This is a genomic window from Pseudarthrobacter sulfonivorans, from assembly GCF_024391045.1.
GTDB classification, from domain to species: domain Bacteria; phylum Actinomycetota; class Actinomycetes; order Actinomycetales; family Micrococcaceae; genus Arthrobacter; species Arthrobacter sulfonivorans_B.
Genome location: NZ_JANFCZ010000026.1, coordinates 1 through 57,671, shown reverse-complemented (window position 1 = coordinate 57,671; position 57,671 = coordinate 1). Strand labels below are relative to the sequence as shown.

General features: G+C 62.8%; 41 protein-coding genes and 1 pseudogene (1 of these 42 running past the window's edge). 14 read left to right on the top strand and 28 right to left on the bottom strand.

What is annotated here, in order from left to right:
* Positions 1-252 carry the 5' portion of a hypothetical protein gene (locus tag NQJ30_RS15725; RefSeq protein ID WP_255770945.1) on the bottom strand. The gene continues 66 nt to the left of window position 1, outside the view, so 252 of the gene's 318 nt are visible here — the first part of the coding sequence; it begins with the start codon at positions 250-252; its stop codon lies beyond the left edge, outside the window.
* Positions 253-540: 288 nt separating this feature from the next.
* On the opposite strand from NQJ30_RS15725, the gene NQJ30_RS15720 reads away from it, so the two are divergent.
* A complete protein-coding gene (locus tag NQJ30_RS15720; RefSeq protein WP_255770944.1) occupies positions 541-813 on the top strand; it encodes a hypothetical protein in 273 nt (90 codons plus the stop codon).
* Positions 814-1,060: 247 nt separating this feature from the next.
* Positions 1,061-2,308 carry an endonuclease/exonuclease/phosphatase family protein gene (locus tag NQJ30_RS15715; protein WP_255770943.1) on the top strand — a complete coding sequence of 416 codons (1,248 nt, stop codon included), beginning with the start codon at positions 1,061-1,063 and terminating at the stop codon, positions 2,306-2,308.
* Between the two features lie 259 nt (positions 2,309-2,567).
* Here NQJ30_RS15715 and NQJ30_RS15710 read toward each other — a convergent pair whose 3' ends face one another.
* From NQJ30_RS15710 to NQJ30_RS15690, 5 genes are all read right to left on the bottom strand, one after another.
* Positions 2,568-3,812, bottom strand: coding sequence for a M20 metallopeptidase family protein (locus NQJ30_RS15710; protein WP_255770942.1), 1,245 nt, complete (start codon positions 3,810-3,812; stop codon positions 2,568-2,570).
* A gap of 34 nt (positions 3,813-3,846) precedes the next feature.
* Complete coding sequence (locus NQJ30_RS15705) at positions 3,847-4,644, bottom strand: amino acid ABC transporter ATP-binding protein (RefSeq protein WP_308215259.1); 798 nt, start codon at positions 4,642-4,644, stop codon at positions 3,847-3,849.
* Positions 4,645-4,649: 5 nt separating this feature from the next.
* The gene (locus tag NQJ30_RS15700) at positions 4,650-5,606 is read right to left on the bottom strand and encodes an amino acid ABC transporter permease (protein WP_255770941.1); all 957 of its coding nucleotides are present in this window, start codon (positions 5,604-5,606) and stop codon (positions 4,650-4,652) included.
* A 26-nt stretch (positions 5,607-5,632) separates the two neighbouring features.
* Positions 5,633-6,553: an ABC transporter substrate-binding protein gene (locus NQJ30_RS15695; RefSeq protein ID WP_255770940.1), complete on the bottom strand. Its 921-nt coding sequence runs from the start codon at positions 6,551-6,553 to the stop codon at positions 5,633-5,635.
* Between the two features lie 70 nt (positions 6,554-6,623).
* Positions 6,624-7,586, bottom strand: a complete 963-nt coding sequence (locus NQJ30_RS15690; protein ID WP_255770939.1) for a hypothetical protein — start codon at positions 7,584-7,586, stop codon at positions 6,624-6,626.
* A gap of 128 nt (positions 7,587-7,714) precedes the next feature.
* Between NQJ30_RS15690 and NQJ30_RS15685 the strand changes: the two genes are divergently transcribed.
* The 3 genes and pseudogenes from NQJ30_RS15685 (at position 7,715) to NQJ30_RS19145 (ending at position 10,112) form a co-directional block, all read left to right on the top strand.
* Complete coding sequence (locus NQJ30_RS15685; RefSeq protein WP_255770938.1) at positions 7,715-9,076, top strand: aminotransferase class I/II-fold pyridoxal phosphate-dependent enzyme; 1,362 nt, start codon at positions 7,715-7,717, stop codon at positions 9,074-9,076.
* Positions 9,077-9,337: 261 nt separating this feature from the next.
* Positions 9,338-9,840: pseudogene (locus NQJ30_RS15680) on the top strand (MFS transporter); the annotation flags it as partial.
* The gene (locus NQJ30_RS19145) at positions 9,795-10,112 is read left to right on the top strand and encodes a hypothetical protein (RefSeq protein WP_374113276.1); all 318 of its coding nucleotides are present in this window, start codon (positions 9,795-9,797) and stop codon (positions 10,110-10,112) included. The pseudogene NQJ30_RS15680 and the gene NQJ30_RS19145, both read left to right, overlap by 46 nt.
* Before the next feature lie 129 nt (positions 10,113-10,241).
* Here the strand turns inward: NQJ30_RS19145 and NQJ30_RS15675 are convergent, their stop codons facing one another.
* Positions 10,242-11,171, bottom strand: coding sequence for an NADP-dependent oxidoreductase (locus tag NQJ30_RS15675; RefSeq protein WP_255770937.1), 930 nt, complete (start codon positions 11,169-11,171; stop codon positions 10,242-10,244).
* A gap of 556 nt (positions 11,172-11,727) precedes the next feature.
* Between NQJ30_RS15675 and NQJ30_RS15670 the strand changes: the two genes are divergently transcribed.
* Positions 11,728-13,554 (top strand): PIG-L family deacetylase, encoded by a 1,827-nt coding sequence (locus NQJ30_RS15670; RefSeq protein ID WP_255770936.1) that lies wholly within the window; start codon positions 11,728-11,730, stop codon positions 13,552-13,554.
* 28 nt (positions 13,555-13,582) lie between these two features.
* Here the strand turns inward: NQJ30_RS15670 and NQJ30_RS15665 are convergent, their stop codons facing one another.
* Positions 13,583-15,238, bottom strand: a complete 1,656-nt coding sequence (locus NQJ30_RS15665; RefSeq protein WP_255770935.1) for a thiamine pyrophosphate-binding protein — start codon at positions 15,236-15,238, stop codon at positions 13,583-13,585.
* A 120-nt stretch (positions 15,239-15,358) separates the two neighbouring features.
* Positions 15,359-15,862, bottom strand: a complete 504-nt coding sequence (locus tag NQJ30_RS15660) for an Lrp/AsnC family transcriptional regulator (RefSeq protein ID WP_255770934.1) — start codon at positions 15,860-15,862, stop codon at positions 15,359-15,361.
* 93 nt (positions 15,863-15,955) lie between these two features.
* On the opposite strand from NQJ30_RS15660, the gene hisC reads away from it, so the two are divergent.
* The 4 genes from hisC to NQJ30_RS15640 all read left to right on the top strand — a co-directional run bounded on the left by hisC (position 15,956) and on the right by NQJ30_RS15640 (position 19,427).
* Positions 15,956-17,053, top strand: coding sequence for a histidinol-phosphate transaminase (gene hisC / locus NQJ30_RS15655; RefSeq protein ID WP_255770932.1), 1,098 nt, complete (start codon positions 15,956-15,958; stop codon positions 17,051-17,053).
* A 54-nt stretch (positions 17,054-17,107) separates the two neighbouring features.
* Entirely contained in the window at positions 17,108-18,520 is a 1,413-nt protein-coding gene (locus NQJ30_RS15650; protein ID WP_255770931.1) for an amino acid permease, read from the top strand.
* A 180-nt stretch (positions 18,521-18,700) separates the two neighbouring features.
* The gene (locus NQJ30_RS15645) at positions 18,701-19,096 is read left to right on the top strand and encodes a type II toxin-antitoxin system HicB family antitoxin (RefSeq protein WP_255770930.1); all 396 of its coding nucleotides are present in this window, start codon (positions 18,701-18,703) and stop codon (positions 19,094-19,096) included.
* An 88-nt stretch (positions 19,097-19,184) separates the two neighbouring features.
* A complete protein-coding gene (locus NQJ30_RS15640; RefSeq protein WP_255770929.1) occupies positions 19,185-19,427 on the top strand; it encodes a hypothetical protein in 243 nt (80 codons plus the stop codon).
* A gap of 16 nt (positions 19,428-19,443) precedes the next feature.
* Here the strand turns inward: NQJ30_RS15640 and NQJ30_RS15635 are convergent, their stop codons facing one another.
* The 13 genes from NQJ30_RS15635 to NQJ30_RS15575 form a co-directional block, all read right to left on the bottom strand.
* Positions 19,444-22,614 carry a UvrD-helicase domain-containing protein gene (locus NQJ30_RS15635; protein WP_255770950.1) on the bottom strand — a complete coding sequence of 1,057 codons (3,171 nt, stop codon included), beginning with the start codon at positions 22,612-22,614 and terminating at the stop codon, positions 19,444-19,446.
* Positions 22,615-22,616: 2 nt separating this feature from the next.
* Positions 22,617-25,250: a PD-(D/E)XK nuclease family protein gene (locus NQJ30_RS19085; RefSeq protein ID WP_255770928.1), complete on the bottom strand. Its 2,634-nt coding sequence runs from the start codon at positions 25,248-25,250 to the stop codon at positions 22,617-22,619.
* Positions 25,247-27,832 carry a sigma-70 family RNA polymerase sigma factor gene (locus NQJ30_RS15625; RefSeq protein ID WP_255770927.1) on the bottom strand — a complete coding sequence of 862 codons (2,586 nt, stop codon included), beginning with the start codon at positions 27,830-27,832 and terminating at the stop codon, positions 25,247-25,249. Before NQJ30_RS15625 ends, NQJ30_RS19085 begins: the two co-directional genes overlap by 4 nt.
* An 80-nt stretch (positions 27,833-27,912) precedes the next feature.
* The gene (locus NQJ30_RS15620; protein ID WP_255770925.1) at positions 27,913-29,598 is read right to left on the bottom strand and encodes a nuclease-related domain-containing DEAD/DEAH box helicase; all 1,686 of its coding nucleotides are present in this window, start codon (positions 29,596-29,598) and stop codon (positions 27,913-27,915) included.
* The gene (locus NQJ30_RS15615) at positions 29,595-30,158 is read right to left on the bottom strand and encodes a hypothetical protein (protein WP_255770924.1); all 564 of its coding nucleotides are present in this window, start codon (positions 30,156-30,158) and stop codon (positions 29,595-29,597) included. Before NQJ30_RS15615 ends, NQJ30_RS15620 begins: the two co-directional genes overlap by 4 nt.
* A 596-nt stretch (positions 30,159-30,754) precedes the next feature.
* Entirely contained in the window at positions 30,755-30,955 is a 201-nt protein-coding gene (locus NQJ30_RS15610) for a hypothetical protein (protein ID WP_255770923.1), read from the bottom strand.
* Between the two features lie 220 nt (positions 30,956-31,175).
* A complete protein-coding gene (locus tag NQJ30_RS15605) occupies positions 31,176-32,852 on the bottom strand; it encodes a hypothetical protein (RefSeq protein ID WP_255770922.1) in 1,677 nt (558 codons plus the stop codon).
* Positions 32,853-32,982: 130 nt separating this feature from the next.
* Positions 32,983-34,572 carry a TY-Chap domain-containing protein gene (locus tag NQJ30_RS15600; protein ID WP_255770921.1) on the bottom strand — a complete coding sequence of 530 codons (1,590 nt, stop codon included), beginning with the start codon at positions 34,570-34,572 and terminating at the stop codon, positions 32,983-32,985.
* Positions 34,562-35,992, bottom strand: coding sequence for a TY-Chap domain-containing protein (locus NQJ30_RS15595; RefSeq protein ID WP_255770920.1), 1,431 nt, complete (start codon positions 35,990-35,992; stop codon positions 34,562-34,564). Before NQJ30_RS15595 ends, NQJ30_RS15600 begins: the two co-directional genes overlap by 11 nt.
* A gap of 122 nt (positions 35,993-36,114) precedes the next feature.
* Positions 36,115-37,116 (bottom strand): sigma factor-like helix-turn-helix DNA-binding protein, encoded by a 1,002-nt coding sequence (locus NQJ30_RS15590; protein WP_255770919.1) that lies wholly within the window; start codon positions 37,114-37,116, stop codon positions 36,115-36,117.
* Positions 37,117-37,118: 2 nt separating this feature from the next.
* The gene (locus NQJ30_RS15585; RefSeq protein WP_255770918.1) at positions 37,119-38,231 is read right to left on the bottom strand and encodes an ADP-ribosylglycohydrolase family protein; all 1,113 of its coding nucleotides are present in this window, start codon (positions 38,229-38,231) and stop codon (positions 37,119-37,121) included.
* Positions 38,191-38,679, bottom strand: coding sequence for an ADP-ribosylglycohydrolase family protein (locus tag NQJ30_RS15580; RefSeq protein ID WP_255770917.1), 489 nt, complete (start codon positions 38,677-38,679; stop codon positions 38,191-38,193). Before NQJ30_RS15580 ends, NQJ30_RS15585 begins: the two co-directional genes overlap by 41 nt.
* Positions 38,676-39,641 (bottom strand): ARPP-1 family domain-containing protein, encoded by a 966-nt coding sequence (locus NQJ30_RS15575; RefSeq protein WP_255770916.1) that lies wholly within the window; start codon positions 39,639-39,641, stop codon positions 38,676-38,678. Before NQJ30_RS15575 ends, NQJ30_RS15580 begins: the two co-directional genes overlap by 4 nt.
* Before the next feature lie 95 nt (positions 39,642-39,736).
* On the opposite strand from NQJ30_RS15575, the gene NQJ30_RS15570 reads away from it, so the two are divergent.
* Together NQJ30_RS15570 and NQJ30_RS15565 are read left to right on the top strand one after the other, a co-directional pair.
* The gene (locus NQJ30_RS15570) at positions 39,737-40,414 is read left to right on the top strand and encodes an NUDIX hydrolase (RefSeq protein ID WP_255770915.1); all 678 of its coding nucleotides are present in this window, start codon (positions 39,737-39,739) and stop codon (positions 40,412-40,414) included.
* Between the two features lie 360 nt (positions 40,415-40,774).
* Positions 40,775-41,467 (top strand): inositol monophosphatase family protein, encoded by a 693-nt coding sequence (locus NQJ30_RS15565; RefSeq protein ID WP_255770914.1) that lies wholly within the window; start codon positions 40,775-40,777, stop codon positions 41,465-41,467.
* Between the two features lie 138 nt (positions 41,468-41,605).
* Here NQJ30_RS15565 and NQJ30_RS15560 read toward each other — a convergent pair whose 3' ends face one another.
* The 6 genes from NQJ30_RS15560 to NQJ30_RS15535 form a co-directional block, all read right to left on the bottom strand.
* Positions 41,606-43,567, bottom strand: coding sequence for a GmrSD restriction endonuclease domain-containing protein (locus NQJ30_RS15560; RefSeq protein ID WP_255770913.1), 1,962 nt, complete (start codon positions 43,565-43,567; stop codon positions 41,606-41,608).
* Positions 43,568-43,754: 187 nt separating this feature from the next.
* Positions 43,755-46,763: a Z1 domain-containing protein gene (locus tag NQJ30_RS19080; protein WP_255770912.1), complete on the bottom strand. Its 3,009-nt coding sequence runs from the start codon at positions 46,761-46,763 to the stop codon at positions 43,755-43,757.
* 19 nt (positions 46,764-46,782) lie between these two features.
* Positions 46,783-47,763, bottom strand: a complete 981-nt coding sequence (locus NQJ30_RS15550) for a PD-(D/E)XK motif protein (RefSeq protein WP_255770911.1) — start codon at positions 47,761-47,763, stop codon at positions 46,783-46,785.
* The gene (locus NQJ30_RS15545) at positions 47,753-49,300 is read right to left on the bottom strand and encodes an ATP-binding protein (RefSeq protein ID WP_255770909.1); all 1,548 of its coding nucleotides are present in this window, start codon (positions 49,298-49,300) and stop codon (positions 47,753-47,755) included. Before NQJ30_RS15545 ends, NQJ30_RS15550 begins: the two co-directional genes overlap by 11 nt.
* A complete protein-coding gene (locus NQJ30_RS15540) occupies positions 49,297-52,665 on the bottom strand; it encodes a DUF499 domain-containing protein (protein ID WP_255770908.1) in 3,369 nt (1,122 codons plus the stop codon). The genes NQJ30_RS15545 and NQJ30_RS15540 overlap by 4 nt, the downstream gene beginning before the upstream one ends.
* Before the next feature lie 25 nt (positions 52,666-52,690).
* The gene (locus NQJ30_RS15535) at positions 52,691-55,492 is read right to left on the bottom strand and encodes a DUF1156 domain-containing protein (RefSeq protein ID WP_255770906.1); all 2,802 of its coding nucleotides are present in this window, start codon (positions 55,490-55,492) and stop codon (positions 52,691-52,693) included.
* A 196-nt stretch (positions 55,493-55,688) separates the two neighbouring features.
* Between NQJ30_RS15535 and NQJ30_RS15530 the strand changes: the two genes are divergently transcribed.
* Positions 55,689-56,834, top strand: coding sequence for a DNA cytosine methyltransferase (locus tag NQJ30_RS15530; protein WP_255770905.1), 1,146 nt, complete (start codon positions 55,689-55,691; stop codon positions 56,832-56,834).
* Positions 56,834-57,671 (top strand): hypothetical protein (locus NQJ30_RS15525; protein WP_441339099.1); only part of this gene is annotated, 838 nt, incomplete at its 3' end. The genes NQJ30_RS15530 and NQJ30_RS15525, both read left to right, overlap by 1 nt.

The following is a 57,671-nucleotide window of genomic DNA, read 5'->3' as shown; positions in this document are numbered from 1 at the left end:
TCCGTCGCACAGTTCGGCCATCTTGGCGGCAAACTCGGACGTTTCGGGCCGGCCTGAATTCTCCATCGCAGACTCGAAGGAATCGAAGTTGACGATGGTGAAATAGGTCCCGGGGTGGTCCCTGTCCGCAGTGGCAAAAATGTGGCGGAACGTGGGTTGAGTGCTGCCCCCGGTTCGTGAGGGGCGGCCCAGTTCTTCGATCTCCTTGATCCGGGAGCTCTTGAATTCGATGATCTGCACAAACCCGGCCATGACGACTCCTCGACAGCGGTGGATGTTGACGCGGCCTAGATTAGTCCCGTCAGTGCACGGCGAACAGGGGATAAATGCCCTACCGAAGTAATGGTGAGCCTCCCCACCTTATTTTGAGTAGGTCATAATAAGTCCGTAAGGTTGGATGCAGGCCACCGTAGCCCTTGAGTACCGCACCGGTGAACATACCCGGGCCAGTGGGGCAAGCGACACAATGCGCAACCGTCCTCCTGCTTGAGCGGCACAACAACCTGTACGGCCCTCATCCTGCAACCCCAAGGAGAACCCATGACTTTGCTGACCGAACGCACCGCAACATCATCCGCCTCTGAAACCACCCTGAAGACCGCCGCCTGGAACTCTGCCGCTGACACCACAGTGCGCGGCGGCAGCTACGTGTCCGTCCCCGCCGACGGCGTCTACGTCGAGGGCGGTTATGTCACCGCCCCCGGAAACCCGAGCCCCGTCACCCGCGGCAGTTATGTCACCGTAGACGGCGCTGCCCTCGTTGCCGCACGCGTCATCGAGGGCAGCTACGTCACGCTTCCGACGGCGGCCTAGGGTCCGTGCCCTGCGGAGGACCGTGCCGCGAGGGCAGGAAAGGAGGCCGACGGCGACACCCAAGTTTCGCCGTCGGCCTCCTTTTTCGCGTCAGAGCAGGCCTCCCGACGTGGCTGCCATCCGATGGTCGCGGGCCGCAATGCGGATTCATTTCCGTTCGCCTGAGGTACTCCTTCCGGCCATCTTGGCGGCTTAGGTTGTACGGACCTTCACTCGTACCCCTCATTTCGCGCTGCCAAGGAGCCCCATGTCCTCGAGACGCCCACTTACTGCTGTAGTCACCGCCGCTGTTCTAGGCGGCCTCGCCATCGGTTTCGGCGGAGCTCCGGCCGCCGCCGATCCGAAGGCCGAGTCCAAAACGGACCGGACGGTGGACCTGCGGGTGGCCACGTATAACCTGTCGCTCAACCGGGCCGGCGCCGGCGAACTCGAGGCCGATCTGAGCACTCCGGACGACCAGCAGGCGCGCACCGTGGCCGAGGTCATCCAGCGTGCCAACCCGGACGTTATCCTGCTGAACGAGTTCGACTACGTGCCCGGGATGCGTGCCGCCGACCTGTTCCGCGAGAACTACCTGGCGATCGGGCAGGGCGGCGCCGATCCCGTCGACTACCCCCACGCCTATGTAGCGCCCTCGAACACCGGGATCCCCAGCGGGTTCGACCTCAACAACGACGGCAAGATCGGTGGTGCCGACGACGCCCTGGGGTTCGGCGCATTCGAAGGTCAGTACGGGATGGCCATCCTGTCGAAGTACCCCATCGACACGGAGAACGTGCGGACGTTCCAGAACTTCCTGTGGAAGGACATGCCGGGGGCGCTGCTGCCGGACAACCCGGCCACGCCTGAGCCTGCCGACTGGTTTTCCCCGGAGGAGCTTGACGTGGTTCGCCTGTCGAGCAAGTCGCACTGGGATGTCCCGGTGAGGGTGGGCCGCGAAACGGTGCACGTGCTTGCCTCACACCCCACCCCGCCAACGTTTGACGGGCCTGAGGACCGGAACGGGCGCCGTAACCACGACGAGATCCGGTTTTGGGCTGACTACGTCACGCCGGGCAAGTCGCAGTACATCGTGGACGATGAGGGCACAAAGCGCGGGCTCTTGCCCAGCGAACCGTTCGTCATTGTCGGTGACCAGAACGCGGACCCGTTCGACGGCGACTCGGCGGCAGCCGCGGTCAACCAGCTCCTGGATTCCAAGCAGATCGTGGACCCGTTGCCGGCCTCCGATGGTGCCGCGGAGGCGGCGGCCCTGCAGGGCGGAGCCAACGCCACCCACAAGGGCGACCCCCGCAACGACACCGCCGACTTCGGCGACACCGCGCCCGGAAACCTGCGGGCTGACTACGTGCTGCCTTCACGCAAGACAACGGTCCTCGGCTCCGGTGTGTTCTGGCCGACCCAGGCGAACCCGCTCTCACGGCTGACCGGGGTCTACCCGTTCCCGAGCAGCGACCACCGGCTGGTTTGGGTGGACCTGCAGGTGCGCAAGTAGCTGGCGGCCTCCATATCCCCTGCCGCCGCTACCCAACGCCACCGACCATTTCAGCTGGGGTGCGGCGTTCTACAGCCCGGTTCACTGCTGATCGTCCCACGTCACACTGCTGCCCTCCGTCGTCGTAAAGTAAGACGGCGGTCGGCTGGCCGGGCAGCCTGATCTTCGAATTCAGGGCCTGCCCGCGAAGGCGAGTCACCGGAGCCCGATGGATAGGGAGACCCGCTGCCCTGACGGCACGCGGGGCTCCCCATCGCGTTCACACTTCGGCGCGAAGCCGCTCGAAGGCTAGGGTCGCCAGAAACCGTGCCTGGTCCGGCAAGACACCGTCGTCAAAGACGGCCCGAGCGGAATGGATCGGCGCCCAATCCTTCGGGTCCATGTCCGGTGAGCCCGCGCCCAGGTGGCCGAAAGCCCCCGGAACCTGCAACAGGACGCAGGAGAAGTCCTCGGAGCCTGCCTTCGGATTGGCAAGGAGCTCGAAACGGTGCTGCCCGTAGAGCGAAATTGCCGTCTGCTCCCAGAACAGGGCTTCGCCGTCGTTGTTGATGGTGGCTGGGAGCTTGGGTGTGAAGGAAACATTTGCTGCGAGCTGGTGTGCCTCGGCAAGCTTCCGCAGCATGTCCGGAAGTTCTGTCTGCAGGCGCCTGCTCACGGCCGGGCTGAAGGAACGCACTCCCGCCGTGAAAGTGGCGGTATCCGGGATGATGTTCGCCGCCGTTCCGCCAGCGAACTTCCCTACGGTGAGAATGACCGGATCGAACACATTGAACCTGCGTGTCACGAAGGTCTGCAGGGCCCCCACCATTTCCGCAGCCACCTGCACCGGATCGAGTGTCTGGAAGGGCCGTGATCCGTGCCCTCCACGCCCCAGGACTTCCACCTGGAGTTCGCCCATGGCAGCCATGTATGGGCCGGGGCGGGTGGTGAAGAGGCCTGACGGGGCATCGGAGGCCATATGGACTCCGTAGGCTGCGACGGGACGGGGCCCGGCCGCGTCTAGGACGCCTTCGGCGATCATGACCTCGGCGCCGCCATGCCCTTCTTCGCCCGGCTGGAACATAAAGATCACGTCGCCGGGGAGCTGGTCCCGCACCGCGTGCAGGAGTCGGGCGGCGCCGACGAGTCCGGCGGTGTGCAGGTCGTGCCCGCAGGCGTGCATGGCCCCGTTGGCGGAGGCGAACGCCACCCCGGTCTTCTCGGTGATGGGCAGCCCGTCCATGTCGCCTCTGAGGAGGACCGAGGAACGCGCGACGCCGGGTGCGGACGGCAGCCCGCCGCGCAGTACCGCTACTACCGAGGTTGAGTTGGTGCCCAGGGTGATTTCCAGGTCCAGTCCGCGCAGGGCCTCGAGGACCCTGCCCTGGGTGCGCGGCAGTTGCAGTCCCAGTTCGGGATAGGCGTGCATCTCCCGTCGGAACGCGACCAGGTCACTGGCCAGCGAGGCGTCTCTTGCCAGCGCCTCTCCGATAGCGTCCGTGGCTGTTGGTGTAGCAATGGTCATGGGGTTCTCCGGTCTGGTGTTGACGCTCATCGGTCTAGAGGAAGCGCGCCAGGAAGCTGCGCGTCCGTTCGTGCTGCGGGTTGCCGATGACCTGCTCCGGCGTGCCTTGCTCAACCACTACGCCGCCGTCCATGAACACCACCCGGTCCGCTGCCTCACGGGCGAAGCTGATCTCGTGGGTGACCACAACCATGGTCAGGCCCGTGGCGGACAGTTCGCGCATGGTGGCCAGGACTTCGCCCACGAGCTCCGGGTCCAGGGCGGAGGTTGGCTCATCGAACAGCATGAGCTTGGGGCGCATGGCCAGGGCGCGGGCGATGGCCACGCGCTGCTGCTGGCCGCCGGAGAGCTGGCGCGGGTAGGCGTCTTCCTTGCCCGCTAGGTTCACCTGGGCCAGCAGCTTCCTTGCCCGCGCTGTCGCCTCAGCCCGGGATTCCTTCTTAATGCCCACGGGGGCTTCAATGATGTTCTGGAGCACCGTCATGTGTGAGAACAGGTTGAACTGCTGAAACACCATGCCTATGTCCTGGCGCCGGCGCGCTATCTGGCTGGGGGCAAGTTCGTGGAGTCGGCCGTGTTTGACCTCGTACCCTACGTCCTGCCCGTCCACCAGGATCCGGCCGCCGTTCAGTTCCTCCAGGAGGTTGATGCACCGCAGGAAAGTGGACTTGCCGGAGCCGGAGGGGCCCAGGATGACCACGGTTTCGCCCTGGGTGACTTCCAGGTCGATGCCGGACAGGACCTCGTTGTGGCCGAAGCTCTTCCGAACGCCGTTCGCGACGAGGACGGGGCCGTTGGTCTGGGCTGCTGTTTCGATGGGTGATGTGGCGATCTGGCTCACAGTACTTCTCCGTTGTCTTTGGCGGGAGCCTTCACGCTTCCGGCGGGGACGGCTGCAGGCTTGGCGGGACGTTTGAACCCGCCGGTGAGGAACTGGAAGAATCCCGGTTCGTCCCGCTTGGAACTGCGCGAGTAGTGCCGCTCAATGAAGGACTGGCCGATGTTGAGCAGGGTGGTCATCACTAGGTACCAGATCACGGAGACAATCAGCAGCGGAATGGTTTCGAAGGTCCGGTTGTAGATGGACTGTGCGGTGTAGAACAGGTCCGCCATCGCAATGACGCTCACCAGCGAGGTTGCCTTCAGCATGCTGATCACCTGGTTGCCCGTGGGCGGGATGATGAACCGCATCGCCTGGGGAAGGATGACCCGCCGCATCACCCGGTAGTTGGTCATGCCCACCGAGTAGCCGGCTTCCCGCTGGCCCGGGTCAACCGAGAGCAGTCCGCCCCGGACGATTTCTGCCATGTAGGCGGCTTCGTGGAGACCCAGGCCGAGGATCGCTACCAGCATCGGGGTGACCACGCTGTTGGTTTCCGTGGCCCACATGGGCGGTGCGAACGGGATGCCGAACGAGAGCTGGGGAACCAGGGCGGAGAGGTTGTAGAAGAAGATGAGCTGGACCAGGAGCGGGGTGCCGCGGAAGAACCAGATGTAGCCGGCCGCGAAGCCGCTCAGGACCGGGTTCTTGGAGATGCGGCAGATGGCCAGGATGACGCCGAGGGCGGTGCCCAGGAGCATCGCCACCACGGTCAGTCCGAGCGTCATCAGCAGGCCCTTGAAGATGACATCGGAGAAGAGGTACTTGCCAACCGTTCCCCACGCGAACCGTTCATTCGTGATGAACAGCTGGAGCAGCTGCGCCGCGAGGATGGCAATGACGCCGACGGCGACCAGCCGCCACGGGTGCTTGCGGCGTGAGGCGTTGGAGACGTCAAGCTGGGATTCGGTCACGGGAGACGTTCCTGTCAGGGTGGGCATCAGGACACACCCAGGTTCAGGCCGGCTTTGTCGATCATGTTGCCGTCGAGCTTGTGGTCTTTCATGATCTTTTCGTAGGTGCCGTTTTCGTGCAGGATGTTGAACGCCTTGAGCAGGACGTCGGCCATGGGCGAGTCAACGGGCACCACGGCGCCCTGGAAGAGGTCATCGAAGCCGTTCTTCTTGCCGGTTCCGGTGAGTTCCAGCGCGCCGTTGGCCTGCTCCACGAAGTAGGTCAGGGGTGCCTGGGACGAGAAGAAGGCGTCGGCGCGGCTGGACTGCACGGACAAGATGGCCGTCGGCTGGTCTTTATAGGACTGGACTTCGATGGCGGGGTTGCCGGCGGCGGTGCACTTCTCCGACTGGCCCTTGATGACCTTTTCGGCAGAGCCGCTGGCCATCACGGAAACCTTCTTGCCGCAGGTGGATTCGAGGTCCGAGATGCCCGCCGGGTTCCCCTTCCGGACGGCGAAGACGACGTACTCCTGGACCCAGTCAACGAACGTCCCCTGTTTCTGGCGTTCCTTGAAGTCGCCCACGGGTCCGAGGTCAACGTCGTAGCGGTCGGCGGCCATTCCGCCGAGGACGCTGGCCAGCCCGTCAACGGTCACGTGTTCGATGCTGACGCCCAGCAGTTCACTCATCGCCTTGGAGATGTCCGCGGTTGCACCGTCCATTTCGCCGTTGGCGCCGACGATTGTGTACGGGGGGAAGGAACCGTTGTTGACGGCCACGATCTTCTTGGCCGCCTTGATCTTCTCGGGCAGGGCATCGTGCAGTTCCTGGTTGAAGGCCTGCGGTGCGGCTGAGCTGCCTGCGGAACCGGAGGTGGTGCCGGCGGGGCTGGAATCGACGGAGCACCCGGTCAGGGCGAGGGCGACGACGGCGGTGAGGGCGCCGAGTTTGCTTGAGGTTTTCATGGTTGTACCTGTCTGCCTTGGGGGATTCGTAGGGTGGAGGGCGGCGTGGAGGGTTGCCGCCGGAGTTGGGTCAGGACAAAACTTCGGAGGGTTCGGGCTTGAACGGGAAGAGGTCATCATCGGCCAGCTGGCTTGCGAGCAGACCTTGGGCGATCATTTCGGTCTGGAGGCCACTGATCATAAGTTGGTTATGTTTCCAACCGGTTGCCATCCAGTTAGAACCAAACACCCGGGTGGTCTCGGCCAGGGCTTCGTTCTGCCAGGGCGTGACGTCCTGGAGCTTCCCGCGCCGGCTGTCGCTCAGTATCCGGGAGGACTCAAAAAGGTCAACGAGTTCCTGCGCAGCCCCCGGGTTTTCCTCGAGCACCCGCGTCTGGACGGCCAGCAGGTGGATTCCGGGGACATACCCCGTTGACCGGTAGTACTCCTCTTCGGCGGCGCGGGAATCCCGGAACAGGGTGCGCAACGGTGAGCCGGGTTCGTAGAAGCCCGGCGGCATGAACGGCGTCATCACGGCGTCAAGTGCCCCGCGGAGGAGCATGTCCACCATGGGTTCCTCGTCTTCGCAGGGCTGCACGTTGTCCGGCACCGCGATGGCACCGATCCTGTCCTGGATGGGGTGGGCGGCAGTGAGCCGGCCCAGGCGCCAGTCGGCGTCTTCAATGCCCACGCCTGCCTGGCGGAGGACGGCCCGGGTCCAGGTGTTGCCGGTGTCCACCCAGCCGGTCAGCCCGATCCGGGCACCGCGGAGGTCCGCCGCGGTTTCCAGGGGGGACTCGGCCCGTGTGATGATGCAGCGGTGCCGGAAGCCCCGCATGATGAAGACGGGCAGGGCGGTGACTGAGAAGTCGCCTGCGGCGCGGGCCCTGATGTAGCGGCTGAACGAGGTTTCGCCGCCGTCGAGTCCCGGCTCGGACCAGAGGTCCGGAGTGATCTCGCGGCGCTCAAACGCGTAACGGTCCTGGGGGACATCGCCCAAGGCCAAGGGGATCACATGGTCCCAGTTCCGGGTGGCCAACTGAATTCGATTCACTGAAAATTCCTAACTGCGGTCTCTGCTGCAAAGCCAACCGGTGTGATGTGGACTACGGCCCACACTATGTTCAGTTGAACAAACCGTACAAGAGGGTATATGTTACTGAACATAACAAGGGAGCGTGGATGGAATCTGAAGAGGTGTCCGCCGACGGCACATACTTGTCGGCGGCGTGGCTCAGCGCCCAAATTTCCGAACCGTCGGCGTCGGGCATCGCCAGCGCGGTAACCCAGCTGATCCGGGCCGGAGAGGTACCCGCAGGCGTCCAGCTCCCCACGGTCCGGGCCCTCGCAGCCCGGCTGGCCGTGAGCCCCGGGACGGTGTCCGCGGCGTGGAACATGCTCCGGAAACAGCGGGTGATCGAAGGGTCCGGGCGACAGGGCATCCGTGTCCTGGAACGCCCCGCCCTGCTGGCGCCGCAGAGATTCGAGAACGTTTCCCGGTACTGGCAGGGCGGTGTGCTGGACCTGACGCTTGCCGCGCCCGATCCGCTGCTTCTGCCCGACCTGGCGAAAGCCGTTGCCAGCGCAGCCCCCGACCCCGATATGAACTCCTACCGCCGGCCCGGCATTACGCCGGCCCTGGAGGGCGCCGTGAAGGCCAGCTGGGGCTGGGAACCCGAAAGCTGGCTGGCCGTGAACGGCGGGTACGAAGGCATCATCCTGCTCGTGTCCTCAAGCATCCTGCCGGGGCAGCACGTCGCAGTGGCGGACCCGTCCACGCCGCGGCTGCTGGACATCCTGGAGCTGGCCGGCGCCGTGGTTGTACCGGTGGCGACGGACGCGGACGGACCGCTCCCGGAGTCCCTGAAGCAGGCGCTGGCCAAGCAGCCCGTCGCGTTCATCTACGAACCGTGCGCAAATTCCCGGTCGGGCACGAACATGACTCCCGCGCGTCGGGACCTGGTTGCCGACGTCCTTCGCGGCACGCGGGTGCTTATCGTCGAGGACGACGGACTGGGGGAGCTTGCGCTGGGCCCGTATGCGGGTCTGGGGGCGCTGCTTCCAGCGCAGACGGTGCAGGTCCGCAGCTATTCCAAGTCCCACGGCCCGGATCTTCGGCTGGCGGTGATGGGGGGTCCGTCCGAGCCGCTGGAACGGGCCAGGCTTTACCGGCAGTTCGGCGCGGGCTGGACCAGCCGGATCCTGCAGAATGCGCTGGCCTGGATGCTGACCAGCGACGCCGTGAAGGCGCAGGTGGAGCATGCGCGGGCCCGGTACGCCGAGCGAAGGACGCAGATGGCCATGTTGCTTGCCGAACGCGGCGTGCAGGTGGAAAGCCACGACGACGGGCTGGGGCTTTGGGTTCGGGTGCTCAATGAGCAGCAGGCACTGCTGGTGCTGGCCTCGCACGGCGTTGCCTCGGGTGGTTCGTCCGGCGGTTCCATCCGCAGCCAGCCGCCCAGCATCCGCCTGGCGATCGGCCGGCAGCTGGATCGGCCCGAGGAAATAGCCGACCTGTACGCAATGGCATCCCGGGCGTTGTAGGCCCGCAGGCCGGAGTCCGGTGCGGGGGTCCCGCTTCACCTCGGGTTCCAGGCTTCAGGGTAAGCCGGGTCGCCGGTCGCGATGCCCCTGGCACTGCCGAGCCGGGGCCCAGAGTTCACGATGCGTCCTTAAACAGCACCATTGTTGCAGCTATCCAGCAGTGGCAAGATGAGCGCAAGTGTTGGGCTGCTGCCGGCCATCGGGGCCTAAAGAACGACGGCGCGTGCCCGGCTGAGGAGCGATGCGGGCGGTGACCGGGCCATGGCAGAGCACCACGGGCAGCAGCGGCGGTTGAAGGTATCCGATGTCAACGTCGTGAACCGCCGCACGCTCGGAAGGCGCTCGGCGGCACCAACGTGGGCAACACCATGGAGTGGTACGACGTCGGCGTCTTCGGCTACCTCATCACCACCATGGGGCCGGTGTTCCTGCCCGAGGCGGACAGGGCCGTCCAGAACCTGTTCCTGCTGGGCACCTTTGCCGCCACGTTCATCGTCCGGCCCGTGGGTGGCGTGTTCTTCGGCTGGCTGGGCGACAGGATCGGCCGCCAGAAGGTCCTTGCCATGACGCTGATGATCATGGCCGGCGCCGCGTTCGCCGTCGGCCTGCTGCCCGGCTACGCGGTGCTGGGAATCTGGGCGGCGGTGTTGCTGGTGGTGCTCAAACTGGTGCAGGGCTTCTCCACCGGCGGCGAATACTCGGGCGCCACCACGTTCGTGTGCGAGCACGCACCGGACCGGCGCCGCGGCTTCTACGTCAGCTGGTGGCGATGGCGCTGTGCATCCCGTTCACCGGGCGCCTTTCGGACCGGATCGGCCGCCTCCCGGTGGCGTTCTCGGTGCCGAACCTGGCCTCCGCGCTGCCGGCGCTGTTCCCCACCGAACACCGCTACTCAGCCATGGGGATCGCCTACAACGTGGCGGTGGCCAACCAGGACAACGACCCGCTGCTGGACCTGGCCACGCTGCCGTTCGAGGAAAGCTTCGTGGCCGCGCGGGCGTCGCACAACCGGCCGGGTAAGCCGACGGTCATGTAGGAAAGGGCGTACGACGGCGGCACTTGGGTTGTGTGCCGGCAGTCTTGTTTGGCAAAGGGAGCGGCAGAGCTTCCACGCAGGGAAGGCTCCGTCCTTCTGGACGGAGCCTTCGTCAACCAGTGTGCCCGATCAGGAATCCTGGTCCACGGCTACGACGATCTTGCCGCGAGTGTGGCCCTCCATGTTGGAGCGGAAGGCGTCCGCGGCCTTGTCCAGCGGGAAGACCTCGGCAACTTCCACCCGGAGCTTCCGGCTGTCCACCAGCTCTGCGAATGCCTGCAGATCGGCGCCCACCGGGTTGACCCACATCCACTGGCCGCCGTGCCGTTCCACCTCGCTGTCGGCGATGGAGGCGTGCCGGCCTCCCTCGAGCAGCACGGCCAGGGTTGCCTCAAGGTTTCCGCCAACAAAGTCGGCCACCACCTCCACGCCGTCGGGTCGCAATGTGCGGACGCGTTCTTCGAGCCCGTCGCCGTAGGCCACGGGCTCGGCGCCCAAGGAGCGGAGGAAGTCGTGGTTTCCCTCCGAGGCGGTGGCGATGACGCTGGCGCCCAGGGCCACGGCGATTTGGATGCCCAATGAGCCGACGCCGCCGGATCCGCCGTGGATCAGGACGGTTTCGCCGGACTTCAGGCCCAGCCGGTGTAGGACCTGGTACGCGGTGAGGCCGGCTAGCGGCAGGCCCGCCGACTCATTCCACCCGAGCGAGGCCGGCTTCCGGGCCAGGAGCCGCTCCGGCAGGGCGATGTATTCCGCGAAGCTGCCGCCGTGAACGTAGTCCTTGCGGGCGTAGGAGATAACCTCGTCACCGGGCTGGAACTGCCGGGCATCAATGCCCACCGACTCCACCACCCCGGCGACGTCCCAGCCGGGGATGGCCGGGAACTGCAGGTCCATGATGGCGTCCAGGCCGCCGGCCATGATCTTCCAGTCCACCGGGTTTACGGCTGCTGCCTTGACCTTGACCAGGACCATCCCGGGCCCCACCTTCGGCATTGGCTGGTCGCCGTATTCGAGGACGTCCGGGTTTCCGTAAGTGCTGTAAGTGATTGCCTTCATGCTTGGGGCAACGGTGTGGCGGGGCGTCGCTATTCCGGAGGTGCGCGGGGAGTGGCGTATGGCACGGCACAACCCATGCAATGAAAGACAACGCGAAGCCCGGGAATGCGATACCGACGGACCACAGATCACCGCCACGAAGCGCTAAAGTCCGCAGCGTCCGGCCCAGGTGAACAGTTGCAGTGCCATAATGCTGCTGTCGAGGGTTACTGGAGACGACGAAACCTGATACCGCGATTCTGGATTCTTCGTACCTCCGGGCCCGGCTGGCTTGTGGCTTTCATCATGCGGCCACGCTCTTAATGGCGCAGGGTTTTGGACATGGGAGTACATGATGGCGCGTATCGGGGTCGAGGCAGTTTCCAGACGCGAGAATGGCTCGCGTGTCCTGGTCGGGGCGGACGCCCGGCAACCCCTGCGTGACGTGAGGCGGTTTCGCGATGCCGACAGGGATGTCGCCGCCCGGGACCACCGGCTTGCGTTCCGCGCAGCCCGCAGGCGCATACGCCCGGTCTGGACCGCTACCGCTGCTGGGCCTCGGGCGCTCCGCGGCCCTGTGCCCACACTGCTGGCGAGTTCGCTGAGCTTCGTTGCCCACGAGGACGATGACCTGCTGTTCCAGAACCCGGATATTAGCGACTGGATAGTCTCCGGTCTGCCGCATCGCACCGTGTTCCTTACGGCTGGCGAGTTCGATGGGCTGGGGAACCGCACGAGGGAGGAATACGCGGCAGACCGCCAGAACGGAGAACGAGCCGCCTATGCGCTCATGGCCGGCGTCGCTGACCACTGGGACCGGTCCAGCATGGATGTCGATGGCCGGCCGATTGAGATCGACACGCTCACCGATGCCCCCGGCCTGGTCCAACTGATCTTCCTGTGCCTTCCTGACGGAGGAGACGCCAATCATCTGGACGCCTTGGGGAAGTTGTTCCGCGGGGAGTCCGCTTCACAGCCAACGATCGTGCCCACGGGGGGACCGGTGGCCACCAGCCTTACGTATACTCGGGCGGAACTCATCAGTACGCTGACGTCCCTCATGGAGATTTTCCAGCCAACCATCATCAGGGCGCAGGATCCGTGCCCGGACCCGAGGGCCGCCGACGATCACGAGGACCACATAGCAACGGCACAGTTCGTGGCCGAGGCTGCGGCCAACTACCACGGTCCAGACAGCTCGCAGCACGCAGCGCTGGTCAACTACCGCTGCTACAGCATCGCCGGTTCGCAGCCCAACCTGACCGGGCAGCGATCCGCCGAGAAGGCCTCCATCTTCGCAACGTACGCCGCATCGGACCCGCAAGCCCATGACCTCGGTTGGACCTCGTCGAGGTACTACCGGTGGCCCTCCGGAAGCGTGTGGGCGGCCCGCGACGGGCTGGGCACGCCCCGCGCCTTCGCCGTCCTGGACGGTCAGGTCATGGCGTGGCATCAGGATCCGATCAGTTGTCAGTGGGAAGGACCCACCGAACTTGGGGGTGGTCCCGTCGCTCCGCATCTGGCAGTGGGGCACAATGCCGACGGCCGGCTTGCGGTGTTTGCATTCCGGATCGACACCGGAGACATTATGACGGCGTTCCAGACCGGACCCGACCTCGCATTTTCCGACTGGGTCAACTTGGGCAACCCCGACGGCACCGGATCGGCGGCCACTGGCACCCCCACCGTCGCCAGCAACCGGGACGGCAGGATGCAGGTTTTTGCGCGCAATCCCAGCGGCGGAATGAGCACAATTGCCCAAAATGGGCCCAACCTCGACTTTTCCGACTGGCAGGACGTCGACGGCGGGACGGACCTAATCAACGAGCCCGCCGCGGCCGTTGTGACCGCCGACGGCCGCATCGAGTTATTTGCCAGCAGCGGCGATGGCGTGGAGCGCTGGTTCCAGCCTGTCGCGAACGGACCGCTGGAGCATGACCCGGCGTTTCCCTCGAGGGCCGCCGCCGGGGCCCCGCAGGCAGCCGCGGGGCGTGACTCCCTGTTGCGGGTGTTCTACAGAAATCCACAGGACGGCAACGTGCTGGCGTCGCTGCAGGCCGCCGTGAATGGCGGCTGGGATCCCGTTGTGTGTGACCTGGGCGGTCCGGCGGGTCAGGGGCAGACCACGGTGCTGACGAGGCCGGCACCGGACGGCCGCCTGGTTCTGGCCACCCACGCAGATCCGAGTACGGAGTACTTCGACCTGCAGGAAGACGACGGCACCTTTGCCGGACTCTGGACCGAGCTCCCCTGCTCCCTGATGGGTGTACCCGCGGGCGTGCTTCAGGCCAACAACGTGTTGGCGATGCTGGGGATTGGGACGGACGGCTTTCTCTACGTCAACCAGCAAACCGTAAACGGTCCGCCCTTCGATTTCCAGGGCTGGATCCGCGCGGGAGCGTAGCTTTGACACACCGAAGATGATCGAGGCACTATCCCGCCACCGCCGTTGCAGCCTGTTTGGCGTTCATCCACTCGCTCATCCACGGAGCCCGGACGCTCGAAGTGATGCGGCAGTCGGCCACGAAGGTTCCCTTCGCGCCGGCGTCGATCCAGTCCTGAAGTGCCGACAGGTCGCCAAGCGAGCGGACAACAACAGACTCGGCACCCAGAGCCCGCGCCACGCCGCTGAAGTCCACCTCGGGGATCAGCATGGGCTTTTCGGTCAGGCCCTTGGAGGCGTACTGGTGAATTTCGGCTCCGTAGGCGGCGTCGTTGTAGATCACTACAATCGCACTGCGCGCCGTGCCAATGAGCGATTCGAGGTCGGACAGACCCATCAGGAAGCCGCCGTCGCCCGAAGCCAGCACCAGGGTGCGGCCGTCCTCCACGGCACGGGCTGCCCCGACGGCGCTCGCAAGTCCCAGCCCGATGCTCTGGAAGGCCGTGCCCACCATCACCAGGTCCTGCGGCCGCGGGATCCGCCAGTACATGGGTGCCCAGCCGAGGAAGTGCCCGCCGTCCTGGACCACCGTGCGGCGCTCCGGCAGCACGGCGTCCAAAGCGGTGGCCAGGGCGCGCGGGTCTAGCCGGCCGTCCGGCGTCTCCGAGGACCCTGCTGCGTGGCCCGGTCCCTCGGCCACGCGCTTGCGGGCCTCCGCGCGCCACGCGTCGCCCGAAGCGCCGCCGTCCAGCAGTTGGAGCAGGCGCCCCGCAGCGGACTTCACATCCGCGCTGACGAACGTGTCCACCCGGGAGTGCGTCGGCTGCAGCGCGGTGTCGATCTGGATGACGGTGCTGTCCGGGCCGAGCAGGTGCCCGAACCGCAGGGTGAACGGGCTCAGGCTGGCCCCGGCCACCAGGACCACGTCGGCCTCGCCCATGAGGCCCGCCGCGGTGTCGGTGCCGAAACCCCCGGCCACGCCCAGGTACCCCTCGCCATTGAGGAGGTTGAGCGCCAGGGCGGTTCCGGCGGTCAGTGCGCCGATCCGGTCGGCGAGTTCGCGGAGTTCCGGGCCGGCGCCGGCGAGGTGCGCACCGCGGCCGGCGAGGATCAGCGGCCGCCTGGCACCGGCCAGAAGGCGCGCTGCCTGCCCAAGGCCGCCGTCGACGTCGTGCGTCACCTCGGGTGCCTGCGGCTCCGGAAGTTCTTCGTCCGCAGCCTCGAGCGCCGCGAGGTCGTAGGGAATGGCAATCGCGACGGCGGTGCGCTTGTTGAGTGCGTACTCCACCGCCTGCCGGGTGATGGAGCCCGCGGCGTCGCGGGTGACGGTGAAGGTGGCCGCGCCGAGGCCCGCGGCGATGGCCGCCTGGTCCACGTCCTGGGGCCGGGCGCCGCTGCTCGGAGCGTCCCCGGTGACCAGCACGACCGGGATCTGCGCCTGGACTGCCTCGGCCAGGGCGGTGAGCGCGTTGGTGTAGCCGGGGCCGTAGGTGGTTGTGCCCGCGGCGAGGCGTCCCGACGCCCGGTAGTAGGCGTCGGCCGCGGCGATGGCGGCGCCCTCGTGCCGGACGGCGGAGAAGCGGAGGCCCAGCTTTTCCGCGGCGTCCAGGAAGTAGACGTTGCCGTTGCCCATGACGCCGAAGACATCGCTGACGTAGCTGCTGAGAACCTGCGCCACGCGGCCGGAGACGGTAAGAGTAGTCATGCAGGAATCTTGTGGCCTAGTTCACGCATAGGCAAGGGGCTCGAGTTTAGTTGGGATATTTGGCAGTCGACTGCCTGATCGAGTGAAAATATGCGCACTTGTGGCGCGCGTCACCCGGACTTAGCTGGAAGGGCGGGATTCCTGCTCTGAGAGCCGGGCCAGGAGGCCGTCGTAGCGGGGCGGCATGAGTTCCAGCACGGAAATGGCCGTGCTGGTGCGCTGGATCCCCTCGATCTCCAGGATCTCGTTGGTGATGCGGTAGAGATCGGCCGTGCTGCGTGCCACCACCTTGGCCATGAGGTCCGCGTCCCCGGTGGTGGCGTGCACCTCGATGACCTCCGGGATCGCGGCGAGCCCGTCCTCCACGGCACCGGTCCGGGTCTGGCTGATGGACAGCGAGAGGAAGGCCATCAGGTCATAGCCCAGCGCGGCGGGGTCCAGCCTCCGGCTGAAGGAACGGAGGGCGCCGCTGCGCTCGAGCCGCGCCAGCCGTGCGTGGACGGTGTTGCGTGCGACGCCGAGTGTCCGGGAGAGTGCCAGCGCGCTGGCTTCGGGATCCTTGTCCAGGGCCAGGATGATCCTGCCGTCGAGGGAATCCAGGTTGCGCGGGTTCGGGATGGTCATATTTTCACCACAGTTGTTAGAAGTTGAGCAGAAGTCCCAATGGGTTGAGGGTATCTTGCATTGTGGGCCCGGTCACAATCATGATCGTTGCTCATGACCAGTGATCAGCTCCTTATCGCACCGGACACCGCGCTACCCGCCCTTCGTGGCGCCGTGGCCGGCCTTCCGTCCTACGTCCCGGGCCGGCGCGGCGCCGGCGCGGACATCGCAGCCCTCGCCAGCAACGAAAGCCACTACGCTCCGCTGCCTGCTGCCGCGGCTGCGGTGGCCGAAGCGGCCGGCACTATGAACCGCTACCCGGACAGCGCCGCCGTCGAACTCCGCGAACGGCTCGCCCGGCACCTGGCCGTCACCGCCGGGGAGGTCGCGGTGGGGCCCGGCAGTGTGGGCGTCCTCCAGCAGATCATCACCGGACTGTGCGACGCCGGGGATGAAGTCATTTTCGCGTGGCGCTCCTTCGAGGCGTACCCCATCCTGGTGGAGCTGGCCGGCGCCCGGCCGGTCCGCATCCCGCTGGACGAGGGTGAGGGCCACGACCTCGACGCCATGGCCGCGGCCGTCACCGGCCGCACCAAGGTGATCCTGCTCTGCACCCCCAACAACCCCACCGGCGTGCCGATCAGCCACGATCGCATCGAGGCCTTCCTGCAATCCGTCCGCCCCGACGTCCTCGTGGTGATCGACGAGGCCTACGTGGAATATGCCGAAGCCGGCAGCGGCCCCGACTCCCTGGCGCTCTACCGCCGGTACCCGAACGTCTGCATCCTGCGCACCTTCTCCAAGGCCTACGGCCTCGCCGGACTGCGGGTGGGATATGCAATTGCGACGCCGGCCATCGCCGAGGGGCTGCGCCGCACCGCTCTTCCCTTCGCGGTGAGCGCGCTGGCGCAGAAGGCGGCCGTCGCGTCGCTGGAGGCGGGGGAGGAGATGGAAGCGCGGGTCGCCGCCGTCAGGCAGGAGCGCGCGCGGATGGCCGCGCAGCTCGAAACCCAGGGCTGGAAACTGCAGCCGAGCCAGGGGAATTTCCTGTGGATCAGGGCCGATGACAGCCTCCGGGCGAGGCTGGTGGACGCGTTCGACGCCGCCGGCATCCTGGTCCGGGCGTACCAGGGCGACGGCGTGCGGATCACCGTGGCCGACCCCGCCTCCAACGACCGCGTGCTCCGGCTCCTCGAAGCCCACGCGGCCTGACAACTGACTGACCTTTTACCAAACCCGTTCCACCTACAACCAGAGGAATCCTCAATGGAACAACAGACAAAGACGTCTGCCCGCGCCCTCGGCGCGGCCCTTAAACCCCGCCAGTTGACCATGATGGGCCTGGGTAGCGCCATCGGCGCCGGCCTCTTCATCGGCTCCGGCGCAGGCATCCAGGCGGCTGGCCCGGCCGTGCTGATCTCCTACCTCGTGGCCGGCACGCTCATCATCCTGGTGATGTGGGCCCTCGGCGAGATGGCCGCCGCCAACCCGGACAGCGGCGCCTTCTCCGTTTACACCGCCAAGGCCTACGGGCCGGTGGCCGGCGCCACGGTGGGCTGGCTCTGGTGGATTCAGCTGGTGGTGGTCATCGCTGCCGAGGCGCTCGGCGCGGCGGGCCTGCTGGCCACCATCTTCCCGGCCCTGCCGGTGTGGCTGATGGCGTTTGTGTTCATCGTGGTGCTCACCGCCGTGAACCTCACCAGTGTGAAGAACTTCGGCGAGTTCGAGTTCTGGTTCGCCCTGCTCAAGGTGGCCGCAATCGTCGGGTTCCTCCTGGTGGGCGCTGCCCTGCTCTTCGGCTGGCTGCCGGGCGTGCAGTCGCCGGGCCTGTCCAACTTCACCGGTGCCGGGTTCGCACCCAGCGGTTTCGCCGGGATTGCCACGGCACTCTTCGTGGTGGCGTTCGCGTTCGGCGGCACCGAGATCGTCTCGGTTGCGGCAGCCGAAACCGCGGAGCCGGCCCGCAGTGTGAAGAAGGCAGTCCGGACTGTGCTCTGGCGCATCCTCATCTTCTACATCGGTGCGATCTTCGTGATCGCGGCTGTGGTTCCCGTAGGTTCGGCCGGGCTGAAGAGCCCGTTCGCCGCCGTGCTGGATGCCGCCGGCATGCCCGGCGCAGCCACCGCCATCACCCTGGTGGCCGTCGCAGCACTGCTCTCCGCCCTCAACGCCAACCTCTACGGTGCTTCCCGGATGGCGTTCTCCCTCGCCGAGCGCGGCGACGCGCCGCGCCTGCTTGCCGCCGTGTCCAAGGCCCGTGTACCGGTGGTCGCCGTCCTGGCCAGCGTCGCCTTCGGCGTTGTCACGGTGGTGCTGGAACTGGCCTTCCCCGAAAAGGTCCTTCCCGTCCTGCTCAACATTGTGGGCTCGACGTGCCTGCTGGTGTGGACGTCCGCACTCCTCGCCCAGCTCGCGCTGCGCCTCCGCGCCGACCGCGAGGGAACGGAGCTTCCCCTGCGGATGCCCGGCTTCCCGTGGCTCACGGTGTTTGGTCTGGTGATCCTCGCGGCAATCTTCACGGTGGGCTTCATCGGAGAGGACTCACGCCCACAGCTCCTGAGCACTTTCGCACTCGTGGCGCTGCTGGCGGTGGCGAACTGGCTGCACCACCGGAACGGCAAGGTTGCGCCGGTTGTCGAAGCTTCGGAGGGTGCAGAGCCCCGGGTGCTCGTGGACTGAGCCAGGTGCTTCGAACCGCTTCGTGGTTCGTGTGAACGGAGGGCACGTCCGGATTTCCGGGCGTGCCCTTTGTCATGTTTACCGGCTGGTCCATGGCCAGCCCGGGTCCATGAGTCCTTCCTGGATTTCGGGCAAGGTACGATCCGATGCACCTTGAGATGTGGTGCCAAAAGTGGCACCATGGTGCGTGTGGCGAGCATCGACAAGATCGAAAAGCAAGCTAGAAACTCACCTGAGAAGGCTGCCGCGCCGCCCCCGGTGGCGCATTACCGTTACTCGGTCCAGTGGTCGCCGGAGGACCAAGAATTTGTGGCCACAGTTCTCGAGTTCCCGTCCCTCTCCTGGCTGGATGAAGACCAGTTCGAGGCGCTCCGGGGCATTGAACGCCTGGTGTCCGATGTAATTGATGAACTTAGACACTCGGGTGACCCTGTGCCCGAGCCCATCGCAATGCAGAAGTTTAGTGGCCGTCTCAACCTTCGGGTGCCCCCAGAGCTTCATCGGAAGTTAGCAATTGAGGCTGCCAATCACGGCGTGCCCCTGAACAAGTATGCAACGGCGCGGTTGACGGCATAACCGCACGGTCACGGTTACAAAAAACGCTTACCCCTAAGAAATTTTTGTAACTACGCCGAATGTCCGTGGCCAGGACTAGGTTGCAGGCATGACCAAAGACGGCAAGACAACGAGAACCGCCACGAGGAAATGTCTCGTGTGCGGGCATGAAGCCTGTCGCATCATGTACGGCATGATCATGCCCGACACCCGGAAGCAGTATCCGAAGGCGGAGTTCGTCGGATGCGCCATCATGGAGGAATTCAGGATCTACCCCGCTACAGGAAAGGTTGAGACGGGCGTACCGAAATGGGCCTGCCAGAATCCTGAGTGCCGGCACCGTTGGTGGTAGGCCGGCACAATCGTCCCTAGACCTCGCTGATCTCGTAGATACTTCCCAACGCCGGAAAATGGATCAGCGTTCGCACCACGGGTTTTCCTGTTGCAGCCAGTACCGCACTCCTGTAGGCAGCCATCTGCCCCAGGTACTTTTCGCGCACATGGCCGCCGGGGTTGTTGCCGGGGTAGGTTTTGTGGTCGACGAGTACGAATCCTTCTGGCCCTTCCAACAGCAGGTCGATCCAGCCTTCCATGACTTGGTTCGCCGGCCGCCAACCTATGGCTGCTTCACGGTGCCGTAACCACCCCGGGAACTCCGAGTCGAGGTAGGCCTCGAACCGATCCCCGGACGTGATCAACAACGAAGGATCAACGGTTCCTTCGACCTGCCAGCGTTTGACGATCCTCTCTGCCAGATCCCTCCGTTCAGCCGGGCTGAGTGCAGAAAACTGCGTTCCCAAGTAAGCATGGACTGCGCTGCCCACCGCACCCCAGTCGTCGGAACCATGCTCGGCAAGCCGTGGACCGAGCTCGGCCACGGCGGTAACCTCGGCGTCGTGTCCGGAAGAGTCCAAGGACGATGCCGCAAAACGGGCTGGCAACGCCGCAGCAACAGAGGGGACCGGTAGTGCGTCAGCAAACTTCGGAGCCCACTCCGCAGCTGCCTGGACAGCCTCCAAAGGCTCGAGTTCTTCCACAATCGCGGGGAAGCCCTCACCGTCGGCTATCTGGATGACACCCTCGGTGCTGTCCTCCTCGTCTTTCGACCAGGACACCAGTCCCGCAGCACCTAGGTTGTTCAAGAGTTCTGGCTTGCTGCTCTTTGCAGTCAGCACCGTTGTCTCCACCGCCCGGGTCATGCCCACGTACATGAGCCGTGACATGTTGCGGCGGTCGCGTTCCTGCGCCCGCTCCGCTACCTCGCTGTTCTTGCCTTTTGCGTCCAGCGGGGAGCCGCCGTAAGGGAAGGGGCTGGGCCAGAACCGGATCCACCGCCCGGCCAGCGGCTGCGCCAGGTCAAAGCTGCCCACTTGCTCCACTGCGGCCCCGAACGCTGCAAGCCTCAGGTCCTTGTCCAGACCCTCCATGATCACTACGGGCCATTCGAGTCCTTTGGCCTTGTGGTATGTGAGGACGTTGACGACGTCGTCCCCGGCATTCTCAGCAGATTGCTGCTCTTCACTGCCGAAGAATGCGAGGAAACCGCGCAGGGTCGCGGGGGAGCGGAGCGCCAGGCACCGCTCGTAATAGGTGTGGATCGCACCGCGGGCGGCGTCGAGATTCCTGAGCCGGGTAGCCGGTGAAGACCAGCCGGCGATGAGCCGGGGCAGCCCAAGAATACCGGTCACGGCCTCGAAGACCTCGGTGGGCGTAGCCATGGCCGCGCGTTCCCGCAGGCCATCGAGTGCGGTCACCAAGGGGTCGGCATTCCACGCCTCGAGCACGACGGCGGCATCCGGGGCTTCGAGGAGCTGCTGCTGCCATGTTGCATGGGCCGAGTGGCCAGGATGCAACGCCACGAGCTCGGTCAACGCCACAGTGTCATAGCCGTCAGCGATGAAGGCCATTCCAGCCCGCGCTAGCTGCACCTCCCGCGCGTCAGATAGCATACGGGGGTTGCGGCTGGCACGGATTCCCAACGCGTCAAGTGCCGCGGAAAGGGCTTCCACGTCCGCGTTGGATCTGGCCAGGATGGCCACATCCCCGGCCTTCAGCTCCTTCCGCCGTCCCAGCAGGGACGCTACACCAGCAGCCGTTGCTTTGAGCCGTTCGGCGTCATTGGACTGGCGCCGGGTCCAAGCCTCAAGGGTGCCCGGGGACCAATCCGCGTGTGCGCTGGGGAGCTCCAAATGGACAGTTTCGGGAGGCATTCCGTGCCGCTCGAACACCTCCTCGAACACGGCGTTGCTCAGGTCCACCACCGCCTGGTGGGAGCGCCACGTTTCCGACAGCTGCTCCCGCTGGCTGACCTTGGCAACCACAGCTTCCATGAGTTCGGGGTCGGTGCCGCGGAACTCATAAATTGCCTGCTTGGGGTCGCCCACCCAGACGGCTTCCTTCACAAGACTGCTGAGCTGCAGGAAGAGTTCCAGCTGGAGGGGGCTGGTGTCCTGGAACTCGTCGACTACAAGGAAACGGACACGCCCGGGGAACGAGCGGCGGAATGCGGCGTTGTTGCGTGCCAGCTCCAGGACAAGGGTTTCCTGGTCCACGAAGTCCATGAGGCCGTGAAGCCGCTTGAATTCTGAGTAGGCATCGAGGCAATCTGCGGCGCACACAAAGATGCGACGGATGTACTGTTCAAGGTCGTTGTGGAAAGCAGGGTTGGAGAGCAGGCCTTCCTTGATAGCATCCGTCGCGGATGCAAAGAGTGCTTTGACGGCCGTGGGAGCCGCGGAACCAACGACGCCACGCCACTCCTCCCAAGTGATGCTTTCGATGTCGCCCATCGACGCTACCTTGTGCAGGATCTTGGGAACGTTTTCCCTAAAGGCGGCGGTAGTTAGGGTCACAGCTTTCCCGGCGGGTGTCTTGCCGTCTCGCGCGGTGGCTTCAAGGTCGGGCACGCCAGCGCGCAAGTCCCGCAGCCAGCTCGCCCTGTCGTCTGTGCCGGGTGGGTCAAGAAGCTCGCGTAATCCACTCCAGGACCGCTCGGCGCAGACGGCAAGCTCCTCCGCATCCAGCAGGTTGGTCCGGGCGGCGTCCACAACGGCACGGACCATTTCCTGCCAGGTTTTGGCATCCCGTGCGCCGGCGTCGTCGGTGCCCATACGGTGTGCGATCGGGATAATTGCCGGAGCGTGCTCGGCCAGGATTTCATCGGTAGCCAAGTTGAAGATGCCGGCAAGCTGTTCCTCCCCGATGACCTCAAGGGCAGGGGATAGACCCGCGTCAATGGCATGTTCCTGAAGCAGCTGCCCGCAGACGCTGTTCACGGTTCCGATGAGGCTCGCCGGGAGCTGCTGGGAGGCGAGCCGAAGGGCAGTGGCAGCATCGGCGTCGTCCGTCGCCTCAGCCTGTTCCAGGAGCCTGGCGGCGATGCGTTCGCGCAGTTCGGCCGCCGCCTTCTTGGTGAAGGTGGTGGCCATGATGGCCCCAGCAGGCAGGCCTGCCGCGATCTGGTCCACGATCTTGCCTGTCAGGGTGTAAGTCTTCCCGGTGCCGGCGCTGGCCGAAACCATGGTGACGTTGTCCAACATATTCACGAGTAGTCCCCTTTGAGTCCACAAAGCGTTCCAAAATCGCAGTACCGACAGTTGGGTTTCCTGTGTAACCGCTCGTTCTCAGCCGCGAGGGCGGCAGCGGTGGGCTCACCTTCGGCCAGCGCCTTCTCGGCAGGCTGCGTGGCAGTGATCCTTCCGGCAAGTACTTCCTCAACCGTGAATTCCACGGCACGCACGGCGCGGCGCCACAGCTCTGGCGTGTCCTGCACGGGTTGCACCGCAGCGCCGAACTCCGGATGGGCGGACGCAAATGTTCCCTGTTTCAGAAGGAAATATGCGGCTGGAAAGTCTGGCGGCACGTCCGTGTCGTTGAGAGCCCATTGGTACAGGGCCAGCTGGAGTGCTTCACCCCGCTGGACGTCCTCGCGGAGATACTTCTCGGTGTTGCTCCACTTGAGGTCGACGACGGAGGTCCGTCCCTGGGCATCGATGCCCACCGCGTCGGCCCGGCCTGCTACGGAAACGGTGAGCTGAGATCCGCCCACTGTGAGAGTCAGGTCTTTGCTGAACTCCTGCTCCATGTCCTGCAGCACCACCCCGCCGCGCTGCAATTGCTGGAAGAACATCATGACAGTGGCTTCGATGGTGGCGCGCACACCGGCAAGCCGGTGCAGCTGGCCGGGCAGGAGCAGCTCCGATGCCAGCTGGGGCAGGAGACGCCCGACGACGGCGCTCACCTCGGCTGCTTCCGGAACCGAACGGTGAAGCGGCCGGAGCTCGCCGTGCAGGACCTCGACGACCTTGTGGGCAAAGATGCCCAGCATCTGGTTGCCGGCGGGCACTCCGGCGGCGTCGGGCACCCTGAGGTGAGCCTTGTGTTTGAGCGCCCAAGCGAATGAACAGCCGAGCAGCGTGGACAGCTGGGAGTAAGAGATGCGTTTGGGAACGAGCGCCGGGTTCGGAGCTACCTCGTGGAGGGGAACTGGTGCCGTGGGCCGTTGCTTGGTAACGGGGGCCAGCTGCGCATGACGGCCCGCCAACGACCATCGGCCCACGTCGTCGGTCAGCTGTTCGGGTCCGACAGTCAACGCGGCCAGTCGGGCCGCCACGGACACCGCCTGCCCGGTTGGCTGGGCGTCCACGAGTGCCTCCAGGAGGGGGTTTCCCGCCACGCGTTCTCCATTGCATTGCTGGATCTGGACCAGAACGAGGTTTCTTGTCCGGGTCGAAGCGGCGAGTGTCTGGGTGACCTCGAGTGCGCTCAGTTCTTCCGGTGCCGGCATAAGCACACCCGCCTGGGCGAGGGCTGCAACGTCGTGGGCGTCCCAACGACGGTTATGCTGCGCACTGGCGCCCTGGAATCCCCACCACAGGACCTGGTCAACTTCATCGTTCAGTTCGGCCAGATGGCCGAGCCGCAGCCATGGTGAGGCTTCCGCTGAAACCATGGACCCTGAGGACGGAGTAATCACTGCGGCGATGATCCGGCGTAGGTCCCTACGGGACACACGAGGCAGGGGCTTGATCAGGGAAAGGATCCGCTGCAGAAGCGACGCCGTGGCCTTGGCGGTTTCGTCGATGGCTGCGCGGGCATGCAGCCGGGCTGCCAGCCATTCCGCCCTTTCGGCCAGCTGGATGCCGCTGACATCACGTTCTTCAATAAGGAGGCCCGTGTTGAAGACGTCGTCCAACATGCGTGCAACGTCCGGGCCGAGGTGTTCGTCGCCTTCAATGTCGGCGATTGCCGCAATCCAGGCGTCTCCTCCGATTCCGGGTTCGGCCTTGAGCGCGCCCAGAAGGTGCCGGGCGGCGCCCCGGCGGACCGGTGAACCGGGAAGGCTGAGCAGTTCGGAGAGGAGGTGCACGTTCACCGGTGACCAGATGACTTCGAAAAACAACGGAATCAGCTGGTCCTGCGGCCGCCACACCGAAGGCGTGGCGACGCCGAGCGCTGGCAGCCCGTGGCCGGAGAGGTAACTGTCCAGAAGTGCGCTGCTGTCGGAACAGACGACGGCGGTGCTGGCGTTGTCGCCAGAGGCCAGCCACCTGGCGGCTGTTTCCGCGGCGTCCCACTCAGTTTCAGCTGTCAGGATGGTCAGCGTGGGAGGCGTGGCGGCTGAGCATACTTCGCTGATATGGGCTCCACGGGCGCGGAGCTTCCCGATAATTACTTGCCAAACCTGCGGAAAGCTATGCTCCGGGTGCTGGAGGATGAGCTCATCGATGCCAAGCGGCAGCGGCGAGTCAATGGCAGTCAACAGCTCTGCAATGTCATCCGCCAGCGAGGGCGAGAGCCGTCCGGGCGCCTTTTCAGCTGCCGAGAGTGTCTGTAGCAACGGGGACGGCGCTTCTGAGTCATGCCCCCGGGAGGGGAGCAGACCGTCCCAGCCATTGGAGACGACGTCATCCCGGGCGGCGAGTAACTCCTGGGCGGTCGACCACGGGTCCACCTTGAAGGACTCATGGAACCACGCATCGGGGGTATCGATGGTCTGAAGACGCTCCAGGTACTGGCTGACACGTTCAGCGTGGCCGGTCTCTGGACGGGTGATGCCCAGCCGTGTCTGCAGAAGGGCCGTGAAGTTTTTCCGGCCCACCCTGATCCGGTTGAGCCCAGGACGCGTGTAGGCCCATGGTGCCCGGTCCAGATGCCACCCAAACTCGATCTTCACTTTTCCCCCATGCTTTGACTGTTGCTCGGTTCTATCATGCTTGCGACAGCCTCCGGCAACTCTGTGTCACTGTCTGCGGCGGTGGATGAAGGAACAATGGCCCGAGCCGGCCGGTTTTTGGCGTCCGGGTCGTAATTTGTGAAGTAGAAGCTCCTGAGGACACCGGAGACGGAGTCCTCCTTGAGCCTGTCCATCGTCTTTCTTTCGATCTGCCGGATGCGTTCCCGTGTCACGCCATACACTCTGCCGATTTCGTCCAGTGTCTTGTTCTCACCGTCAGTGAGTCCAAAGCGCATTGCGATCACGGCGGCTTCTCGCTCCGTGAATCCGTCGAGCATCGTGTGGATTCGCGCAGTCAGCTGTTCGCTGGCCATGTACTCGAAAGCATCGATGTCGGTGGGGTCCACCAATTGCTCACCGAGTGCTTCCAAGCCGCCCCTGCCGTCCGGAACCAGATAGTCCAGTGAAAACACAGGTCTGTCCAGGGACAGGAGCTGCTCGACTTTTTCGGCGGAGTTGCCCGTGAGCCTTCCAAGCTCTTCGAGGCTGTACACAAGACCATTCTTCGCGGCCTCTCGCTGGACAGACAGTACTTTGTGGATCTGCTCCACCATGTGGACGGGCAGCCGGATGATGCGGCCCTGGTCCGCCAAAGCGCGCGTTACGGCTTGGCGGATCCACCACGTGGCGTACGTCGAAAACTTGTTGCCCAGCGTGTAGTCGAACTTGCAGACGGCCCGGTGGAGGCCGATGTTCCCTTCCTGGATCAGGTCCATGAAGTCCAAGCCGTGGTTCACGTATCGCTTGGCGTTGGACACGACAAGTCGGAGGTTTGCCTCCAGAAGGGCGTCCGCGGCGCGTTCACCCAGCAGGGCAATCGCGCGGAGCTCCCGCGATTCCTTGCGTCCACGGGGAGTGCCGTCCGCCAAGAGGTGCGAGGCAAAGAGTCCGGCCTCGATCTCCTGCGCAAGCTCCACCTCCTGCTCGGCAGTCAGCAACTCAGCGCGTCCCGCCCGCCTGAGGTAATCGGACACCGCATCGTCGCTGAAACCCTCCAGGCCAGAGAGTTCCTCCGGCCACTCCTGGTCCTCGAGATCGAAAGATGTGGGCTGGATTTCGTCGACCTGCGGTTCGTTGGCAGGAGGGTCGAGCCGAGGGGGCACCAGTACCGGTTCGGGAACGGAAGCTTCCGCCTGGCGGAGGAAGTCCTGCAACCGGTCCATGTCCTTCTTGATGTCGAAGAATTCAACGTTGCGGGCGAACGGAAGGACTTTGCCCAGGAACTCCTCGCCCTGAACATCCGGATCCTCAACTGTGCCCTTGGAGTAGAGGACAACCAACCGGCCGGGCCGGCCGTCGGCCTTTTTGCGGATCACACGGCCGAGACGCTGGACCATCTGGCGTTGGCTGCGGTTGGCAGCAACGATGATTCCGAGGGCGGCCTCGGGGACGTCGATGCCTTCGTCGAGGAGCCTCGGTGCTGCGAGGATCTGGGATGCACCGCTGCGGAAGTCGTCCATGCCTTGCCGGCGGTCGTCCTTGGCCATGCCACTGAACACGGCCGACGCCTTCGAACCCAAGGACGTGTACAGCTCCTGGGCCCGGCGTGCGGACTCCTGGGTCTGTGTGAACACCAGTGTCCCGCGGGACTGATCGACAGTCTCTTTCAGCGCTGCCAGCGCCAAGTATTTCGTCTTGGCCTCGGCCAGCAGGGTGAGACGCGAGGACATGGCACGCATGTACTTGCGTGCAACCGTCGACTCCCTGCTCGGCGATTCCGACGCGGCCAGGGCGGCCACCGCGGCGATGAACTGATGGAACGGCCGGCGCGGAATGTCTGCGTAGGACTCCAGATTCCGGGCAGCCTCAGACATCTGGTCGGAGAATTCGTCGTAGTCGACCTGCTCGGAGGCCGTCAGGTCGACACCAACAAGGGCGATATCAAAAGGAGCAATCACCTCGTCCTTCAGCGCCCGGTCATACCAGAGCTTGTAGATGACGCCGCCAAAATAGGGCGTCAGAAGGTTCTCGTGCTCGCCGTCGGACCTTTCGTACGTCGCCGTCAGGCCGAGGCGCCAGGCGTACCCTTCCTGAAGGGCACCGGTGAACATGGGGGCGGCGTAGCGGTGGCACTCATCGGCGATGATCAACCCGGCTTTGTGCGCACGGAGCGTTTCCCGGTCGGACGCCGAATGGACGATGGCAACGAGGATGTCGACGTTGTCGAGTGAATCGGACCGGCCGTCACCGAGGGCGCCGCGCCGGGCAGTAGGCAGGTCTCGCCGCAGCGACGCCAGCCACTGGCGCTGGAGCTCGGCGGTGGGTACCAGGATGAGGACTTTGATGCCCTGCCGGACTGCCTCGAAAGCGGCAGCTATGCCGACGCGGGTCTTACCGGAACCGGTGACGGCCTCTATGACGCCGCGGCGGCCGTTCGAGTGCCAAGCCTTCAATGCTTCCTGCTGCCAGGCGTACAGGAAGGCGTAGTCGTAGGAGGCAGGAACTGACGCGGCCGGAACCGGTGCGGGCACCCGCGGAAGCGTTGCAACCGGGTACGGCCCGGCGTCGACCAGTTCTGGCATTTCATCCCCCATTGGACGGTAACGAATCTAGTGACTGAAGGTTATGCGGTGGGTCTGACAATGACGCGTGCGGCCGTTTCCTAGCCGTCCTCAGACACGGGCTTCCACACCTGCGCCCGTCCCAACACAGCCCTCAGCTCACGTCCGCCTGCTTCCTCCAGCAACCCGGAATCACCGACCACTACCAGCAGGCTTCTGGCACGGGACAGCCCGACGTAGAGCTGCTCGGCTGCCCGCTCCATGTCCTTGAAGCCGTTCACACAGAGCACCACAACCGATCGTTCCAGCCCCTTGAAGCCCAGTACGTGGCCATAAAATTCGCCCTCGCCGGCGTGGAATTCGCGCCAGTAGTCATCGGTGGCGCCGCGCTCGAAAAAGTCGAGGTGCACAGGGTGCCGCTCCTTGGTGGTCAGGAGGGCGATCTGGTTGTTGGCCCAGCCCTCGCCGATGAGCGCATCGACGCATTCGTCGGCGACGCCCAGCGCGTCCTCGGCAGGGCATTCCACCAGTCTCACTGGCAGGCCCGTACTGCCTCGCGGTGTGAAGTGGTCTCCCGCGAAAGGTTTGAGCGTTTCGGCGATCTTGCGGGTGTTCCGTAAGTTGTCATCGACGTGGATGGGCACGAAGGTGGCCGTAGGCCCGGTGGCAAGGTCCGCCGTCGCGCCTCCCCATCTGCGGTAGACATCCTGCCGGTCGTCCATAAAGGCGTATACCTCACTGGTCGCCGGGTCCTTGGTGCAGGCGAGCAGCGCGTCCCACCAGAGCGGTGCGAAGTCCTGGGCCTCATCGACCACGACAGCATCCAGCCGGTCGGCGGGGTTCATCGTTGCTGCCAGTTCCTTGAGCAGGCGGGGCATTTCCACATCGAAGTAGTCCTGGCCGGAGCCGTCCGGAACCCCCAGTCCACGCACGTATTCGTGGAATTCACCCGTAAACACCGGCTTAGCCTGTCGCCAGCTGGAGGTCCGGTCCTGCAGGTATTGGCCCAGACCCTTGTTGTAGCAGAAGAGGCCAACGCGTTTTCCCTGTTTACTGAGCAGGCGGGCCTTTTCCACTGCCAGCCAGGTCTTACCGCTGCCCGCACCGCCGGTGAAGCGGATCCGGGGGAGTGAGCGCGTCGCTTGGAGCAGCGCGGCCTGGCGCTCGGTGAGGTGGTCCTGCGCTGCTTCATCTTCTTGCGCAGTGCTGGAATGCTCGACGGCGGTGTCCAGGTTTCCGCTCAGCTTACGGACGATGCGCTCCAGAAAGGCCGGGGCAAGCGGGGCAGCCCCGCCTCCTTCGTGCTCAATGGCTTGGCGGACAAGCTCGGCGGGGGATTTGCTATCTTCCTGGTCAAGGATGAGGGACCGCGGGCAGCCGGCCATGGTCCAGTCATGGGCCACGTCGGTGAAGGGCAGGCTGACCATGTAGGCGCTGCGGCTGCTCAGCCGTGTGCCGAGCTGATCCTCAAGCCAGTTCTTGAGCGCGTGGAGCGAGCTTTGGGACTGCGCTACGGGGCTCTTGATTTTGTGCTTCCCGGAACGGTCCGACTGGTACCACTGCCCGTTGTCGATGCTGACCTTGCCGCCTTTGACCTCAATGGCGGCCATCCCCACATTGGGCCAAAGGACCAGCAGATCGATCTCATGCTCGCTGCGGCCTTCACGAACCTGGACGGAGTGGGCCAGAACGCAGTCATCGGGCAGGCTACTATTCAGCGCGTCCCAGACGGCCTTCTCGGCGTGAAAACCTTCGCCAAATTCCGGTTCCTCCGGAATGCACCTCATCGTGCTCCGACCTTCGTGTCCTGGAAGGGGGCCAGCCCGAACTGAACACGAATATCAGCCAGATCCCGCGTATTCCGGTCGATCTGCTTCATTTGGTCCTTTTCGATAATCGAGGAAAGGATGCGATTCGCGATCGCGAGACCTACCAGCACAACGGACGCCCAGCCCGCGGCGACAATAAAGTCGGGCATGGTGAGGAACGCGTTCTTCAATGCGATGACGTCGTTAACGCTGCCGGTCAGGCCGTCCAGAATGTCATTCAGCGTGTCGGTTATTGGCTGGAAGAACGGTCCCGCAGACAGTTCAGGGCTCTCGACCGTTGCGTCCCTCCCGACAGACCAGCGCGGATCCATAAGGTGGGCAAGGATGTAGAAGACCACCGCAAGGTTGGCTGCGGCAAAAGCCGCCGTGCCTGCCGTCAGGGCAGCCACCAGCCTCGCTGCAATTTTCAGCGGAGTGGAAACGCGGCTTCCAACGAGGAACAGCAGGCCGATCACCACAGCAATGATCCAAACAAAATTCTTGAACGTGCCTACGCTGGCTCCGCTGAGCAATTCCATCACGGGGTATCAGTCTTTCCACTGCTGCGCTTTTGCACGCGCACGATTCCTAAGCTCCGGAGACCGCAGCGTAGTGTTGCTCCGCGCTGAGTTCAGAAGTTGTTTCAGGTCATATTTGTATCAGCACGGCCCGACATTATTCGATTGTGTGGTTCGCGGCTCCAGAAAGTGTCCTGAATTGGTTACTCCGACCACCAAGGTGTGTCTGTGAAATCTTCACCTTGCGCGGCCTCGAGCACGGCAGCGCGTAGTTCTGGCCATGCCGTTTCCCCGTTTGCAAGGCTCCTGACAGTGTCCACACCGATGCTCCTGTAACCGAGGCGTTGCAGAGCGCTGCGCTTGACGACGTAGAACGACCACTGCTTAACGTCGAGCGGGTTGTAGTCCTCGTGCCGCTTTGCCGTGTGGACGCAAAACACGTACACATCCGCGTTCAGTTGCTTTCCTGCAGGGTCGTAACCGTGCCGGGGGTGGTACCGAGTCCCCTGCAGCCCGCCGAAGGTGATCCGGCTGGGTCGTGGCTGCTCCCACGCCTGCAAGTACACCGACGACTTCACCTCAATGCGAATCCCGTCCAGCAATAGGTCGTAGGCATCCTATTCGATGCGGTGAACACTCTGTAGTCCTAGCGCTTTTGCCACGAGGAATTCAGCGAGGTAACCCCGGGCATTGTTCATCCGCAAGTCGCTTAGCGCGAATTTCCAGAAGTCAGCGACGGTGGCGTCCGTACCGATAAAACGATCCGAACCATCAATATCTTTGGCGCCCGGGGGAACAATCCAAGGCTCCTCATCCATGTGAGAACAGTACGGCTCTCAGACGTTTCCGGGAATCCCTGAGCTCTGCTAGGAGGACGCAGTTGGTGTTGGAAAACCAGTTTGTTGTGCCCCGAATCAAGACTTCACACCCGTCGGCCATGTTGTGCCTCCATTGTTTCGAGGCCTCATCGCTAGGCTGTTGGAAGAATCGTGAAGGCAAGGCCCGACATTTCTCCGTCAGCCAAAGCGGTGATGGCACCTAGGCCTGAGTTACGTCGTGAACGGCCACCCTCGAAAGTTCGATCTCACCGTCCCCGCACTTCCAATAGTGGAGGCGTCTTGCAGCCGCGACATTCTGTTCGATATAGAGCCGCCAACAAACATCTTGGCCATTATTGCGGGCGACTACTTCAGATCCTCCAGATGCATGTGTTCTCAGCTGGTGGGCTTCACGCAAGCTGAGCCTTGCCGGATCCTTGACCAATAGGTCGACGATGGCTTTGAGAGCCTTCCTCTGTTTTTCCTGAGGCTGCTCGTAGAGGCTTTCCAGGAAGTCTTCGCCAAGCCGGTATCGGCCCAGCGTCAGCCGATTCTTGTCTGCAGCGGGAATCTGAAGCGCCCACGTGAGGCTAAGCCTGAAGTCAAAGTCTTCTACCGGGTCAAGGAACATACGTTCTGGAGCTGCTTCCTCCTTGCGGACTCCGCGGAGCTTCTTCCTCAGGTCGGAGAGCTGCTTGTTGGCAGCGGCAAGCTCGGTGCGGAGGCGGCCGGCTTCCTGCTGCACACCTAATAGTTCGGCTGCCTGCTGACGGCTGAGCATGACGTCTGCATCCAGCTCGGCTGCGTGTACTTGATGCTCCTGGTTTGCCGACTTCAGTCCAGCGACCTGGTGCTCCAGTTCCTGCCGTTTGGCGCGTTCGGCGGCCAGCGCCAGTTCCACCGACTTTAGTGCTGATGACCCTGAGCCCGGACTCTGGCTGTGTACTGTTTGGACCGGCGCGGACAGGCGGGTGACCGAGACGTCGGGTGCCTTCGGCAAAAGGTCGCGGCCGGGAACCAGCCATGGCCCTCCGCCCGGCACCAGTTCCGGAGCGCTCAACACGGGTTCGGAGTCGTCGACGTCGAGCATTGACAGCCTTATGTGGCCGCTGCTCCGGTGGATCCTGACTGCAACAACCTCGCCCTCCGTCAGGAGGTCCGCAGCTGAATCCAGCTCATTGGAGGAGATGCTGCTGATCGCTACCGTGTGGGAGTGTCCGGGAACCAAGGCCAGATCTGCCGACCCTCTCCCAACGGATCGGACAAGCGCGGGGACCAAATCGCCGTCGTCGCGGCCCTCGGCTGGGGCGGGAGGTTTTATGGCTGCGACTGAAAAGATCTGTTTCCCGGTGTCGAAATCACCCGAAACGGTCATGCCCTCGCGCAGGATCCAATGCAGCGGGACGCCGAGCCCGGTGGACTCCTCTGGCAGGAATACTTGCAAACCGCTGCTGAGCTCCACAACAGCTCGGGAGCCGTCGCGGGCAATGCTTTTGACCAGTCCGGTCTCGGCGGAGCTTCCCTTGCTGGCCGGACTGGCTGTCTTCCAGCCACCTGAAAATGCGACGTCCTCGGCATCGCTGATGATTCTTGCGGTGACAGTCCCGACATCTGCCCGGCTCCGCACAAGCCGAAGAGGGCTGCTGTACGGATCCTTGGTCCATTTCATGCCGGGTGGATAAACCCTGGCGGCGCTGCCGAAAATGTGGGTGTCAACGGGGAGGAGCTGCTCAAGTTCGTAGGTCGCGGGCCCGTTCGTGATGACCACGACGTCGGCAATCCCCTTGAGCTCCAACGCGATGCTTTCGCTGTCCAGCCGGGGAGAGTCCTCATCGGAGAACCGGGAGATCACGACCACCGGCCGCAGGCGGGAATGGTCCAACAGAAGGGCAGCCAAATCCTGTGGCTTCGGATCCGAACTGGGACGCGTGGGGGCGACGGCATCTGGCTGTAAGGCGGCAGGCATTGGCGCAGCAGGCTGGCGGTTGCGGCGACGCTTTGGCATGCTCTTCTCCTCCGAACGATTCTTAGCTCGCGCGCCGCAGGTTCCGGACCACTCCGCCTGGGTCAAAGTCCAAAATGACGCCGCCGTCGGGCCCCGGGCCTCCCGGGAAATCTCCGCTGTGCCAGCGGACCGTCTCTGGATCATGGCAGCGCCGGCCGCGCGCCAGGCCCTCCAGTAGCTGGTGCCCGGCTTCAAGGGGCGGAACGCCCTGTTTGTGCCAGTTCGGGACTTCCTCGTCAGGCGCGGACCAGCCGTTTCTCACGAGATAGTCGGTGTCGATTGGCCACTCGTCCGCGGGAAGGAACTCTTCCGAGACGATCTCGCACCAAACGCCGTCAGCGCTCGGGTTTGCCTGGGCGTATGGACGGCGCGGCCCGTCGGTCTCGTCACCGTAATCAATGCTCAGGAACGAATTCCACGGCATGTTGGCCAGCACATCGCTGACCAGCTCGCCCGCCCGCGCCCACTGCTCTTCGACGCTGTTTTGAGTCCTGCAGAGTTCAACGAGGCCGGCGAACTCCTCTTCACCGACCTCGGGAGGCATGACGGCCCCGATCACCGACTCCCAGGCTCCAAAGTGCCGGCGTATTGCAATGACGGACGGTCGATCGCGGCCGGCGGCTGTTTCGGCAATGACCCAGCTGTCGTAGCTTGACACGTCTTTCGGAGAGCCGAAGGAGCCGTAACTCTCCATGAACCCTCTGGATGCCTTGACAAAATCAGTGGGGCCGAACCGGTCGTTGGCTGACGGGAGTTGCAGCCCCACCGAGTTCAATGCCGTCTCCCAGAACCCTTGGCCCAACCGCCGGCGGAGGTCTTTTGCGGGAACAGGCCAGCTTGCAGTCGGGTTGGCCGTAGTGTCTCCTTCTTCCCCTGAGTGTGCCCAAGCTATTTCCTCATAGTCCGAGTATGAGATTCCCGCTACATCGCCAGCGCGGATTGCCTTTGCCGTCGCTTCAATCAACCCCAGGATTCGGGCTGTCTTCTTATAGGAAAAACTTGGGCCCAGGAAGTTTCGGATTTCCGCGATGGATGACGGGTCCATCCTTCCCAGAGCCAGTTCATGGTCTGGCGTCAGTCCGCGGGCGAATCCGGTGGCGTAAAGCAGACTCAGGGCATCGATGGGCAGTCCCTCGGGGACATTGGAAACCCTTCCGTGTATGTCCTTGACGATCGGCATGCTCCGGAGCATCTCCACGGCTATGGGAACGTCCAGCTGGACGCCCAGCGCGGCCAGCACTTTCGGTACATCGAGGACATCGATTCCGGCACTCATGAGCTGCTCGAACCGTTCCATCTCCTGAACCAGGATCTTGGCCGTTGAGGAACAACGATCCCGGAGCGCTGCCGACCGCTGTTTCTCGCCACGGTCCGCTATGCGTCCGCTAAGGATGCCCAGCAAGTCCCAGCTGCTTAGGCTTGTGGCCTCCGAGATAAATCTCAGCGGATCCCCGGCGAGAAAAGACCTCATGGCCTGCTCAATGGTCTCAGCGCGGTCACCGGCAGCTGTCGAGCCGAGGTGCGGTGTCGTCATCGTGTGTTCCCATTCGTCTAGTAATGATCGAGTCCGGCGGGGGACGTCTGCGAAGGTCGCGAGAGCCTTAGCCTGCATTTCTCAGAGTCTGTGTTTCCCCAGCGAGGGCGTCTTCGAGAGTCACGCCGTGGTCCCGCCCGGGGCCGTTTAGGGGCTGTCGGGTGCCCCACCTGAGTTGCCACGGATCAGCACACAGGCGCCCGTACCGCAGCCCCCTAAGAAGCTGATGCCCCGCCTCATGGACGGGCACCTTCTCCTTGCACCAATTAGGAAACTCGTCGTCCGGGGCAATCCAGTGTTCTGATTTCAAAAGGTCCACATCAATCGGCCACCGATCGGTCGGCAACAGTCGCTCGGACACTATTTCGCACCAAATCCCCTCGGGCCCCCGCGTACCCTCCGCGTATGGCCGGAGTGCCGCGCCACCAGCATCGCCGTACTGAATGTGCAGCGCCCTGTTGCGGGGCATATGAGCTAGGAGTTCAGCGATGTACTCTCCGGCGCGCACCCATGCCGCTTCCACGGCTGCATCCTTGCCTTCCAGGAACGGTGCATAGCGTAGAAGCGACTTTGAACGCTGCTCCAACCCTTCATTTCCCTGGTAATCAAGGACCTGACTGAGCGCTTCATCCCAGCCGCCGTAGTGGTCTATGACCTCGAGGGCTGATGGACGGTTGCCATCCAATACAGTCTCCGCCGTGACCCAGCGGTCATAAACCTCGAGGGTCAACGGAAAGTCAGAGTCGGCACATTCTTCGGCGAAATCATGCAGCGCGGGGTCGAACTCGTCCAGTCCAAGACGATCTGCGGCTGTGTTCAACTTCAACCCGACCGTGTTCAGGGCCTGCTCCCAGCTGCCGGCACCGAGGCGCCGCACCAGTGTTGGGGCAGGGGGAGGCCAAGGGTCAGTGCCCTCGGAAATGTAGTCTCTGAGGCGCCTTGAAAGGGGGTTCGCGGTGGCGTCGTAATCCGCGACGGACAAGGACGTGGCAACCCGTGCACGCACAGCCAGTTTGGTGGTCTCCGCAGTTGCGAGAATTTCCGCGAAGCGCCTTGGTGGGAAGCGTGACTTCGTCAGGAGTCGCAGTTCGATGACTTCATCCGCGGGTATCTGGCCAAGCGCCAGCTGGTAGTCAGGTTCGATCCCATGGCGTTTTCCAATGACGTAAAGCAGCGCGAGCTTGTCGCTAAGCCGGATTGGCTGCGAAAGGATCGTGGGGTCGTAGACCGGGACCCAGCGGATGCGCAAGAGTTCGACGGCGACCTCGACGTCGATTTCCTTCCCGAGTGCATGCAGCACCACAGGAATTTCAGAGCGGCCCATTCCGGAGCGGTTCAGCCTGGTGGCCATTTCCGCGCTTTCCCAGATGGAGCCCAAGGCGGCCCGACCCCTGCCCCGGACCGACCGGTACCGCTCAAGTTCGTCTTCCGGCACCGTCTCCACAATGAGCGCATCGCAGATGCCGGCGACGCTCCCGCCGAAATCGTTGGCGATCACCCGCAGCGGATCGCCTCTACGGTAGGCCTCGACCAATCTGCGCCGCGGGGCAACTTCTTGAGGCACCCTGATGTCAACCGGCGCGACAAGTTGTCCCCCCATACCGTCCCCCAACTCCGCACCTACTCCTGCACGGAGCGGACGGCATCCGCCCACGTGCCGTAGATGTTGCGCACTGACGCCCCCGATGGCCGTTCGCGACCAGCAGTGATCTCCTGCTTGACCCAAATGTCGTACCCGGAATAGGTGGCCTTCGTTTCTGCCGCCGACATATGGAAGCAGTAGTCGCGCACAGCGTCGTCGTAGTCTTCACGGGTGAACTTCAGCAAGCCTTTGGGGCGGCCTTGTGTGGTGGTCCCGATCCCCATTGCTTCGAGGGCCTCGTTCCAGCCACCAAAGCGCTTCATCACGGTTTGCCGGGTGGGCGGCCACGGGAAAGCTCCCTGCCGGGACACCAGACCAAGCGCCACTACAAGCTCGTCACGGAGCTCCTGGTAGCGCGCGCCGGTGATACTCGCCAATGGGTTTTCCGATACGAGTTTCTGGGCGGCACCAATAACTCCCAGGATGGTAGCCACGTCATCGGGCGACGCTTCGGCGGATTCCAGGGCTGCCCGCAGCTCGCTCATGAGGAACAGGTCCAAGTTGACCGCTGCCCACTCACGGTCAGGCGAAACGTTTCGGTCCGAGCCCAGCAGGAACCAGATGCCAGCAGCGAGCGCCTCCCTGGAGAAGATGTCATCCATCTGTGCCTTGGAGAAGACGATAGTGGACGCCTTCAGTGACTCTTCAGCCAGATCGACGTCGATCGCCGGGTACAGAGCCTGCAGCTTGAGCACGGCGTCCGGACGGGTCACGCCGCGTTTTGCCATCTGGCGGGCAAGGTCCCCGTATTCTGTGAGGAACGCATCGTGGGCGGCCTTCACACCTGCTTCCCGCGCCGCGATCCGGTTCTTGCGGGATTCCTCAGCGTTCGTCCCACCCACTTTGGCGATGATCTGCCGGACCCGCTCACGGGTGATGCCGAAGCTCTGGCCGATGGCGTCCAGCGTCTCGCCGTCGGCGTAGCGCTCAACCATCGCAGCGTCGCGCTGCTCCCGGCTGAGTTCAGGAGTTGTTGTCATGGTCATATTCCTATCAGCAGCCTCGGACATTTGTGGGCACCTGCGCGCGTGGCACCGCCGGCCACGGGATCGGCGCTGGTTTCGGCATCCGCCAGCATGCCCATGAAAAGCGGATTCGGCCGTGCTCCGGGCAGCACGCGACGCACATCCTCCAGCGCCTCCAAGGGAGAAATCCCGGCCACGCGGGCACCATACAGCGCAGCGACAGTCGGTGTCCGGGATTCCGCCCGGACACAGTGGAGCAACACTGTCTTGCCTTCCGCCCGGTAACGTTCGACGGCGGCAGCCGCCTCCCGGAGGACAAATGCGGCGTGTGCGTTGTCGCCTTCAACAGCGGAGTCGACCACCCAGAATGAGGCGTGGTCTTCCGGAGCCACTCCCGGCACATCCAGCGTCCCCAGCCGGCAGAGGGACACCACCGCGTCAATCCCCAACTCCGTAACCCGCGCAAGGGAGCCGGCCCCGCCCAGCCACACGCCGTCGTCGTGCGGGTGCTGCACCAGTACGTCGGTGCGGCTCCACATGCTGTAGTCGTGGCGATCGGCCCGTGGCCAGGAAGCGGACCGGCGGCCCTCGCCACGGCCCAGCTCCATACCCAGGACCATCAGATCGCGGGCACGCAGCCCCGGCCAGCCGTGAAGGCGCTGTCGCCACTCGAACGGCACCGCGGTGTAGCCGTACGCGGCACCCAGCAGGCCGCCGGCGATCGCGGCCACGGTGTCGGTGTCCCGGCCGCCCCGTACAGCCTCCTCAAGAGCCGCCCGCAGGTGCGCCGGACCCGACGCCGACAGACCCGCATAGTGGATCGCACTCCACGCGCCCTGGAAGGCCTCCACCACCCAGCCGTTGTTCGTGAAGTCCCTCGGCCGGGACCGCTCGGCCGTCTCGATGCGCGCCAGCCACACCGAAGCACGCTCCTCCGGTAGTAGAGGCAGCCCCACGCGGACATCGAGCCCACCGGTCAGCACCGCGTTCCGGATGGCAACGCACCACGGCCCGCACGCTTCCTGCGCATCAGGATCGGCGTGGGTCAGCGCGCTCATCACCCCGGCGGCAGCCATCAGTTCTGCCGGCTCACGGTCCAGGTAGGCCAGGGCAAGCGGGGCCGTGCGCATCAACGAACCATTGCCGGCGCTGCGGCCGGTGCGGGCGTGGAAGTCGGCGGCCGCGGGCAGCGAAGTCGGCCGCGTGCACCTTGCTCCGCCCAGCAACCGCAGCGAAACGGCGGGCAGCGGCGATGACGGAGCTGGTCTGCGCCCCGACGTCCTTCGCCTCCGCAGCCCAGGAGGTCCAGGCCCGGACCACCATGGTCAGCGCCGCGGGGGAGGAGGACCCGGCAGCGGAGGAGGACTCCAGCAGCGCCTGGGCGATGGGGATGGCCATGGACGTGTCATCGGTCCACTCGGCCGGCGCGAACCCGAACGGGCCGCCGCCCTTCATGGTGACTTCGGCGCCGTCCGGCAGCGGCGCGCCGAACTCGTAGCCGGCACCAAGGGCGTCACCCGTGGCCAGGGCGACGAGGACGCCGGCCGCGCGGTCATTCTGCAGGGGGTTCAGTTTCATGCCATCTCCATCAGAGGGTGTTGGGTGTTCCAGCCGGTCAGGTGGGCCAGCTGCGGGCGGCGCTGGGGGAGCGCGACGGCGATGCCGGCAGCGGTGAGCGCTCCGGCGGCGCGGGAGACGTTGCGGCTCCGGAGGGAACCGTGGTTGCCGACCTCCACGGCCGCCGGGCCGACGTCGAACGTCCCGAAGTCCATCGCCTGGACGTGGGCGGCGAAGTCGCGGGCGCGCTGGCCGGAGATCGGCCCGGATGCTAGCGCGTGGGGCAGTAGGAGTTCCAGATCGAGCAGTGCCGCATCGATCAGCTGGCGGTAGTGGCGGAGGAACATCGTGCTGGTGCCGAAGACCTCCAGGAGCAGCGGCTGCTGGCCGAGGCCGATCACCACGCCGCGCTGGCCTTCCAGCGGCTTCGGGGCGTCGTCGGCATCGAAGCGGTTCCGCTCTTCCTTGTCGTCCTTGAACTGGTCCATGTGCTGGAGGAGGGAGCTGGTGGCAGAGACGCCCCGGGCGTTGTCGAAGCGGCTGACCCGCTCCCAGATCCGCCCCTGCCGGTTGCTGCCGCGCTCGCCGCCATAGCCGTTGGCCAGTTCGGACCAGACGTTCAGCGGAGCGCGCCGGGCCTGCCGGCGGTGGCTGGTTTCGCTGGCTTCCCAGCGGCCGGCCTCGACGCAGAAGGTGTCGATGTCGCGGGTTTCGCCGGGACCGAGGACGACGTCGCGGGCGCACGTCCGGTGCTGCTGCCCGCCTTCGAGCAGCTCGCCTTCCAGCAGCAGTGCGGGGTGCGGGCCGTTGTTGGTGACGGTGAGGCGGGCCACCTGGGCGCCGCTGGCGAGTTCGGTGACGGCAACGTCTGCGTGGGTGCCGGTGCTGATGCCGAGGCTGCCGGAGCCTGAAGTCCAGACGGGGAAGATACTGAGCGGGCCGAGGCTGCTGCCGGCGCCGACGTGGAGCTGCGGGACTTTCATGGTGACCTCCGGTTAATTTAATGCATTTCTGCGCTAATTGATCCAAGTATGCACGGGTTGCTTCTTTAGCGCAAGACTGCGATAAATGAGGTGTGATGGTTTCCAAGAACAGTCCTGGCTCGTCCCTGCTCGACTACCCGCGGCCGTCGGTGGCGGTGGATACGGCGGTGCTGACCGTTGCGGGCGGGAGCGTGTGCGTGCTGCTGGTGCGCCGCGCGGAGGACCATCAGCACGGAAAGTGGGCTCTCCCGGGCACGTTCCTGCGCGAGCGGGAGACGCTGGCGGATGCGGTGCTGCGCTGCCTGCGCGAGAAGGCGGGGATCTCGGGTCGGGTTCCGCGGCAGCTGCAGGTGTTTGACGAGCCGGAGCGGGATGACCGCGGCTGGGTGTTGTCAGTGGCGCACGTAGACGTGGTGCCGTTGGCGGCGTTGGAGGAGGCGCTAAAGTCCGACGGCGTCCGGCTGGCTTCCGTGTCCGGGGAGCCGGAGCTGGTCGGCGGGCTGCCCTACGGGCATGCGGACATCGTGGCGAAGGCGGTGGAGTGGCTCCGGGCCGCCTACGCGGAAGAGCCGGATCCGGGGGCGCTGCTGGCCGAGCCTTTCACGCTGAAGGATCTACGGGGGCTGCATGAGGCGGTGGCTGGTGCCCCGCTGATGCGGGATACATTCCGGCGGTTCATGGAGCCGAAGCTGCAGGGGACGGGGCAGATGTCGGACAGGACGCGGGGGAGGCCGTCGCGGTTGTGGGTTCGCGGTGGGGAGCTGAAGGTCTAGTAAAGGAGGATTGAGAGGATTAAGGAACGGTTGCTTCGTGGTGGCCAGCACAGAGCCGCGCGGGAAATTTCGGCGCCTGCGCAATCAATCTCGCTTGACCGCCTGTGGAGGGTATTGGGTTGATGGCAATTAACGAGAATGGGGGCTCCGGCGAGGAGCTAACCTTCTTCTTATACCCTTCACACGAACTTGGAGTCATGAATGCCGCACAATCGCGACCTAAAAGACCCCGTAGTCCGGTACCAGCTCATGCTGCGGGCAGCCGATCATGCTGCGAACTCTGCCCACCAGTTTCGCGGCTGGTCCTCGTCCGAGAATCTCAGTAGCAGCCCACCGGTCACCGCAGCGAAGGTTGACAGCATGGTCGACGCCGTGAAAAACCATGCCGAGAGCATGCTGCAGTCTATGCACTGGGCGCCGGTCTATCTCTCCAGCGAGCCCGGGCATTGGATGGAAGACGAGACGGCCTGGGTGCTAAATCTGCTGGACGGACGCGAGAACCTGATAACCGGGATCGAACACGGTGCCGTGACCTACGCTCTAGTCGCTCGCGGCCGTCCGATCGTCGGCGCTGTCGCCCCGGTGTTCTCAAACGGCTGGTACATGGCAGCCGTGGAGTTGGGTTCATGGTCCCAAAAAGACCGGCAGGAACCGCAAAGGGTGGAAGTCTCTTCAGCAGGCACCCTCGCGGAGTCTACGCTGACCTTCGGACTGCCGCCCAGCGATAAGTCGGCGGCCGCCTTTAGACCAGCCGCCCGAATGCGCACTAAAGCCCGAGGCGTGAGGCTGCGCGGATGCTCATCGTTGGACTTGGTCGACGTTGCCCGCGGCGCTACGCACGGACACTTCGAAGCTAGCGTTCGCCCGGCAGACGCGGCGGCCGGCATGCTGATTCTTGATGAGGCGGGCGGCATCAGCACTGACTGGCGAGGCCAAATCATCCATGCGCGGGACAGTGCTGGCACCGTCAACCTGGCGGCCAGCAACGGACGCATCCAGCGTGAGATCGTCCAAATCCTGGCAACAACCAAGGCTGGGTCCGTCGGCGCCTAAATCAGCATTCCGGCACCTTGCGGCCAAAGCAAGGTCACCGCCCGGCGGAACACTTAGGGGCACTAAGAACGAGAACCAGTGGACTCGCTTTTTCTAAAAGTCTCGATTCGTCAAAATGACGGGGTGTTCCTACATCAGTCAGCTGGCGGGCACACTCTCTAGCCAAGCTGACGCATCCTCGGAGTCGATGTCGTCGGGCTGATCTCCGAAATCTTCTGGGCCGTCCTGCGGTGTAGCCAATGCGATATCCCGCTGCGCCGGTTTGCCCATTGCCTTCTCGATGAGCCGAATGAGTTCTTCCCGGCGAGCCTCAAAGAATGAATTGAAGTCTGCTGCCCGCAGGTGATTCGGATCAATTTTGTGGGTCGAAATAATCCGGTCCACCTCATGTGGTGGGAAACCCGCAGTTTCCAGGCGTTTGATGTAAACGGCTGGACTGTCTCCACTTAACAAAATGTTGGTTTTTTTGCCCAGCGGTGTCTTGTTGACTATCGACTCCCTCATAACCGGGTCGATGCCGGACTTATCGCACCAAGCGCGGGGGAAAATGTGATGAATGTCCACTTGGAGTTGTTCATACGTGGCATGTTCCATACGGATGTCTTGGCGCCAGTCGATACACCCTTGGGACATCAAGAGCGCATAGACGCCACGGTAAGCCGCGGAGCTACGAGTTTTCATCGAGAGGAGTCGTGACTCGAAAAATCCTGCTCTCGCTATAGTTTCTGGCATGGATACGGTTTCGGCTCGATCGGCCGTCGCCGTTGCCCATGGAGGCACCTGTTCCACATCACGAGCGAGCCTTGTCTCGCTCGTGCTGCCGTAGAGTTCGCCGAGAACGCCACACCAATACCACTGCGAGATCTTCTCAGTTACCCCATGGTTATCGATGGTCTCACCGATGAGAACTTTGAAGGCAATCAGGCCAACTACTTGGCTTCTGTATGGAAGGTATTGCGCAGAATGGATGTGCTCCCTCGTAAGGAAATGAGCGGCCCATTCCAGCGCCTGGCGAAGTTTGGGTGCCCATTTCACGTAGTCCTTGAGCTGTAGTCTGAGCATTTCCTCGCGCTTGGCGCTCACAGCGGCTGGCTTCGGCTTGCTGGCGACCACGTCAGCTTTTCTGGCATCCAGCGTCGTTAGGAGAGCTACGGCCTGCAGGAAATCGGTTCGCTGGAAATCATGAAGGACCTTGTGGCGGTTTAGGACATCTTCGGTAACAGCCCAATCGTCGGCGAGCCTGAAATCGGATCCATGTTCGTCGAAGTACTCCCGGTCTCCGGCGAATGTTGCCGTCAGGAGTTCGAACACATTCAGCGGGAGACCACCGGTGTTGACCTTCTCGAAGACGGTGGCGACGGCCTCCTTGGTCGTCGTGGAGGCAAGTTCGATGGCCGGAATCTCATAAGCCTGCATGGGCCCAGCCACCTGTGACTGGAAAGACGCCAATAGCAGAGTTCGCCGTGGCAAGTCGTCTGGGCCACCGGCGTGCAGGTAGGCCAGCATCCAGGTCACCCACGAGTTGTCGAATATCGCGGAGATGGGCATGAGACCGTGGTGCCACTGGAGTTCATCTGTCGAGATATCGAGAACGACAGTCCGCCCGAAATTCTCTGTGACCATTCCGCTTTCTGGGACTGATCGAATGGCCTCTGACTGCTCGGACGAGTCGCCTACTGCGGCCTCCACATCCACGAAGTAGCGTCGCCGCAGTTTTTTCTTTCGATCATCCTCCGTGTCCACTACGCCGTCGCCGGTCAGGGCCTGATATAGCGAAGTTAGCCGCTGCTGGCCGTCTAGGAGTAGAAACGCTGGCTCCTCAGATGCGCTCGCTGCACCTGTGATGGGCTTGGGCTTGAATCTCACGTGTTGGCCGCCGGTCTTCAGCAGCATGATTACGCCCATGGGGTGACCTCGGAGGATTGTTACCAAAAGTGAGCGAATGCGCTCGTCATCCCATTTGTATGAGCGTTGGAAATCCGGCAACTGAATGTGACCGGTAGATGCCCATTTCCGGAGCTCCGCTATGGAGTATTGCGGCGTCTGAAAGCTCGTGATGTTCAACTTCCTCAAGGTGCCAAGGGTGAAGCAAATATTCACGATGGTATCCGGAGCCCACGAGATCTTGCGCAGCTCGGCCTCGCGTCACCTAATTGACTGGCCAAAGTATATTGATGAGGATCTTCGCCGCGGCTGATGTGCGCATCACACGAAGACGTTCAATATGTGGTCCTGAATTTGCAGCTGTGTGTGGCGGCGGCACACCGGCCGCCACACACCTGGATCTTTAGCTAGCGGCGAGCCTGGCCTCGTGGTCGCTGAGGTAGTAGCCCTCGTCCCCTGCGGACAGAATCGCTGCGTTGGCCTTCTTCTGGCTGCGCACTGTGAATCCGATCTTGCCCTTCGGAGCCGAGGCGTACGGCGCCGCGTAGGAGATCATCACCGCGATAAGAGCGGGATCAACCTCGCCGGAAAGCGTTGAGGGGCTACTTACTGAGTGTTTGCCTCGAGGGTCGTGTGCAGCGGTCAGCAGGATTGCCCCGCGTGTTGGAGCACGGAGTGATTCCACCAGCTCCGTCACACCGTCTTTTTGCCGTGGGTCGGCGATGGCCTCTACGGCAACGCGTTGCCTCCGGGAACTGCCGGAGAATGCCCATTGCCGCTCCTCTCGGCGCTTCCGTTTGAGTACATTGAGCTGTACCCCATCGACAGTTACTTCTACTCCTTCGCTTAGCTCGGGAGCGATAACAATCCAATCCTTAATGCGTCCGTCGGCGCAGGCCTTCTTGAGAAACTGAAGCTGGGGTTCGAGATCGAAGGTTTCGCTGAAGGTCGTGTTCTGAAGGACATCAATGAAGTCGTCGGCGGACACGATTCCGTACTTAGCCGCATAATTTGATCCCGAATCCGTCACGAAGACGTCTTCGTGTACGGCAGACTCAAGCAGGGGTTTGACGGCTTGGAAGTTGCCCCTGTTGACGCTGTCCTGCTGCGCGGGCAGGGCGTTCAGGTCCTTCAGACGCCCGCCGTCCCCTCGCTCGGTTACAACTGCGTTGTATCGCTTGTTTGCGGCCGTTGGGGCAAGCCATTGGAGGTGCTGAGTAACGAGTGGCGGCACGTCTCTTGGGCGAACCTGGGGCTTCCCTTCGTCGTCCAATTCGGCATAGCGCGCAAGCTCCTCGCGGAAGAGCTCCTCGTCGATGACTATGGATTCGAAGGCTTCGTAAAGGTCAAAATATTTCTGGCCACTAAGCTCAGCTCGCCCAATATACAGTCGGACCAAGTCCTTGTATCCGCTGCGAAACCCGAACCATCGTCCCATCTGCATCAGAGTATCTGCAGCTAGCGTCTTTCGTCTGTAGTAGGAAACTGTGAGGCCCTCAACTGTGAATCCACGGCTCAACTTTGTCCCGCCCACGAGAATGCGCCAAACCGAACCTTTATCAAAATTAAGGGCTTCTTGATGCGCTTGCAGATCCTTATCTCCGTTAACAACGAGCACAGGGTTCTGGCTGGAGTTGATCTTGTCGAGTGCCTTCCCAATGAAAGGTCGAAGTTCGTCGAACGACGCAGGAATCAGGGCCTTGTCTTCGGCTCGAGCTTCGCTAACCGGAAGGTAGTCCGTAGCCCACAATTCCTCTAGTCGGGGGAGGCCCGACGATGAGTAGCCACCCTGGGCCCACAGCTCACGGAGGACGTCCGCAGTATCCCGGTGTTCAATCATTTTTACCGATTCGTGGACCAGCATCGTGTGGTGTCGGAATGTGTGTTCCGATTTTTCCGCGCGATATAGCTTGACGGCACCGGAGAGTAGGTAGGCGTCGAGGGCGCTTCGCAGCGACTCTTCCACCGAATCGGGCTCGTCTCCTTGAACGGATCGGACGAAAGCGGCCTCATTGGAGTTTCCGACGGATTTTGAGCCATTCTCGAACTCAACGCCGAGATCATGAAAGTCCTTTGCTCCCATATATCCCGCGGGTCGCTTCAAAGCAATGATGAAGTCGTTCGGGAATATGTCCGCCGCGTCATCTGGGTCGACGAATACGTTAGCGAAGGGTGTGGCGGTATAGCCAACGTACTGGGCGCGCTTGAGTGCGCCCAGCAAGTTTGTAATCTCGAGGTTTACGGCCGTGCGTTCCTTTTTCTCTGCAGCCGTAGGACGTTTTGTGCTGATGGATGCCTGGTCCGATTCGTCATCAATGATGAGTGTCGGGATCTCGGCGAGGCTGATTTTCAACGACTTGAGATCCGAAACGAGCTTTTTAAGGACGGTCGTATTCTTCTTTACTACGACGATTTTGGCGTCTGCCTTGTAGAGGTTGTCCGGGTGGTAAAGCGGCTTCGTCTTATCGCGAAGACCGGTGCGGAACTCAAGGGCGTTCAGTCCCTTCTTGAGGCGCTTATAGTCGTCTGCATATCCGGACAGGCGGACAATGTCAACGAAGCCTGCATCGGAAGGCTGAACGCCGTGCGACAGGAAATTATCCCAGTCCGTATCGTCCAGATAATCGATTTCCTTGCGGTGATCTGGATCATCGACGTCCATACCCCCGATGATGTTTTCCTTGCCCACGAGCTCCATGTCGAGGCGCCGCTGCGTCTGGGTCCGCAGCATATTCAGCGTTCCTGCGAGCACGATGATTAGTCGGTAGCCAGCATCGATGGACTTGGCAATGGTTCCGGCAAACTGAGCAGTCTTCCCGCTTTGCACGTAGCCCACGACCAATCCTTTTGATTGGTAGGGAGTTTCATTCGTGGGGTCACTGAGCCGGCTGACTACTTCACGCGTGCTGACGTCCAGATCTGCTATCGCCTCCGCTGGCCACCCCTTGCCGGAGAGGACACCGCGGTAGGCCGGCCAGTAGAAAGAATGCTGCTTCGCGCGCTCCTCTGTGTACCAAGGGTCAGCCTCAGTTGCAATAACAATGTCCCCTTCGTCCGAACGCACTGGCCACTGCCCGTTCACCACCTCTTTGGCCTCAGCGCTGAAGCCGAGGAGGGTGAGGACTCGATCGCGACGTCCAACCGTTGCTGGCTCCGAAGCTTCGAACCACTCGCCTTGGGAAGTGGCGTCCCACCGAGCCAACGCGAGTTGGAACTCCATTCGGATGGGGTCGTTGACATTATCCGCAGTGATGGATGCGATCAACTCTTCCTCGGTCATAGTTGGAAGGTCTTCAACCTTGAGCTCGTTGTTAACACGAACCAACAGTGATTTCGGCCGGTCAGCTCCCATAACCTTCAGCTGAGAGATGATGGCCTCGCGAATAGCGGATGATGACAACGTTTCCCCCACAGGACCCGTCCCTTCGTGTTTAGACCAGTTGGTCGATGGAAATTGCTTGATTGAGAGGAGTGGGTGCAGCGGCCGGCTCACGGCTGCTGACATCAACACGATAGGAAACGTCACTGACAGTTTCGAAGTGCGGCACAACTGACTTCAGTGCTGCGGTAGTAATTGCGGGGAAGTCGTCGGTAACAAGGTAAGTCTGGATGGGGCTTCGCAGCATAAACCGCTGGGAATAGAGGTCTGCGTCCTCGCGGCGCCAACCCAGACCCTTTAGGTAACCCCAAAAACGCTCTGTTTCTGTATCCAAAGACCGCGCGACGGCGGTTACCAGTTCGTTCAACGACTCACCGGAGTCCAGCCCCGCCCTCGTGATCTGAACGGAAATTAGCCACAGGTCTCGCCCTGGGTTCTTTTCGAGCTGGGAAGCCGATCCGATCACGTGGATCCGCTTCTCGCTGGTGGTCGTCTTACATTCGGCGTCGAAGGCGCTGAATACGAAGTCGTGCTGTTCGCTCGCAGGTCCCAGCCATGCGTCGACAGCACTTGCTTCGCCAACCAGGGAGATGAGCTGGCGCATGAGTAGCAGCTCGCCGTACAATCCGTGCTGCTGTTCTGCGCTCAAACCGCTCTTGCCGCGTAGTAGAGCCTTGTAGTTTCCAAGTGCTTCCGTTGTTGCACGCGCAAAGCTGGAACCGGCGAACAGCTCATCGATTATCGCCGTCAGAATGTTGTAAGCCTCAAAGTGGGCGTCCGTAGCATCCACCCGGACCTCGAATTCGCTAGCGGGTCCATCGCCCAGGACAGCAAAGGAGATCCTGCTGAATTTGCTGATGTCGGGTTCAGGTCCCTCTGCCGGAGCAGTAAGGGCTATCTCTTCATGGATTGGGTCGATGGTGATTTCGCATCGTGGCGAGTCGATGACACGATGCCTGGAAATTTCGCGTTCCGCAAACAGGCGTTCCAGCGAATCAGGGTCAAAAAATCGGTGCTGGAGGTTACTCATCATGACTTTCATCGTGGACGGCAGAGGATCGACTAACATCGTCTCTCAGTGCGTGCTCGAGCGCTAGTGAAATTCGGAAATGATCTTGTTGTCTATTTTTCTGGAGATGAGATTTAAGAAACTCTTCCTCCAGCAGTAAAAATAGTAGCGTCTTGACCAGCTGAGCATCATTGATCGCACCTTTCATGCCACCATTAATGACTTCCCGATAATTCTGATTCAGATAAATTGTCCGATTTTCTAGATCAATCTCATAGAGACCCATGCTGAGGGCTTTCCAGCCTATTTGGATGGGGTCCGAGTTAGCCCGCAGCATCTTTTCATTGGATGCAATCATCGTCCGACTGGCATCAGAAAAGCCACGGCCCATGGGTGCGAAGCGCCGATGTTCTCTTGTACGTCGGTTGGACTCTTTGAATGCGGCTCTGGCTGTGTCCAAGTACTGTCGAAAGGTGACTCCCGAACTGCTGACCGCTCTGTCGATCGCAGTCGTAAGTGCTGGCGTGAATTGCACCCCGGTCTTTTCTGGATTGATCTTGACGTGCTCGTCGATGCCGGTGCCCACATCGAAAATCACCCGCGCCAACTGCAGCGCCTTTTCGTTGGGGAGGAGCTTCGGCCATCCCCCGAGATGCTGGAGCCGGTCGCGGCGGTACACGAATATGCCCTGGTGGTGTTCCCTGTCCTTGCCCAACAGACGCGCGGAGGGGGATGACCCACCAGCTGGCAGAATGTGGCACTCGAGTGTGAACTCTTGATCGCCTACATGCCCTACCAGCTTCATCGGGTAGTCGTCGTGGGCGCTTTGCCTGTAGTCGAACGGGTCCGTTGGTTCCAGCCTGGAACTCAAGCCCGGTGCGGACTTGTCGGCGTCGAAAACGTCAACGTAGATGTCCACAGCACCTGTCTCCAGAAGACGGTGGAAGATGACGGACAGCTCGAGTTTGAGAGCCACCAGAGCATTTTCAAACCAACGGGTTTGATCGGCGAGGTTATCTGCCGCGGACATGCCATGCACGTCTGACCACTGCACTACTGTGCCGGTCGTAAGGTCGAAGCCGTAGTCAGATGCGTAGAGATGCGCCAGCGCGGAGGACTTACTGAGAATGTCGCACTGCGCACCATTCATCATTGAGTCCTTCGTCATCCGCATGCCGGTCGGATCGTTGTTCGCAGCCCTGGTCCACACGCTGAGCACATTGGCCTGGCTAAGCGAACTTGCTTTGAGACCCATGCCGAAATGACCGAGCTCGTCCGGTCGGTAGTCTCGTCGCCGGCCTACCGTCATCCCATCGCGGAGCCCCTGCGGGGTCATACCTTTCCCGTTGTCGACGATTTGCACGCCGACAATGCTCCCGTGACTCTGCAGGAAACGAACTAAAACTGCATTCGCCTCAGCACTAATGCTGTTGTCGATCAAGTCGGCGATAGCCGAGCTCAGAGTGTGGTGCTTTCCGAGGCCCTCCATTGCTTTCGAATCGATGGGCAGCGTGACACGCTCTACGGCCTCTTCGCCACCGAAGAGATCCACACTTGTCACGACTCGTCCTCGAACTTTGCTGACTCGAACTTGAGCTGCGCAGCATTCTCGCGGACCACACGTACGGTGTCGGCATCGAATCCGGCCGCGCGGTTGGCGATGACCTCGACGGACACTTCGATGTCGGCGTCGGGAACGGTCGCAAGATGACTTAGCACCTCGTCGTAGACCTTCTGAAGATCCGCTCTGAGCGCCTCGGCGCGAGCGTAGAACGTACCGGTGAACCTAACATTCTTGGCGCGCTCACGCTTTGGAGGTTGCAGCTGCTCCCATGGCAGTTCCGTGGTCACGCCTTCCTTGCCGCCGAAGGCATCGGAGGTGCTGTCACCCGGCTTATCGACGGCTTGAGCCTTCGCCGCCTCTCGCTCCCGCTGCTTCTCAGCCAGCCTTGGATCTACCAACAGTGTCGAGTCGGTGATTGTCCCAAACGAGTCGTTACTCATCGGAAGTGCCAGCCCGAGGAAGTCCCCTGAAGCTTCGTTGTAGCCCTCGGCCAGGGCGAAGCCCTCAGTGCTCCAAGTGGGCAGATCCAGCACGGCACGCACACCCGTGTCGAGGACTGAGCGGTCGCGGATACGCCGCAGGTAGGCGTACTGGGTGTAGTACCCCCACAACTCGCCTACAGTGATGCGTCCAGCGTTCCAGCGTGCCCTCAAACGTCCATCCAGGGCCTGCTTGATCGCAGCCGGCGCGTTGACCACGCGCAACGCATCATAGCGGACCAGAGCTGCGCCTGTCCGCTCTGTGAGCGATTCCGAGCCGCTGCCGATCTTCTGTTTAGACCATTGGACCGTGTGGCCCTCGTGGATCTCGGGCGCGAGGGCCCATAGGTACGTGCCGGACAGCCGAAGATCCACGGCCTTTCGGCTTTCCGCGAGCCGGGCTTTGACCTGAGTTTCTTGTTGGCGAGTCAGGCCGAGATCATCGATTTGGCCGCTAATGTCGCGCCACGCGATGAAGTCCCGGACCGCGGTATCAAGCGAGGCGTACTCGTTGTCGTCCGGGGCGAGGAACACAACCATGTTACGGTGCTGCCGATTCGCAGACCCGCGATGTTCATACACTTCTTGAGCGAACGCCAGCGCATCGCTCGTCTCGGCTTTGCTTCGGTGTCGGTGTTTAGGGTGAAGCAGGACAAGCCGAACGCCTTCCGCATCAGGTACGTCCGCGGACGACGACGGCGCCACTACTGTTCCGGCGAACGCGAAAGTCGTGCGCCCCTCGGCTTTGTTGAGGCGGTCCACAACCTCCTGCCAGACGTCTTCTTTGTGCAGGCGCTCGGCAATGTCCTTAGCCTTGCGACTCACTGAGGCCTGGACATCGAACCAATAGCGGCTGGACTCGGAATAAAAATAGGTGGCCTGCTCTGACATGAGCTGAAGCGCACTGCCAAAGTTTCCAACCACATCGCCGGGGATGGCGACTCCAAGGGCAACATGCTGACGTTCGATGCCCTTGTGCGCGCTGCGGAGCGTTGGGGCGGAGCCCAGGAAGATCGTTCGTGCCAAGCGTCGAGACAGAAGTCGCTGTTGGAACGCTGGCCTTGATGCATCTATCCGGGCCGGGGTAGCTGATGAGCCGTCGACGTCGGCGTCGATGATGGGCTTCCACTGGTCGTCGAGGTACTGCGTGATCTCCGTGAGGACACCGTCGGTGTCGAGCGGGACGCTGCCCGGCATGATCATAGGGCTTTGGTCGCCAGCCATCCATAGCTCGTGAACAACCGTGCTCATGAGCCGGAGTACGCCGCGGGTTCGCTGGAACCTCTCCAGCGTGGACCAGTCGCGGTAGAGGCGCTCGAAGAGCTCCGGGTGAATAGGGTAAGCCTCGGCGATGCGGCGCTCGTATTCGCGATCCATCGTTTCGATGGGGAACTCATCGCGATGATTCTTATAGAACTCGGCGAATTGTCGGGCCGTCGATGATATAGAGATGGCGGCGTCACCAGAGGGAGCTTCAAACAGCCGCCGGCGCACGATCTCGAACGACTCGCGGGACGTTGCCGGCCGCCACTGATCTGCCACCCGACGGACCACGTTCTGCAGACGCTCGAGTGCAGCTTTGCCGTTGGCGCCGCCGACTTCGAGGTCGGACGAGAAATCCTGCTCGCCTTCCGAGGTGTGGTCGGACGCTGGAATCGAGACCACCAGCATGACGCCCGGTACAGATTTTGCCGCTTCCGTGAGTGTCTGTGCGAAGGTGAACTGCGTGTCGAAGGTGCCAGCTGGCAAGCCATCCCGCGCGTAAAGCTGCCGGGCATACGCCACCCACTCGTCAATAAGAATGAGCGATGGTGAGTAGCGGCTCAGCAGCGTCCTCAGGCTTGCGCCCGGATTGGTGCCGGAGACGTCGGATTCCTTGACGATGTCGTAGCCGTCACGGCCACCAAGCTGCCAGGCCAGCTCCCCCCACAGGGTGTTGACCACTGTGCCGTCTGCCTTGGCGCTGTCCTTCCCCGGCGTTACGGCTATGTGATTTCCCACGAGGACAGCGCGCCTGCACGTGCCGAGCGCTTGGAGGTCGGTGCCGTTGAGGAGCTCTTGAATTTCCTGAGGGTAATCGCCGAGTTCGTGGCCTGACATGATATGCCAGAGAGCGAGCATCGAGTGGGTCTTCCCGCCGCCGAAGTTGGTCTGCAGGTTGATCACGGGGGGAGCGTTAAGATTTCCGCTAACCCGGCGAACGGCTTTTTCGAGGAGATCTTTAAGTCCTTCTGTCAGGTAGGTGCGGCGGAAGAACTGCACAGGATCGATGTATTCCTCGGATCCGACACCCTGCGCCACCATGTGGAGGTCAGCCGCGAATTCACTGGCATTGAAGGTTCCGCTGATGACATCTGGGTGCGGTTTGACGATGTCACGCCAGGCTTTGAGCGTGGATGAGCCAGTTTCCGTCAGGACACCCGAGGTTGTCGCCTTTTTGACGTCTTTTTGGAAGTTGCTGTTGCGGAGATCCTCCCGGGAAGCCCTGATCTGATCGGCGCCCACAGGGGATCCCACCACTCGCAAGAGTCGTTCGAGGGTGTCCAGCGCACGATAGGCGTCGTCGAAATTGACTGGCGTTCGGTGCGCCCAGTTGTGGCGGATGTCCCGGGCCTCTCCAGCTAAATTGCGCTCCGCAGGGGACAGCTTTCCGTCGAAGGGGAACCAGCCGGGAATTAGTTTTTCCGTGAGTGCTCGGAGTTGATCATTGGGATCAAGTCGGTTGTACTGTTTTGCCGCGCCGTTTTGTGCATCCTTGGCGGCGAGAATTATCGTCCAGTCCTTGCCCGGAGGCACTCTGGACGCGAGCGCCTCAGCGACGAAGGGCTCCAGGCCGTGCGCCAAAATATCGAGTGCCTTGCCGATTCGATCGAGATTGCTCATTGCCATGTTGCCCCCAGGCGCCTTTCTAGAACTCGTCATCGAGGGATTCGAAGTCGAATCCGCTCTGTACGTTGGTGGACGCGCCTGAGTCGGAGGCGCGAAGAATGTCTGGCCACGCAGTGGCCAGGTTGTTGAAGGTTTGCCCGATGGCAGACCAATTCTTTCGTTCAGCTATTGAGTACAGCAGATACGCGAGTTCCTTCACCGCATCCAAATCGATCCGCGAACCGGGTGCCTGTTTTAGACTGGCGACTAGCCGGCCAGCATCCTCGATGCCCTTGGCTTCAAGGACACGAGCCGTGTGAAGCGCCGCCTCCCAGACACTGAGACGTTGGTCGCGGCGGGGATCGTAGTCATCCGGGAGTTTGGCAGGGGCAAAAAGCTGCACCCTGCCCGCCCGGCTGGTGAGTATGCCACCACGCTCCATTCCGGGAACGGACGTGTTCAGTGCAGTTGCCTGGTTTTCGGCATCGCCAAAGAGTCCTTCATCGAACGCGTTCTGATGGAACCATTTGAGCGCCCAGCGCGTGTCTGAATCGAAGTCGCCCTCCAACTCATTGAGCACTTCCGCCAAGACCTGGTTGATGAGCTCGAGCGCTGTGCGGACCCGCATCGCCGTCCCGTCAGCTTCGGTGACCTTAGAGTAGCGAGTGAATACGGCCATTCCCGGTCCGATCGTCGACTGGGCGAGGTCCACAGGGGCAACTGTGGCCTCCTGCAACTGCCGCAGCTGTTTAGGGAGTTCCGAGCGGAGGACGGCAAGGAACCCGCCACGGTCAGTAGATGACGCTGATTCGCTCCGTGGGCGGCAAGCTAAGACGATCGACGACGCGAGGGCGTTGCTGCCCAGACCTATCAATCGACCGCCGCGCTCGCTGCGGACAGGCCATGTTGCGGTCACGATCCAGCCGGCACGGACGATACCTTCGAGAATCGTCGACCATCCAGTTGACGACTGGCCGTCTACGCTCGCCTCCGACTGACGGAAGGCGTAGTAAACAGTGATGGGGTAGTCGGGGTTAGCGCCCGCACGCATACCTTCAAAGACATGTTCGAAGCCCGACTCGAAGAAGGCCTCTGCGCCCGCTGTTCCTTTGTGACGGTAGGGATTTGCGACCAGCTCTTCGGCCTTAGGAACGAGAAGCGTTCCCATCAACCGCGGGTGTATCGACCTAAGAGTGCGGCGCTGCCATACGTAAAAGTAGTCCGAGAGGTCGGAGTAGCCGATATTGTCGTAGTAAGGGGGGTCAGTGCTGACGACGTATCCACTGTAATTCCGTGATGAGGCATCCGCTTGGATAGCAGCGCCTGGAGTGGGTTGGCCTGCGCTTGTCAGTGCCCGATGCACCCAATCAAGTTGGCCAAGGAAGTTTCCTGTCGAGGACGAAAAGATATTGACCTCGGCAAAGTCCCACACCATCGGGATTGCTTGGCGACCGAAAACGCTGCGAATCGTTTCACCGGCGCTGATCCAACTGCATAAGCTGGAGTTGTAGTCGACACATCGGCTGACGGCGAGTCCGAGGTAGGTGGCCACGGCGTCGGCATACGCCTCGGCTCCAATGCCGCCTGCTTCTAGGCGGGCGCCGTTCGGAATGCCCGCCGCCAGCCCGTCAGAGAGCACTCGCTCGCGCGCCTCGGCCACGAGGTCACTGAACGTCGTTAGGGCAACGAGCTGGCGATTTGTGAAGAGATCGGAGAATTTAGTCAAACCGTAAGATGGCGTCCACAGATTCCGAGGATCAAAGCCCAGATCCTGGTCCGGGACGTCGGCGGGCCGAGACACTGCCGCAGCTGCTTCGTGAGTTGAGTTGGGAGCCAGATACATGCGTTGCCTACTACCTTCGGCAACCACAGCTAATAGGGACGCGCCCAACCCACCAGCGAGCCCCTGCTCCTTAACGTAGCTCGTTGGAACGGCAGTGGCGCACGCAACGCACGTAGCTCCGTTCCGGCCGGACATTGTTCCATCAGCTGTGCCAGTCGGAGCTTCGGCTCGATCGGTGCCGATCGAATATGTGACCTTTCCTCCCTCGACCTTTGGGACGACGTAGGCTTCCTTGCCCTTTTTCTTGCCCAACCACCACGAGCGGACCAGAGGCATGGCAATGCCGCAAGCAGGATTGGGGCACTTGACCGTTCGCGCCCAGATCCAAGCGATGACGTTAGCGCTCTGTCCGGCACCAAGCTCGGCACGGGGATAAAGATGGCCGATCTTCAGCTGCGCGGCGTCGCGCATCCATTCGCCGTACGCGCGCACATCGGCGGCGAGGCCCTCGGCGCCGGTCCACGCCGTCGTCTGCCCTTCAGAGAGTCCAGGGAAGACAGGTGGCTGGTCGGCGAACTTTGGCGGTATCTCAATAAGTGCCTTGTTAATCAGCACGGCCACGGGGTTGAGGTCGGAGGCGTGGGCCTCAAGGCCGAGCCGTTGAGCCTCGAGCGGGATCGACCCACCGCCGGCGAAGGGATCCAGGATAGCTGGCGGACCGTCCGGTCCGGCCGATTTCACGATCTCCGCGTGAGCAGCTTTGAGTAGAGTTTTGTTATTGGAGTTTTCCCACACCACGAGCTGCTCGATGATGTTGTGGAGGCGTGCCCGCTCGGTGGCCTGTGCCTCTTCGGTAGGAAAGCGGTCCGGGTGTGATGAGGGGTCATCGACCAGCTGGGCGAAGAGCACGGCGCGGGCGGCGGCAAGGGGGCGTCGGGCCCACCACAGATGCAGGGTGGACGGGTGTCCGTGGCGGATGGACTTTTCGCGTGCTGACTCCCGGTTTATGACCTCGAGAGGCATCGAGACCTCAATGAGTTTGCGCTTCTCCGCGTGCATACGTGCTTAGTCCATTCATGTTGTGCTGCCGGACCCGCGGCATCCGGGTTCCACAGCCAAATGTATACTCCGCTTGCTAGCTAGACTGCATCGGGCACGCGGGGTGAACCGAAGGTCTGAGGATCAGGTGTGGCTAAGGCTGGCGCGCCAGCCGTTCTGACCAAAAGTGTCGTAGTGGCCGGCTAAGCTAGTGGTCATGCCACAACGTCTACGCCTCATCGACCTCTTCGCCGGCGCGGGCGGAATGACCCAGGGATTCAAGTCCACAGGACGGTACAAAACTGTCGTCGCCGTCGAGCTCGACAAGTATGCTGCGGCCACTTTTGCACAGAACCACAGAGCGGCAAAAGTCTATGCAGGGGGGATCGAGGAGTGGCTGGACGATGGTCTCGTGCCGCAGGCCGACGTGATCATCGGGGGACCGCCTTGCCAAGGATTCTCAGCACTTGGAAAGCAGGACGTGCTCGATGAGAGGAACTTCCTCTGGCGGAAATATGCCGAGACCATCATTAGGGCACAACCGAAATTTTTCGTCGTCGAAAACGTCCGGCAGTTTCTGACTTCGCCCCAGTTCTCGGAATTTGAATCATGGGCTTCACCTGGAGGGCCCTTGCAGGATTATGAGCTTCAGCCACTCTTGCTGAATGCCGCGGACTTTGGTGCCTATCAAGCCCGCACGCGGACCATCGTGATCGGGCGACGGAGAGGTCTTCCTGAGATCCAAGTGCCGAGCGAAGGACCGTTCAAAGGAAAGCACCGCAGCGTAGCGGACGCATTTGCGGGAATGCCGAACCAACGGGTCATACCGCGGATGACGTCGGTGAGGGATTTTCCGGACACGAAGACTGAAGTTGGCGGTGCGGCGATGCCCGGTCCGTTCACAACGCCCGAGCTGCACGTGACACGCAACTACACAGATAGGTCTCTGGAGCGCTTTAGGACGATCCCAGCTGGCGGCAATCGGTTCGATATCCCGGAGGGACTGTTGGCCGACTGCTGGCGTAAACACAAGAGTGGATCTGGCGATGTGATGGGTCGTTTGCACTGGAACAAGCCATCAGTAACGATTCGAACCGAATTTTTCAAACCTGAGAAGGGGCGGTACCTTCACCCGGATCCGAACGTTCACCGGGCGATCACACACTTTGAAGCCGCACGGCTCCAGGGCTTCCCTGACGACTACAAATGGATGGGCTCGAAGACGGCCATTGCCAGGCAGATCGGCAACGCTGTCCCGATTCAGCTCGCTTCCTTCCTAGGTCAGCTCATAGCTGAAGCGTGGGACTCCGCACTGGCAGGGGCCGCCACTGGGCCGTCGAGTATGAGCGAGGAGGCCGCCTGATGCTGAGCTACAGAACACTTTTCAACATCAACCCGGGGTCAGACGCCGACGTGGTTCAAGGTGTCCTTAACAAGACATTCGATTGGCTCCGAGAGAAGGGCCTGGACTCCGATTCGATCGAAGTTAACCAAGACGTCGCAGTCGCAGATCATGCAAGGGTGAAGTGGATTGCCCCCGACTCCGCAGACTTTGCTGACACTCATCGCCTCATCCTCACGGAACAATCGCCCATGGGGGAATGGGTCTCCACCATCACCATTCGGCAACCGGCCGATGGTCGTCCATGGTTCTGGATGGACGTTGAAGGACCAGAGTGGGCCGGGGCGCCCAGGCTGGTCCGGTCGTTGATCGAGGATTACGCCTGTTCGGATCGCGGCGTCAAGCTGACAAATCGGCCGGTGGTAGTTCGGGCACAGCAGGTGGATCAACTCATTCAACTCCTCGGCCGAAACGGCCGGAGGACTCTCTCGTTCATTGCTGGGAGTAGCGCCGGACTGCCGATGAAAGACTGGACGGAATTCGTCGGCAATATCCTCAAGCAGACAACTGGTCAGGCATCTGCCTACGTGCTCGATCCGGTTGCAACGACGATGTTCAACCAGCGAGTTGGGATGGAGTTCGGTGTGAGGCCGGGCATGCTACGGACGTACCTTCCCGATTTGGATGTCAGTGATCCGCAGGATGCAGCCCGACACCGATTCCTGACGACAGAGTCAATCGCCTCGCAGCACGTGGGACGTCTCCGCAAGACCCTGAGTTACAAGGCGCGCGAAGTAGCGCAGACATCACTGCTGGATGACAGTATCAGGCTGCTGGATCGACGGATTGATGACCTGG

What these genes read in the sequence shown, in the direction of transcription:
- NQJ30_RS15720 (WP_255770944.1), top strand. Translation starts at nt 541, where the DNA reads ATGACTTTGCTGACCGAACGCACCGCAACATCATCCGCCTCTGAAACC.
- NQJ30_RS15715 (WP_255770943.1), top strand. Translation starts at nt 1,061, where the DNA reads ATGTCCTCGAGACGCCCACTTACTGCTGTAGTCACCGCCGCTGTTCTA.
- NQJ30_RS15710 (WP_255770942.1), bottom strand. Translation starts at nt 3,812, where the DNA reads ATGACCATTGCTACACCAACAGCCACGGACGCTATCGGAGAGGCGCTG.
- NQJ30_RS15695 (WP_255770940.1), bottom strand. Translation starts at nt 6,553, where the DNA reads ATGAAAACCTCAAGCAAACTCGGCGCCCTCACCGCCGTCGTCGCCCTC.
- NQJ30_RS15685 (WP_255770938.1), top strand. Translation starts at nt 7,715, where the DNA reads ATGGAATCTGAAGAGGTGTCCGCCGACGGCACATACTTGTCGGCGGCG.
- NQJ30_RS15675 (WP_255770937.1), bottom strand. Translation starts at nt 11,171, where the DNA reads ATGAAGGCAATCACTTACAGCACTTACGGAAACCCGGACGTCCTCGAA.
- NQJ30_RS15665 (WP_255770935.1), bottom strand. Translation starts at nt 15,238, where the DNA reads ATGACTACTCTTACCGTCTCCGGCCGCGTGGCGCAGGTTCTCAGCAGC.
- NQJ30_RS15660 (WP_255770934.1), bottom strand. Translation starts at nt 15,862, where the DNA reads ATGACCATCCCGAACCCGCGCAACCTGGATTCCCTCGACGGCAGGATC.
- hisC (WP_255770932.1), top strand. Translation starts at nt 15,956, where the DNA reads ATGACCAGTGATCAGCTCCTTATCGCACCGGACACCGCGCTACCCGCC.
- NQJ30_RS15650 (WP_255770931.1), top strand. Translation starts at nt 17,108, where the DNA reads ATGGAACAACAGACAAAGACGTCTGCCCGCGCCCTCGGCGCGGCCCTT.
- NQJ30_RS15645 (WP_255770930.1), top strand. Translation starts at nt 18,701, where the DNA reads ATGGTGCGTGTGGCGAGCATCGACAAGATCGAAAAGCAAGCTAGAAAC.
- NQJ30_RS15640 (WP_255770929.1), top strand. Translation starts at nt 19,185, where the DNA reads ATGACCAAAGACGGCAAGACAACGAGAACCGCCACGAGGAAATGTCTC.
- NQJ30_RS15635 (WP_255770950.1), bottom strand. Translation starts at nt 22,614, where the DNA reads ATGTTGGACAACGTCACCATGGTTTCGGCCAGCGCCGGCACCGGGAAG.
- NQJ30_RS15625 (WP_255770927.1), bottom strand. Translation starts at nt 27,832, where the DNA reads ATGCCAGAACTGGTCGACGCCGGGCCGTACCCGGTTGCAACGCTTCCG.
- NQJ30_RS15620 (WP_255770925.1), bottom strand. Translation starts at nt 29,598, where the DNA reads ATGAGGTGCATTCCGGAGGAACCGGAATTTGGCGAAGGTTTTCACGCC.
- NQJ30_RS15615 (WP_255770924.1), bottom strand. Translation starts at nt 30,158, where the DNA reads ATGGAATTGCTCAGCGGAGCCAGCGTAGGCACGTTCAAGAATTTTGTT.
- NQJ30_RS15610 (WP_255770923.1), bottom strand. Translation starts at nt 30,955, where the DNA reads ATGGATGAGGAGCCTTGGATTGTTCCCCCGGGCGCCAAAGATATTGAT.
- NQJ30_RS15600 (WP_255770921.1), bottom strand. Translation starts at nt 34,572, where the DNA reads ATGCAGGCTAAGGCTCTCGCGACCTTCGCAGACGTCCCCCGCCGGACT.
- NQJ30_RS15590 (WP_255770919.1), bottom strand. Translation starts at nt 37,116, where the DNA reads ATGACAACAACTCCTGAACTCAGCCGGGAGCAGCGCGACGCTGCGATG.
- NQJ30_RS15585 (WP_255770918.1), bottom strand. Translation starts at nt 38,231, where the DNA reads ATGCGCACGGCCCCGCTTGCCCTGGCCTACCTGGACCGTGAGCCGGCA.
- NQJ30_RS15580 (WP_255770917.1), bottom strand. Translation starts at nt 38,679, where the DNA reads ATGAAACTGAACCCCCTGCAGAATGACCGCGCGGCCGGCGTCCTCGTC.
- NQJ30_RS15575 (WP_255770916.1), bottom strand. Translation starts at nt 39,641, where the DNA reads ATGAAAGTCCCGCAGCTCCACGTCGGCGCCGGCAGCAGCCTCGGCCCG.
- NQJ30_RS15570 (WP_255770915.1), top strand. Translation starts at nt 39,737, where the DNA reads ATGGTTTCCAAGAACAGTCCTGGCTCGTCCCTGCTCGACTACCCGCGG.
- NQJ30_RS15565 (WP_255770914.1), top strand. Translation starts at nt 40,775, where the DNA reads ATGGTCGACGCCGTGAAAAACCATGCCGAGAGCATGCTGCAGTCTATG.
- NQJ30_RS15550 (WP_255770911.1), bottom strand. Translation starts at nt 47,763, where the DNA reads ATGATGAGTAACCTCCAGCACCGATTTTTTGACCCTGATTCGCTGGAA.
- NQJ30_RS15540 (WP_255770908.1), bottom strand. Translation starts at nt 52,665, where the DNA reads ATGAGCAATCTCGATCGAATCGGCAAGGCACTCGATATTTTGGCGCAC.
- NQJ30_RS15535 (WP_255770906.1), bottom strand. Translation starts at nt 55,492, where the DNA reads ATGCACGCGGAGAAGCGCAAACTCATTGAGGTCTCGATGCCTCTCGAG.
- NQJ30_RS15530 (WP_255770905.1), top strand. Translation starts at nt 55,689, where the DNA reads ATGCCACAACGTCTACGCCTCATCGACCTCTTCGCCGGCGCGGGCGGA.